We start from the raw sequence: 57,671 nt of genomic DNA, 5'->3' as shown, positions 1-57,671 counted from the left end.
TTCCATTTTTTATTCCTCTCATTTGGCTAGCCAATCTTTTTTTGTTCTTGATTTTAGCATTGAGTTGGAAAAAGTCTGCTTTAATTCCGCTTTTTGCCTTAGCAATAGGGTATCGCTTCGCTGAAATCACCGTACAATGGAACCTAACAGACGATAGTGAGCAAGGACTAAGTGTGCTGAGTTATAATGTCCACCTCTTTGACTACAAGAGAAGATTGGGCGGTGAATTTGATCCAAATATTTTTTCTTGGATTCAGGAGCACCCGGCTCAGATCAAGGTTTTTCAGGAGTTTTATCAGGACTACACCTCTCCTTCTCGCAATGCCGTTAATTTACTTGGAAAAGAGAATGACAAGGAAATTTACTACGAAATCATCGAAGGAAGACCTGACAGGAGATCCTATGGTCTCGCGATCAGCTCTGCCTTACCCATAGTCAACCAAGGGAAGGTTTTTGATAATAAAAAAACCAATGGGGCGATTTTCGCAGATGTCCTCTACCAAAAAGACACGATCCGAATCTACAACTGCCATCTAGAGTCTATGAAAATCAACTCTGAAAATCTAGATGATCTCGAGGGAGTTCGCGCGAATTATCGACAAACTCTCAAAAAGCTTCATCAAGGCAGTCTTTACCGGAGTCAGCAACTTGACGTTTTGGAGCAACACATCATTAACTCGCCCCACCCGATCATTTTGATGGGAGACTTAAATGAAATTCCCTATTCCAACAGCTATTTTCGATTGAGTCGAAATTTGACCAATGCCTTTGAGGACGCCGGAAAAGGATTTGGATTCACTTACAATCGGGTACTGTTTTTCCTCCGCATCGATCATATTTTCTCCTCTCCAAATCTGAAAGCGACCCAATTTGACACTCATCGAGAAGTAGATTATTCGGATCATTATCCTGTTTCAGCGACTTTTCAATTGATAGATTAAGTCTTAGAATTTTGCTTTCCTTCCCAAACGCGCTTCATGGGAATGAGAAGGAGCGGAAGTAGCATCAAATCAGCCAAAACCGCAAAAATCAAGGCACAACTAATGAGTACTCCGGAGTAAAAAGTCACTCCAAAATCACTCATTACGAACAAGACAAATCCCGATACCAAGACTATGGTAGTCAGCAGAATAGCTTTTCCCGTCTCTAAAAACGTCCGCTTCATTGCGTAAAAGAAACTTCTACCGGAGCCTAGTTCAAGTCTAAATCTTGTCATAAAATGAATGCTGTCATCTACAGCAATCCCAAATGCCACCGTGAATAAAATAGCGGTAGTCAGTTTGAATTCTATACCCAAAAAGTACATCACTGCGAGCATTAAAAGAAGTGGAATCACATTTGGGATTAAAAGCAAAAATGAAATCCGCCAAGAGCGGAATAATATCCCTGCAATAAGCCCTACCAACAAAAATGCTACCCCTAGGCCTCTCGCCATCTGCCAAGTAACCGACTCATGACCTTGATCAATCAAATAAGCAGTGCCTGTCCATCTTGTTTTCAAAAGTGATGAGTCCAGTTCAGATTGGATAAACCGATCTAGCTCAGATCTCAAGTTTCGCATCTTAAAACTTCCGAAGTCTGGCAATCTTCCACTGATTCGAGAAATTTTCCCAGTCGAATCGATGAGTCCTTCTTCCAATCCGCCGCTGCCTTGCCTCAAAATCCGCTGCATACGGATAAATTGACCACGACTTGGAAATCGAAACGCATCCACATCACCCTGATTTTGAGCCTGATTAAGGGTTTTAGTAAGTGTGATGGGAGATATGAATTTATTTTCTCCAAAAACCTCATTCAATTCCTCTTCCAGCTTTTGGACCTGCTGAAGAACATCATAATCCCAAAATGTATTTGCCTCCTCCCCTAGCTCCAAGGAAAGCTCGAAAGGATTTGATCCCCCAAACTCACTGTCAAAATATCCAAAGTCCTCTCGAATGGGATGGTCAAAGGGTAAGTTATCGAGCAAGTATCCATTAATTGGAATTCTCAATCCTAAAAAAACTGCAATGATACTCATCGCCAGAAAGCCAAAACCGATGACTTTTCTTCGCTTTAAAATCAGGGAAAAGAGGGTTTGCAAACTGACAGCTCGTTTGGCTTTCAAAGGCTTGGCTTTTAAGCTTTTGCTAACCAAATAAAGAAGACCTGGGCTAATTCCTATCACAGCCAAAAAGATCATGAAAATCCCTATTGCAGTGGTCAATCCAAAATCCTGAAGAGCCGGAATGGAAGTAAACCAAAGGGAAAAAAATCCCAAGGCCGTGGTCATCATGGTCAACAAAACCGGGATAAAAAGCTGCTTATAGGAATGTCTAATCGCTTCCTTTTGATCTGTATCGGCTTGAAGCTTTTTGACCAAATGAACAAAAAAGTGAATCAACGCACTGAGCCCAACTATCAGGAAAATGGTTGGTTGCATGACAGACATTAAGGCTAAGGGCTTTCCCATCCAAAGAATCACACCAAAAGCCCACAAAACCCCAATCAACAGAACCACAAAAGGAATCACCACTCCCCACCAGGATCGAAATAACAGGGTCAGGATCAAGAGCATAACCACCAAACTAATGGCAAAGAAAAATCCGAACTCGGATTGCATCAATTTCACGAAATCTCCCTGAGTTTGAATTTTACCGGCAACGGCTCTCAGTTTTAAATCTGACTCCTCGATTTTCTCACGAATAGCCTGGTAAAGCACATCCCCAGCCTCCTTACTCATCCCCGTTTTATTTTTCACGAGCAAAAGCAAGCCATTGCCATCCTCAGAAACCAAACTTCCAGCAAGCTGACTTTTAGGTAAGGTTAAGTTTACCCGACTTTCATCCCAAGTGACTACCTGTCTAAACTGAACTCCAAAAGCTCCAATTCGAGGCTCTCTTAAGTCTAAAACTGAAATGGTGGTATCCACTCCTTCCAAGACCTTAATTTGAGATTGTAGACTTTCGAAATTCGATAGAAATTCAGGCTGCCAGAGTTCTTGGCCATCATTTTCAAAAGCAAGAAGAAGGTAATCATTATCCCCTCCGAAAATATCTGCATAACTCTTATAAAAACTCAGCGCTTCATTATTCTGCGGAAAAAACTGTTCAAAATCATAATCAAACTTTGGAACGGGTCGCCAAATCAACAGAATGAGGGTAAAAAGTCCTGAAAGCGTGAGAAATATGTTTGATTGTTTTTTTGAAAACATTCTGAAAGGCTGGTCCAAATCTCTGACAAGTATAAGCAGAAAGCTTCACCTTTGTTTGTAGAGATTCAGATTTTCCGAGGAAGCTATTATCTTGTATCGATATTTAAAACTTGAAGCAAAAACCATGAAGCAGTATCACGATTTGATGCAAAAGATTTTGGATGAAGGGACTAAGAAAACGGACCGGACAGGTACGGGAACCTTGAGTATTTTTGGTCATCAGATGCGATTTGACCTATCTGAAGGTTTTCCTGTGGTTACTACAAAAAAACTGCACCTTCGTTCCATCATCATCGAGCTTCTTTGGTTTTTGAGAGGCAGTACAAATATCGATTGGCTGAAAGAAAACGGAGTATCCATCTGGGACGAATGGGCGGATGAAAATGGAGACCTCGGCCCTGTCTATGGGTATCAGTGGCGTCACTGGCCTGATGGCAAAGGCGGTGAAATCGATCAAATCAAGAAACTCGTAGAGCAAATCAAGAATAAGCCGGATAGCCGTAGGCATATCGTCAGTGCTTGGAATGTAGCCGATGTGGACAATATGGCTCTTCCGCCTTGTCATACCCTTTTCCAGTTTTATGTGGCGGACGGAAAGCTTTCCTGCCAACTTTATCAAAGAAGTGCAGATGTGTTTTTGGGAGTACCTTTCAATATTGCTTCTTATGCGCTTTTCACCATGATGCTGGCCCAAGTTTGTGATCTCGAGCCAGGAGACTTCGTTCACACTTTTGGAGATGCCCATCTTTATTTGAATCATCTTGAGCAAGCCAAACTTCAACTAAGCCGAGACCACAGGCCTCTTCCTACGATGAAAATAAACCCTGAGGTGAAAGACCTTTTCAGTTTCAAATACGAAGACTTTGAATTGGTAAACTATGATCCGCACCCACATATCAAAGCTCCTGTGGCAGTCTAATTAAGAATCTTGTGCCATGCTAAATCTACAAAGAGAGACACTAATCGATAGCTATATCAGTTCCTATAATCAAAAGGATGTGAAGGGAATGCTAAAACCCCTTCATAATGAAGTAATCTTCGAAAACTATACGAATGGGGAGATAACTCACAGTACCCAAGGAATTGATGAATTTGAAAAGCAAGCTATTCAAGCCTTGGATTTTTTTGAAACCCGGGAACAGTCACCGGAAAAATATATTCACCAAGCACGTTACACTGAGGTCCACTTGAAGTATCATGCCATTCTGGGGAAAGATTTTCCAGATGGAAGTTTGAAAAAAGGTGATGAAATCAACCTGAAAGGCAAATCAGTTTTCACCTTCAAAGATGGCTTGATTTCAAAAATTCAAGATTACTCTTAAAAGAAAAAAGGCTGTCAAATTCGATGACAGCCTTCTTTTTTGGGATTATCTTAGTCTTCTAATTCATATTTGAGCGTCCTTCCTTTTTCTACAGCGGGTAATCCCTCTGTCATCCAAAGCGGAGCCGGTGCACCTTTCAGATAATGGTCAAAGAACTGACTTAGTCGAATAGATAGATCCTTTCGATTTTTACGCTGACGAAGGTTATGATCCTCTCCATTGTACTGTAAAAGCCATGCAGGCTGATTCAGCCTTTTCAAAGCCATAAACATTTCAATCCCCTGGTACCAGGGCACTGCTCCATCTTCATCATTGTGCATGATCAATACCGGTGTCTGTACTCTATCCATGAAGAATAGTGGAGAGTTTTCGATATAGTAAATCGGCTTTTCCCAAAGCGTACCACCAATTCTTGACTGGGTCTGCTCATATTGGAACATTCGGCTCATCCCTGTTCCCCAACGAATTCCGCCGTAGGCAGAGGTCATATTTACCACGGGAGCACCTGCTCCTGCTGCTTTGAACATATTCGTTTGGGTAATCAAATAAGCAACTTGATAGCCTCCCCAACTCTGACCTTGAATGGCCATATTATCCGCATCCACAAATCCTTTTGCTACAATAGATTGTACACCTGGAATGATACAGTTGTAGGCACTAGGTCCTGGAAGTCCGAGATCATATTTGATATCTGGCACAAATACCACATAATCATTACTTACGAAATAGGGAATATTGATCGTCGAAGCAGAAGGTGCAGGAGAACGATAATTATGCAACCCGTCACTGTTTCGCTCATAAAAATACACCATCATTGGATACTTCTTGTTCGGGTCAAAATACTCTGGCTTGTAGAGCAATCCTTGCAGTGGGGTACCATCATTGGCCAAATAACTTACTAATTCAACACTACCCCACTTAACTTGACTTTGCTGAGGATTCAGGTTCGACACCTTTTTCATATCCTTCAATTTCAAATCTGTGATATACAGATCGGGACTTTCCTGATAGGTGCTTCTCTGAATTACCAAATGATCGCTCTCTTTCGCTTTATTCAATCCATAGTATCTGTGAGGAGTCATCAAAACTTCTGAAAGCATTTGCCCAGAATAATCTCCCTTGTACATTCCGGATTCCTTGGTAAGCTCGTTGAATGCCGTCAGAAACAATTCAGATTTCGGATCAATAAATCGTTCTTCACGATCCATAGATTGGCGTCTAAATGTGATCTTATTCTTTCTTCCCTCGCCTTTTGTGATATTCAGAGCTGCACCGGGATTACGCGGATCAATCTTCCAGACATCATAGCGGTCGTTGATCAAAATAGCTGCATCTCCGGCCATCCATCCTCCGGTACCATATGAACCTGGTAAGGATGGAGAATCATGGAGTTCTTCATAAAATGGCACATCCAATGCCTCCGTCAGATTGATTCGCTTTTTATTTGCAACGTCAAAAGCTACCCAAGAACTATCCCGAGAGCCATACCAAGTGATGAATTTTCCTTCCGGAGAAAGACTTGGATAGCCTGGCACATCTTTCTCGATCAATGTCCGTTCACCCGTCTTGAAATCCACCAAATAAATATCTCTACCGATCTGAATATTCCAGCTGTATTCTCTACGATACGGACTATCTGTCCAGGCGATTGCTGTAGTATTTTCTACTTTGCTTGGCAAAATCAGATTTTGAATCTCGCGGTCTTCTAGCTGATGGATCTGCTTTGAAGAAATATCCATCACCGCTTTGTATGCTCTTTTTTCCTCTCTTGACTTATTTCTCAATTGCATGGGTTGTATTTCGGCATCCTGCCAGCCCCAGATATCCAAGCTTACTCGGTCTTCATCCAGAATGGTGGTGTCGCTTTCGTATGCATAGTCCATGTAATCATTGGTTACTCCGAAGAAGAGTAACTTTTCATCCTCTGAAAACACAATCGATTCATCCTGACTGATTCTAGCATCAGATAAAATTCCTTGAGAATTTTCATCCGCTATTTTTTCGAGGTTTTGAGAAGCTGTTTGATAAAGCATCAAGGAGTAATAAGGCTTTTCGGCTTTGGTAGAATCGTCTGTGATCACAAATGCCAAAAACTTAGATGCTGGAGAAAACTTCATTCTAGAGTACTCGGTGAAGCCTTCATGAATGCTGGTTTCCTCTCCAGTCTGAAGGTTGAGCAGGTGAATGGATGCATTATCTAAGGTATCTTCTTTTGCCAAGACAAATTGAAGAAAGTCTCCATTTGGCGAAAAACCGTAGCTCTTCACACGATCAAACTCATACTTTTTGGAGCCGTCTAAAGACCGGACCATAAGCTTCGTCCCATCTGTTTTCTTCGGCTTCTCAGCTTTTGCCGTAGAGTCTGCAGGGTCCTTTTTCGCTGGTTTTTCCTTTTCAAAATGAATGGCAATCCAACTTCCGGACTTTTCAGGAATGGAAAAGGATTTGACTTCAGCTAGCTTTTCGATGGAGCCTTTTGCCAAATCATAGATGAACAAGCTATCCTTAGGCATTTCATCCTTTTTGGTCTTTTTAAGCTTCAAAACACGAACCGAGTCATACTGTGGTTCTATTTTACCCACGGCAAAAGCATCGTCCGGAGAGAAATTCCAGCCTGAGGCCCGGGGGATAATCATTTTTTTGGAGGGATCCCGATAGGGCATCAACTCCAGTCTTGCATCCCCTTCTTGAGGTGAGATCATATATCCTACCCACTTCCCATCTTTGGTGATGCGGTCAGAAGATAGGCTCTCCCATCCGTCATAGTCCGCATGAGTCAGAGAGCGTTTTTGCTGAGCGTGCCCTTCTAGACTCAGAAAAAGCAGCAAGAAAACCCCTGCCGCAATTATTCTACTTTTAATCATCATATATTAATCAATTATTTAGCGTAATTTCTTGACTGATAAATCCTCCACGTGTGGAAGACAGTTTGATTTTTCCGGTGACTTCTTCATCCATATTTACTTCAACCCGGAAGGTCACTTTCTTTGTCTCTCCTTTTCCTGTATGTCCTGCATAAATTGTCTTATCATACAGCTCAGGAGATGTTATTTTCACTTTGGCATTTTCATACCCTTCCATCAGTTCCTTATCAAACTCCAGCGAGACTCGATCTTCCTGAACAATCTTAACCAATTTGGCTTGCTCAAGGGCTACGGGTAATCCACCTACATTGGTCCAAGAAAGAGAAACCTCAAATACACCATCGGATATTTTTTTGACCTCTGGGGCCTCTACTTTCAATTCAGGTAGTCGTTGAGCCATAGCCAAATTAAACAAGGCTTGCTTTCTAGCCCAATCCTCAAGCTGCCAAGGTGGACCATTTTGTCCAAAGAATTTAGGGTGAAAACCTCCAATCTCTACTTCGCCCAATTCAGGATGGGTAAAAGGTGTCCAAGATTTAAATCCACGGCCTCCGTTTTCCTCTTCATCCCATACCAGACCATCATAGTCATCATAGACCCCATCCCCATTATAATCTTTCATAGCCCCGTTGTTCCAGAGCTCATCACCATACCAAATGCTTCCGAAATAAAAGTAGCCAAAGTCAGGACCATGACCGAAAAGCGGAGAAGGCTTGAGTGGATCACCTGTCAATCGATTGACTTTGTAGCGAGTAGAATAAGTCTCATAGACATCTCCAGCCCATGGATAAGCCGTATAGGAAAGTCCAAGCTCATCCATTTCCTTGTAAATCGCCAAATCTTCAGGATACATCCGCTCCTCACTTTTGGAAGTTGATGGTGGACGAAGGTGCATGGGAACACGTGTATCCATGGAGTTGACCACAGAAATATTGGGATGGCTTAGAATCCACAATACAGTAGAGCGGGTTTCTGCTTCACTTAGTGGGTATTGACCGGCACCATATTGAGTGTAGCCTCTTCCTGTAAGGTCTCCTCCGATATCCGGACGCCAATTTTCAGGGTAATTTCTATGAAGGTCCAAGCCTCCTACCCCATCTTCATTGTAATCTCCATCTCCATCATTGTCGATTCCTTCGGTGAAAACTAAATAATCACCTTGGCCGGCAAAAACACGCTTCATCAACTTGCCGGATGGATGGTCGGGATTCACAATATAATTTGCTTTTTTCTTTTCCTCCTCCGTAACGGCCTTTTTGCGCATTTGATATATGATCCCATCTCCATCAAGATCTTCCTCGGGATCTTCGTCCACCAAACCATCTCTATCATTATCATGAGGTCTCACGGTGCTTCTGTTTCGCTGAGCTGAAAAAAGATACAGGTTGGAACCATCCGGATTATTTTGTGGCCGGAGATAGATTGCTTTGGTGTCAATTAGATGAGTGATTTCTTCGTCCTTTCCGTAGTTTTCCAATAGGTGCTTGGTCAGCCAAAGAATAGATTCAGAGGAAGTGATTTCACCTGAATGTCTCCCTCCTTCGAAATAAGCAGCAGGTTTATCAGTATCCTTTCCTGTCTCCTTATTGGTGATCGTCATTTGGTAAATGGGCCTACCTTCAAATGAATAGCCGATCACATATAAATCTGTGATTTCTGGAAAGGCTGCAGCCCATTTTTCGTACCAATGGTACATCACATCAACTGTGTGATACTTATCAAAAGTCAGTTGGTCACCGGGGGTATACTCCACTTCTGGGAAAACCTCCTTTTTGAAAAAAGAAGGACCATGGCGTTCACCAGATACAGTGTAGTATTTTCCTTTTGAGTCTTTTTCAGGATAGGCTTTATCCTTTCGGAACTCCTTGACTTGGGCAAATCCCTGCCCCAAACCAAAAAAGGCTAGGAGTAAAAGTGTGAGTTGCTTATACATATTGGTGGCATTTTATTACTTGGCTAAGGTAAAAAAGCCAAGAAATCGATTCACCACCGTTTAAAAAAAAATGTAGGAGAATTATTCTTTACGGATTGTCAATTCGAAAGTCGTCGAATTGTAAGTTGGATATCCTGGCACAGCCTTGCAAGCAGGCAATTTCCTGATTAAATAATCCATCCGCTCTTGAGTACCCTTATCCAATTCAGTGACAAACTCATAACCACTGACTTTTCCTCTAAAATCCACCTTGACCAAGACCTTTACCTCTTCATACTCTCTTGACTTTTTGGTACGGAACAAAAATGGAGAGTAAGAGTCAATCATGTCTAAGGTATACTCTGGCCAAACCCAACTAGAAGCAAGATCGCGAGCAATCTCTTTTTCCTTCACTGTCAAAGGCAAATAGGTCACTTCTTCGGAAGAAACTATGTCCTCTTCTAAGTTTTCATAAGCTAAATTCCTGAAACTAACCTTATTGTAGTTTACTTCAGCTTTGGAAACAATGCTTGCTGCCTGTGCGCTTGAAGGCTGAATAGGGTGAACACTAATCAATGTTACACTTAAAAACGCTACAAAAATCTTGATGGATAGGGCTGTTTTTGTCATGATTCTTAAAGGATTGCTCAAAAATACATTAAATTTTTTTTCGAATACAATTTTTTGCATTTTAAATTTCACAAAGCCCAAACAAAAAAGTCCTGCCACCGGCAAGACTTTTTTCAGAATATAAACCCAAATATAACTTTAGAGATTAAAAGTCCGATTTTTAGCTGAAAATTCGGATTTTATTAATCACTTCAAAATTAAAAATAATCAAAAGCAATTAAATCCAAATTTTTTAAACGTATTCAAATCGGCTACAAATAAAAAATAAAATCAATTCAATTACAAATTGAAAAAATAATTTTGCATTATTTTGAACAATCTCTAATTTACAGGCAGTTTCGTTAAAAATCATCTAAAAACTATCTAAAAAGATGGACAAAAATTCAGATATCGATAATATAGATTTAAAAATTATCTCCTTACTCAATGAGGACGCAAAGACTCCCTACACGGAAATAGCCAAAAAAGTCTTTGTCTCATCCGGGACGGTTCACGTCAGGATGAAAAAGCTAGAGGATATGGGGATTGTGAAAAGTGCCACCTTAAATATAAACTTCACCAAACTTGGATATGACATCGCGGCTTTTTTGGGAATCTATCTCGAGAAAAGCTCCCTTTACGACACCGTCATTGAGCGACTCAAAGAGATATCTGAAGTTGTCAGCGCCTATTATACCACAGGCAACTATTCCATTTTTGCAAAAATCATCTGCCGAGATACCAACCACCTCAGAATGGTTCTGGACAAAATTCAAAAGGTAGAGGGCATAGACAGAACGGAAACCTTGATCGTTCTTGAAGAAAGTATCAATCGCCCGATTCAATTTTTCGATAAAGAAACAAAATAAAAATACTATTTGGACTAAATCTAAATAAAAAATTATCCTGTTTAAAAGCCTCTGTTGGGGCTTTTTTTTATTTTTATTTAAACTGAATTTCAGCGTTTTTCTGCTCATTTTCATTGACAAACAGCATCCCTGATAGAATTTTCGTATAACCGGGAACATTATATTTTGATTATAAGTTGTACCTTCGCAAGCAAAATGTAATTAGTCTAAATAACTCGCCCCATGAGCAAAGACAATCAGATTTTAGAAGAGTTTACATCCAAAGAATATGAGCACGGCTGGTCCGTCAATTATGAAGCAGATGAAGCTCCTTTAGGCCTTAATGAAGAAATTATACGATGGATTTCCGCCAAAAAAGAAGAGCCACAATGGCTTTTGGATTGGCGCTTGAAAGCTTTTCGCGCTTGGGAGGCTATGGAAGAGCCTGAATGGGCTAACGTCACCTACCCAAAGGTGGATTTCCAGAAACTTCGATACTATTCAGCTCCAAAGCAAACCAAAAAGCCAAAATCATTGGACGAAATCGATCCTGAATTATTGGCCATTTATGAGCGCCTAGGGATTTCTTTGAATGAGCAAAAAAGGCTTCAAGGAATTGCTGTCGATGCAGTCTTGGATTCCGTGTCTGTAGCGACCACTTTTAAAGGCACTCTTGCCAAGTTGGGAATTGTATTCTGCTCCTTTAGCGAAGCAGTAAAAGAGCATCCTGAACTGGTGAAGAAATACTTGGGATCAGTAGTTCCCATGACAGATAACTATTACGCTGCTTTGAATTCAGCAGTATTTTCTGATGGATCCTTTTGCTACATTCCAAAGGGAGTCAGATGCCCAATGGAGCTATCTACCTACTTCCGTATCAATGCTGCCAATACAGGACAGTTTGAGCGAACTTTAATCGTGGCCGAAGACGAGTCTTACGTATCGTATTTGGAAGGCTGTACTGCCCCACAAAGAGATGAAAATCAACTTCATGCTGCCGTTGTAGAAATTTATGCAGGAGCACATGCTGAAGTAAAATACTCAACCGTACAAAACTGGTTCCCTGGAGACAAGGATGGAAAAGGCGGAATCTACAACTTCGTAACCAAGCGTGGAATCTGTGCCGGAGATCATTCGAAGATTTCTTGGACTCAGGTGGAGACAGGTTCTGCGGTGACTTGGAAGTACCCTTCTTGTATCCTTAAAGGAGACAATTCCATCGGTGAATTTTACTCTGTAGCTGTCACAAACAACATGCAGCAAGCCGATACAGGAACAAAAATGATCCATATTGGCAAGAACACTAAATCACGAATCGTATCGAAAGGTATTTCTGCAGGTAAATCTCAAAACTCCTATCGAGGACAGGTTCAAGTGATGAAACGTGCTTCCAACGCACGGAATTTTTCACAGTGTGATTCATTATTAATGGGTGATCGATGCGGGGCTCATACCTTCCCATACATTGATATCCAAAATCCAAGTGCCAAAGTAGAGCATGAGGCTACTACTTCTAAAATTGGAGAGGATCAAATTTTCTACTGTAATCAGCGTGGTATCAGCACAGAAGACGCAGTAGCCTTGATTGTCAATGGATACGCCAAAGAAGTATTGAATCAACTTCCTATGGAGTTTGCGGTAGAAGCTCAAAAGCTTCTTGCCTTGACCTTAGAAGGATCAGTAGGTTGATCTAGTAAAACCATTAGAAATAACACAACTATGCTAACGATAAAAAATCTGCATGCCGCAGTGGAAGGCACGCCTATTCTCAGAGGAATCAATCTCGAAGTCAAACCAGGTGAGGTTCACGCTATCATGGGACCAAATGGTTCTGGAAAATCTACGCTTGCTTCTGTTTTAGCGGGACGAGAAGAATATGAGGTTACAGAAGGAGAAGTAATCTTCAAGGGAAAAGATCTATTAGACTTGGCGCCGGAAGACCGTGCTAGAGAAGGAGTCTTTTTGGCATTTCAGTACCCCGTAGAAATCCCTGGAGTATCTTCTACCAACTTCCTAAGAACAGCCCTAAACCAAGTACGTGAATACCGGGGTCAGGAGCCTTTGGACGCAGTAAAGTTTCTTTCTTTGATGAAGGAGAAAATGAAATTGGTTGAGATTGACCAAAAATTGCTTAGCCGTTCACTCAATGAGGGATTCTCTGGAGGAGAAAAAAAGAGAAACGAAATTTTCCAAATGGCTATGCTAGAGCCTACGCTTTCCATTTTGGATGAAACAGACTCTGGTCTCGATATCGATGCACTTCGAATTGTATCGAATGGCGTCAACAAGCTGAAAAGCCCTGACACTGCTACTATCGTAGTAACTCACTATCAAAGATTGCTAGAATACATTGTGCCTGATTTCGTGCATGTGTTGTACAAAGGACAAATCGTCAAGTCAGGAACAAAAGACCTTGCGCTCGAATTGGAAGCGAAAGGGTATGACTGGATCAAAGAAGAAGTAGACGCTGCTGTATAAATCAATAAAAATGAGCACTTTAGTAAAAGAAGATTTATTTGAGAATTTGCTTGAAAGCGCTCCCGCTAACTTCACGGAAGCCAGACAGACAGCGAAAGACTTATACCTAGAATCAGGTCTTCCTGCTCCAAAGGAAGAAGAATATAAATTCACCGGAATCACCAAAAAGCTAGAAAAAAGTCTAAGTAACTTTAATCAAGCAAAGCAGCTTTCGGTAGAAGAGACCCTGATCAAAGAAACTGTTTTTCAAGGATTTGAGGGAGATGTTTTGGTTTTTTCCAATGGAAAATTCCTCCAGGAAGTATCTTCCTCGATCGAAGGCCTTGAAGTTTCTGATATTCTATCAAGTTCAGCGGAGATCGGCTCAATTGCTAAAGCAGAAAAAGATGCCTTTGCTGCTCTAAATCAAGCTAGCTTTTCAGGAGGAATCAGCATCAAAGTCCCTAAAAAGACCAAAGTTGAAAAGCCCATCTTGCTCCTCTCTTTCAATGGAGTAAATGACGGACAGGTTATCACGCCTCGATTCTGGATAGAAGTGGGTGATTTCTCAGAGGTCACTTTCCTAGATCAAAGTATCAGTATGGGAGAGGAAGCTTACTTTGTAAACAAGGTAGTTGAAATAAAAGGAGGACTAAACTCCCACATCAATTACTACAGACTACAAAACGAATCCAATCAGGCGATTGAGGTCAGCAATATTGAGACGGACATTCAGTCTGATGCCCGATTTACTTCTGTGAATATTTCTCTTTCAGGTGATATGGTTAGAAATAACCTTAGCCTAAACCTTCTTGGTAGCAACTCGGAAGGAAATATGTACGGGATTTACTTGCTGAATGGAAAAACGCATGTAGATAATCATACCAATGTGGACCACACAATTCCGCATGCTGAGTCAAATGAGATGTATAAAGGTATTTTTGATGCTCAGTCCCGAGGAGTTTTCAACGGAAAGATTTTCGTAAGACAGGACGCACAAAAAACCAATGCATTCCAACAGAACAACAATGTCCTTCTTTCTGATGATGCCATTGTGAATACCAAACCACAATTGGAGATTTGGGCAGATGATGTCAAATGCTCCCACGGCTGTACAGTAGGTCAACTTGATGAAGAGGCCTTGTTTTATCTACAAGCTCGCGGGATCGGTAAGGTTCAAGCCAAAGGATTGCTTTTATATGCTTTTGCTGGAGAAGTGATGGAGAAAATTGAGGAAGAAAGCTTTAAAAACCATGTTGTCGGACTGATCCAGGATCGTCTAGGCAGCAAATTCTAACATTACATGAGTTTTGATTTGGAAAAAATCAGAGGCCTGTTCCCTGTGCTTCACCAAGAAGTACATGGCAGGCCTTTGGTTTATTTTGATAATGCAGCCACTACCCAAAAGCCTCAGGCAGTTCTTGATGCTTTGAGGAATTACTACGAACACGACAATTCCAATATTCACCGAGGTGCGCACACCTTAGCAGATCGAGCAACACGCCATTACGAGGCCACTAGAGAAAAAGTCAAAGACTTTATCAATTCGCGAGAGTCTGCTGAAGTAATTTTCACTAAAGGCACCACCGAAAGTATCAACTTGGTGGCTCAAACTTTCGGAAGAAAGTTTATCGGAAAAGATGATGAAATCATTATTTCCACCATGGAGCATCACTCCAATATTGTGCCTTGGCAGATGCTGTGTGAAGAAAAGGGAGCCAAACTTCGAGTGATTCCCATTCAAGAAAATGGAGAAATTATCTTTGAGGAATTTGAAAAGCTGCTTAACCCAAAGACAAAACTCGTCAGCATCGTCCACGCTTCCAATGCTCTAGGCACGATCAACCCAGTCAAAAAAATCATCCAGGCGGCTCATGAAATTGGAGCTAAAGTACTTTTGGATGGAGCTCAATCTACCTCGCATTTAGAGATTGATGTGCAGGAACTAGACTGTGATTTCTTAGCCTTTTCTGCTCATAAGCTTTATGGTCCTACTGGACTTGGCGTATTGTACGGAAAGCGTGAAATTCTGGAAGAAATGCCTCCTTTCCTTGGTGGTGGTGAAATGATCAAAGAAGTCAGCTTTGAAAAGACCACTTACAATGAAATCCCTTTCAAATTCGAAGCTGGAACACCCAATATTGCCGATGTAATCGCATTTGGTCAGGCGCTGGATTTTATTCAGTCCCTCGGTAAAAAGCAGATCAAAGCGCATGAAGATGAGCTTCTGAGCTATGCAAATCAGCTTACCAAAGATATAAAAGGCTTCATCCCAGTGGGGACTGCAGCGGATAAAGTTTCGGTTCTTTCATTCAATATTCAAGGCATGCATCCTTTTGACGTGGGGCAAATGCTGGATGCTAGAGGAATAGCCGTGAGAACAGGACATCACTGTACACAACCTTTGATGCATCGATTTGGGATTGAGGGAACTGTACGGGCTAGTTTTGCTGTTTACAACACCAAATCCGAAATCGAAAATATGGCGGAAGGAATCGCCAAAATTGCTAGAATCAAAAACAAATGAGTAGCATCAATACCTTACAAGACGAAATTGTATCAGAGTTTGAAATCCTAGGTGATGATCGGGAATCTACCATTTTTTACATCATGGAGTTAGGTGAAAAGCTACCTCAATTTCCAGCTGATGAACAAAAAGACGAGAACTTGATCAAAGGATGTCAATCCAAGGTTTGGTTGATCGCAGACGAGGAGAATGGGAAGGTCAGATATTTCGCTGATTCTAACACTGATATTACCAAGGGATTGATTTCACTGTTGATTCGTGTATTGGATAATCGCAGCCCAGAGGAAATCATTCAGGCAGATTTGAATTTTATCGACCGAATAGGAATGGGAAGCATCATCGGAAGCCAGCGTTCCAATGGACTGGCCTCCATGATCCAACAAATGAAACGCTATGCGCTAGCGTATCAAACCAAATTGAACGCCTAACATGGAGGAAACCAAAACACAGACAAAAGAGAAGGTAATACAAGCCATCAAGCAGGTATATGATCCAGAAATACCCGTAGATGTCTATGAGCTCGGCTTGATCTATGAGATCACTGTATATCCTGTTAATAATGTGTATGTCTTGATGACTCTTACCTCACCGAATTGTCCCTCGGCGGAATTTATTCCTTCTGAGGTAAAGAATAAAATACAGCAGATTCAAGGTATCAACAATGTAGAAGTAGAGGTGACTTTCGATCCCCCCTACTCACAGGACATGATGTCAGAAGCTGCCAAACTTGAATTAGGATTTCTGTAAGTTTCAAATAATAAGTAAAGAATATGTATCCAGAAGAATTAATCGCACCGATGCGTGCAGAATTGACAGACGTCGGATTCGAAGAGTTCCGTACAGCTGATCAGGTAAGCGAGCACCTTAGCTCTGAGCATAAGGGCACCACCTTCGTGGTTATCAATTCAGTATGTGGTTGTGCGGCAGGAGCTGCAAGACCAGGTGTACGATATGCATTGGATAAGGCTGCAAAAAAGCCTAGTACACTTGCCACGGTTTTCGCCGGAAATGATCGCGATGCCGTCAATAAAATTAGAGAGATTGTATTGCCTTACCCTCCCTCTTCTCCAGCTATGGCCTTGTTCAAAGACGGGGAATTGGTGCACTTCATTGAGCGTCACCATATCGAAGGTAGAAACGCCCAGATGATCGGAGACCACTTAGTCGAAGTTTTCGAACATTTTTGTGATTAAAATTAGCCCTTCGGGGCTTTTTTTACGTTTGGCAAAAAAGATATACCTCCGAATAAAAAACTGTCCGTATATCACCTTGCAAAAAAGCCTTCCAACCAAGTGAAGAATACCAAAACAGGCCCTTATCCTTTAGCACAATCAAAATACACCAAGTGTAAATAATCCTAAATAAAATAGGGGATTTTGTTAACTTATGGGCGATTATCAAGTTTTTGAAAGTAGTAATCCAAAAATAAACCTATATGTCTGAATCCGTAAAGCTGTCCTATAACGGACAAGATTTTGAATTTCCTGTCACAGTGGGAACCGAAAACGAACCTGCTATTGACGTTGCCAAGCTTCGAGGCTCAACTGGCTTAATCACCCTAGATCCAGGTTATAAAAACACCGGTTCTACTACCAGTGCTATCACATTTTTGGACGGGGAAAAAGGTATTCTTCGCTACAGAGGATATCGTATCGAGGACTTAGCCGAAAAATCTACTTTTCTTGAAGTGGCTTACTTGCTTATCTATGGTGAGCTTCCCACTCAAGATCAATTTGAAGCTTTCTCCAGTGAAGTAACTCACCATACATTGGTGCATGAGGATATTAAGAAGATTTTGGACGGATTCCCATCCAATGCCCATCCAATGGGTGTACTATCCTCTTTGATCTGTTCCCTTTCTGCTTTTTATCCAGAGTCGCTTAATCCAAACAGATCCGAAGATGAAGTGAACTTGAGTATCATCAGGCTGATTGCGAAAATGCCAACTTTTGCTGCTTGGGCATATAAAAATGAAATGGGACATCCAGTAAACTATCCAGACAATACCTTGGATTACTGTTCCAATTTCTTGAAAATGATGTTTGCACTTCCTGCTGAGAAGTATGATGTAGACCCAGTGGTAGCAAAGGCTTTGGATCAACTTCTAATCCTTCACGCTGATCACGAGCAAAACTGTTCTACCTCTACTGTACGAATTGTAGGTTCTTCCCAGGCATCTATTTACGCTTCTATCTCTGCAGGAATCAATGCTCTTTGGGGACCACTACACGGTGGCGCTAACCAATCAGTGATCGAAATGCTTGAGGCGATCAAAGCCGACGGTGGAGATGCTAAAAAGTATTTAGACAAGGCGAAGGATAAAAATGATCCTTTCCGTCTTATGGGCTTTGGACACCGTGTTTACAAAAATTTCGATCCGCGAGCTCGAATCATCAAGAAAGCTGCTGACGATGTGCTAGAAAAGCTAGGTGTTAAAGATCCAGTTTTAGATATCGCGAAGGAACTCGAATATGCTGCGCTAAATGATCAGTACTTTATCGATAGAAAGCTTTATCCAAACGTAGATTTCTACTCAGGAATCATCTACCGAGCACTAGGTATTCCTACCGACATGTTTACGGTGATGTTTGCCTTGGGTCGTCTCCCAGGATGGATCGCTCAGTGGAAAGAAATGCGTGAGAATGGAGAGCCAATCGGAAGACCGCGTCAGGTCTATGTTGGTGCAAACGAGCGCGACTACGTTTCCATGAACAAGCGATAAGCTTTATTGACCAATATCAAAGGCCAACTCCAAAAGTTGGCCTTTTTTATGCCCTATCTTTGAGCATAATTAGAATTCTAAATCATTTTATCCAAGTACATAAATGAAACCAACTACACTTGAAGAGGCAGTAGCGATTACCAAGAAATTCACCTCTAGACCTTCAAATGAAGAACTTTTGAAATTATATGCCCTTTACAAACAGGCTACAGAAGGTGATAATGAAACCGAACGTCCAGGAGGATTTGACTTTAAAGCAGCTGCCAAGTACAATGCATGGTTGAACCTGAAAGGACTTTCCAAAACTGAAGCTGAAAGTCAGTATCTGGAGCTAGTCGAAAAACTATCCGAAAAACATATTTAAATTTTGAGCCCGGTAAAACGGGCTTTTTTATTGGAAGTTTTTCCTCCCAAACCACTCCGCCAAAGATGACCCAATCAAGAGCTGCTGGAAATGGTAAAGCATCACCGGCAGTAAAACCAATCCCAAAACAGCCGGATCTGGAAACATGACTTTTCCAATAACCACTCCATGTACCAAGGATTTTTTGGATCCACAAAAAAGCGCCGTTATCCTATCCTTGATTGAAAAACCGAGAAAACGTGAAACCAACTCAATCGACAATAGCACCATCAGAAAAAGTATGAGCATCAAAAAAGCTATTTTCAAAAGACTTAGCCAGGAATAAGGTTGAAATATTTTCTGATAAAAGCTATCTGAAAAAGCGGTAAACACAATCATCATTATAATCGCCTGATCAAGATACTTCAGTCTTTTAAGATGCGATCTGATCAATGGAAATAACTTTCCGTGCAATAAAACACCCGCAAAAACCGGCAAGATGACCTTAATGGTCAAGTCCACAAAGGTAGGCCAGAAATCCACCTCACCCTGTCCGAGGTTTTCAGCCAAAATACCCATCCAGGCAGGTGTAATAACCACTCCTAGTAAACCTGAAATACTTGCATTGAAAATGGCGGCAGGAACATTTCCACCCGCAATATTTACCATCACCACAGAGGCACTGACCGTGGAAGGCAAAGCAGCTAAATAACTAATGCCCAACTCAAAATCTTGATCGACCCAGGGCAACCATCTGAATATCAATAGAACTAAAAAGGGAAAAACAATGAAGGTGAAAAGCTGAATCGTCAGATGCAATTTCCAATTTGACAAGCCCTCCTTTAGCTGCCTTGGATTTAGCTTGACTCCGTATAAGAAAAAAACCAATGCTATCCCGCCATTGATCCAAGGCTTCCAATGAATAGGGCTTTCTGAACTTCCTAATTTTGGAAAAAGCCAAGCCAAAAAAATGGCTAAGATCAAGCCCAATAAAAAGGTATTGAATCCGACTTTCTGGAGCAGGTTTTTGACTTTTTTCATTTCCCGGAGGTAATTCTTTTGAGATTGTCACAAAGAATAGCTGTGGCAACCGCTACATTGAGTGACTCAGCTTGACCGAAAGCAGGAATAGCTAGCTTTTTGCTGATTAAGGGTTCCAGCTCTTGAGAAACTCCATTTGACTCATTCCCCATCAATAAAACTCCCTGTTCGACAGATTGGATAGAATGAACATTCTCTCCATCCATAAATGCTCCATAGACGGGTAAATTCAACGCTGTCAAAACTTCTGCTAAATCACAATAGTAAAAATTAACCCGTGTGAAGGAACCCATCGTTGATTGTATCACTTTAGGATTATAGAAATCGGCCGTTTGCTTAGAAAAGAGCAAATTTTTGATTCCATACCAATCAGCGATGCGAATGATCGTACCCAAATTGCCCGGATCCCGCACATCGTCTACAGCGAGAACCCAATCTGAGGATTGAATTTCCGGCAATTGATTTTCTTTCATTCGGACCAAAGCGATTGCAGAGTCATTACTCTGATACTGGCCCATACTTTCGAGTTGTGCCGGAGTAGCAAGCTCAAAGGATACCTTAGCTTGGTAGAGCCGGTCTCCATAGGTATCCAAGAATTCTTGAGTTGCATAAACACAATCGGTCACAAAGGAGGATTCCAATAGCTCCAAAACGCTTTTTCTACCCTCCACAAAGAACTGCTGATGGGCAATTCGGTATTTCTTTTGATGTAAGGATTTAAAAAACTTAATTGTATTTTTGCTTAGCATGTCGTCTGATTACACCATTTTGAAGAGCTCCAAATATATACTTTTTCTTTTGCTGCTTGGACTATCATTTGGATGCTCACTCACCAAAAATCTTCAGGAGAATGAATATGCGCTTTTTGAAAATGAACTAAAAGGCATCGAAAAAGCCGATGAAGAACGACTGTCTGCTCTTCTTCAGCCTGAAACGAACTTTCGAATTCCTCTTCTGAATGTTTCTCCGGGCGTATCCATTTATCGAATTGGCCGTTCGTTTTTCGACAGTAGCAAAGTGGCAGAAAAAAGAAAAAACTTTGAGGCCGAACTCCAGTCTTTAGAAGAAAAAGAGGAGTTTGATTCTTTAAGCAGAAAAGAAGAAAAACGTATCGAAAAAGTCTCTGGCCGAATTGAAAGTTTGAAGTACAAGGAAGAATATGGGAATGGACTCATGCGAACAGGCAATCCAGTGACACGCTTGGATTCCACCGCTATCAAAAACACGACCCAAAATCTTTCAGGTTACCTTAACAACAATGGTTTCTTTGAATCAAAGGTAGATTTTGAGGTAAAGACCAAAAAGAAAAAAGCCTATGTCACTTACGAAATTGAGGAAGGGCCACTCTACCTGATCGACTCTGTCTACACCCGGACAGACAACGAAGAAATCATCAAACTACTCAATCAATCAAAGCAAAGAAGCCTTCTAAAAACAGGCAAAGCTTATGCTCAGGATGATATTACTGCAGAGAGAAACCGAGTAGAAGAGCTCCTGAAAAACAATGGTTTCTACATGTTTACCAAGACCTATCTAGAATACCTGGTCTATATGGATACTGTCGCAAAGACCGTTAAAATCAGTCAGGAAATCCAAAAACCAACCTTTGCTGAAAAACATAGAGTCTATTCCTTGGATGAAATCAACTTTCGCGTCAACCCACCGTCCAACGAATTTGCTGACCAGCAGGTGAATGTAGAGTACAATGGAATTGATTTTTCCTTTTATAGAGACAGGTATTCTGAAAAGATTCTTGATTCAAGAGTCCTGTTCGAAAAAGGGAGTACCTACCAAAGAAATATGGTCATAGAGAGTCAAAAACAGCTCAGCAATCTTGACTTATTTCGCTTTGTCAATATCACTTTCGACACCTTAGGCAACTCACTGACTGCTAACATATTCACTCAGCCAGCAGAAAAATATCAATTAACCAATCAGGTAGGTCTAAGCATTACAGAGCAGCTACCGGGGCCATTTTTCAGTACTTCCCTTCGAAACAGAAACTTTTTTAGAGGAGGTGAAATACTTGAATTTAATTTCAGAGCAGGTTTGGAGGGAGTGGCATCAGCAACAAATCAAGGCGTTTATCAAAGTCGGGAACTGGGTATCTCTTCTTCAGTGATTTTTCCTCGGTTTTTAGTCCCTTTTTACCCATCGAGCTTAAGAAAATTCGGACGATATAACCCTAACACCCGAGTGCAGATTGGTTATAATTATACCAACCGGCCTGAGTATACACGAACCAGTTTCAACGGAAAACTCGCCTACACATGGGCTACCCTGAATAATCGGCAGCAGTTCACTGTGAATGTCGCCGATCTAAACTACATTCAGACTCCTGCCATTACTCCAGAGTTTGGAGAAATCCTACAAGATCTTGCCAATCAAGGAAACAATCTGATTTGGTCATTTTTACCTTCCTACATCAGCAGTATTTCAGGCCAGTCTATTATTAATTTCAACAGCTATGGAAACTTCAGGAACCGTCCCTCCTCCATGCTAAGACTTTTTGTAGAAAGCGGCGGTACGCTATTAAATTTTCGGGATATACCAACAAACAGTGAGGAAACCGAAATCGCAAATTTCCAGTGGTTGAAGTTACAGGCAGACTTCAGGAGATACTATCCTTTGGACGAAAAACAAACATTGGCCTACCGGCTAAACTTTGGAATAGCCCAACCTTATGGTGTCAGTAATGGGATTCTTCCTTACGAAAAATATTTTTTTGCGGGAGGTGGTACTAGTATCCGGGCTTGGCAAGCAAGACGACTTGGCCCCGGTAGCTCAAACCCTCGAAGAGGTCCCGAAGGTGAGTATGATTACCCTTTTGAAGAGCCAGCAGAAATGATCATCGAATCCATGCTGGAATACCGGAGAAATTTATTCAGCTATTTCGACATGGCTTTATTTTTGGACATCGGAAATTCTTGGGTCATCGGAGTGGATCAAACCAGACCGGGAGCAGACTTCCGTTTTGATCGATTTTACAAAGAACTGGCAGTAGGTTCAGGTATTGGACTCCGAATGGATTTTGATTTCCTGATTATCCGATTGGACCTTGCTACGAAAGCAATTGACCCAGCTCAGCCTGAAGGAGAGCGTTGGGTTTTAGACAATATTTCATTCAGACGACCTTTTGGGGTCAGAGGGCAGACCGTATTCAATTTTGGGATCGGTTACCCTTTCTAAAATTAGTTATGGCTAGAAAAACAAAAGAAGAAATAGCGCTGATTTACCAGCAAATGCAGGATCATATTTGTGCCAAACTCGAAGAATATGACGGTCAGGGCCATTTTCTGGAAGATAAGTGGGACCGTGAGCAAGGAGGTGGCGGGAGAACCAGGATTTTCCAAAATGGTCAAATAATCGAGAAAGGTGGAGTGGCTTTTTCTGCAGTTCATGGACCGACACCTGAAAAGATTTTGGCGAAACTGGGGCTTGAAAAAGCTGACTTTTTTGCCACTGGAGTTTCCATCGTTTTGCATCCATTTAGTCCTATGGTTCCGATCATCCATATGAATATCAGGTATTTCGAAATGGATAATGGTGTTCATTGGTTTGGTGGAGGAATTGATTTGACTCCCCACTACATTGTGCCTGAAGATGCCCAATACTTTCATCAGGAAGTGAAAAAGACCTGCGACGCATTTGACCAGACTTACTACCCAAAATTCAAAACATGGGCAGATGATTATTTCTATTTGAAGCACCGCAACGAAACTCGGGGGATTGGAGGAATTTTCTATGATCGCCTTTCGGGTAAATCAGATGATGAGTTTGAGCAAATCCTTCAATTCAGCTTGGCTTTAGGGCGGCTCTTTCCTGAGGTCTATGGTCATTTTATGAAGAAAAACTCCCGCATCAGTTTTGGGGAAAATGAGAAAAAATGGCAGAGCCTCCGCCGTGGTCGCTATGTGGAATTTAATCTTGTGTGGGATGCAGGTACTAAGTTTGGACTAGATACAAATGGCCGAACAGAGAGTATTTTGATGAGTATGCCTCCACAAGCCGAGTGGACCTACATGCATGAACCTACTGTAGGAAGTCAGGAGGAGTTTACGCTGAAGCACTTGAAGAAAGATATTGATTGGCTAAACTTTCCTACATGATTGAGCAATTGTCAATTTGGGACGAGCAGCTGTTTTTATGGCTAAATTCCTTTCATACTGATTGGCTTGACCCCATTGTATTTCAGCTTACAAAAACCGTCACCTGGCTCCCTTTATTCTTATTCTTGATCTATAAGATTTATCGCTATGACCCCAAAAACAGTTGGTGGGTCTTTGGCGGGGTTGCTCTGACCATATTATTTGCGGATCAGGTTACCTCAAGCTTTATGAAGCCCTTTTTCGAGCGACTCCGACCCTGTCACGATGCACGCTGGGAAGGCTTGATTCACAATTATGAAAGATGTGGCGGGCTATATGGATTCGCATCCTCGCATGCTGCCAATACTTTTGGCATGGCCACTTTTCTCAACTTAAAAATGAGAAAGAAAGTCCCTTATTTCGGTTGGCTTTTCTTATATGCAACTTTGGTCAGCTACACTAGAATCTACCTTGGAGTGCATTATCCATTAGACCTGCTGGTAGGAGCATTGATTGGAATGGCATCAGCTTACCTTGTTTGGTTTTTGATTGTCTATGTAAAACGAGAGGTAGTCAAAAAAATCCTTCGATAATTGAATTCTGCAAATAAGAGTTAAGGGCATTTCATTGCATTATTCAAAGCTTCCTGATAATTTCACAAAAAACCATCAACATTATCATGAAAAGAATCAAATCACTCCTGACACTCGGCTTAGCCTTTAGCTTTCTAGTAGCCACAACATTGACGTCCTGCGGTGGCAAAAAAGAAGAAAGTCAAGAAGCTGCTACTGAACAACCTGCTGAAAGCAGTGAGCATCCCTCTGACGGAGGCGAGCATCCTAGTGATAGCTCTGAACACCCATCTGAAGGTGGAGAACATCCATCCAATGAGCATCCTGACAATGATTAAATAAAAAACGGGTCTTAGAAGACCCGTTTTTTTGTTTTAAGAATTTTCACTTCTCTGGAAGGTGAACTTTGATGGCGCTTTGACTTCCTTACCATCGATCTCCAGATAGGGAAAAGCTATAAAATTAATTGGGCCTTCTTGTGGGCCGGGATTTACTTGCAAATCACGTCCCCTACTGAGTTCAATTCGGTTGGCCGGATGCCTTCCAAAGTAATAAGTTGCCAAGGCGGTATACTTATTAGCCTCTGAAATATCCACAGGCCACCACTTTCCATCTGCATAAAATTCCGCCCAACAATGGTAACCATCAATTCCTCCCTCATTCCTATCCGAAGGGATAGAAGCTCCGATTGCAAAGCGAGCAGGAATATCTACAGATCTAGCCAAGGAAATAAAGAAGGAATGAAATTCTGAACAATTACCAGTTTTGGAATCGCAAGCGTAGTTCGAATCGCCGTTTCCATAGTCACCAAATTTCATGTACCGCATATTGTCAATGATATAATCATACAATGCTCGTGCTTGGATAAGCTTGGAATCATTGATTTTCGGCCCTAGTACCTCTTTAGCAATCTCTTCAAATCGACCACCTTTAGGCATAAGACGATTGGAAGCAAGGTATAAATCTGGATTCGGGCTTGGTGCCTCATAAGGTCCTTTTTCCTTCCGCTTGACAGCGTAAGAAAGCTTGATTTCCTTGCCACTGTCTGTAGGCCCTAATTCAAAATAGACAAACTTATTACCATATTCCTGATCTTCTATTTCCACCGTCTCACCCGCAAGTTGCATTTCCAATACTTCCACTTGCTGATAATGATCTGAGATAGGAACTGGAACCCACATTCGTGCTTCCGATTGAAGCTCAGGAACACGCACATGATAAAAAAACTGGAATTCATCACTTCCCTCTACTACACCCAATAATCGGTTGGTAGACTCCTCTAGAGCTACTCGATACCAAGTTTTATCTTCTTTATTTTGCTTCCATGAGTAGAATGGCTTCCCATTGAGCTTGTGCACGGTAGTTTCGGTGACGGTCATAGCACCGGGCTTTCCTTCCATGAAAAAGTCCACATCATATACGTCTCCACTTTCATCCACCAAGTCTACACAAGCAAAGTGTCTTTCAGGGCCAAGATTTGAAAGATATTCTGTATGTACTCTGACTAATTTCATTTTCAAATCATGATTCTCATCCTTTACCGGAAAAACCCCTCCGTTTTCAGTTGTTTTCTGATCGATAAATGCCTTAATCCCAGCTTCAATCTCTGCAATAGAGACTTTCTCAATTTTTTGAACTGATTCTTTTTCTTGCTCCTCGCTCGATTGACAGCTTGTGAAAATTACAATTAAGCCCAGAAGCAATACGATAGGCAATGAATTAAACTTGAACATAGAATGGTGAATATCTTTATTTTCAAAGGTAGAAAAATTCAATGAAGCTCGTCAAAAGCAGTATCCAATGTTAAGTTTTTGGCAATCGGGAAAAACTTAACATACATTTTGCCATGTTAAGTAAATATTATCTTATCATTGCGCGATCATTAACAAGAGCGGAAAATTGAACCCGATATACCTTTTTGTAGTCATTGCAATCTTAATTATTATTGCTGAAGTGGTACAAAGATTGATGAATAGCAATAAGCAATAGAGTAAAAAGTAAAAGTTGTACATAGAAAAGCTGGACTATACGATAGTCTGATCACCCCTAAAAACCTGACCCTCAATGGTCAGGTTTTTTTTTATTTCTGCGAAAACTCCATTCACACAAACTTGATCCAAAAGGAGTTTTAATCACTACAGAGGTTAAAATGTAATCCATAAAATGATCACAATTTCTTTCAAATTAATCCCAAAAAATAAAGCCTGATATTTTTTTCAGGCCTATCGATAAACTTTCAATAATTTCCATACATTTGCAATCCGTTTGGGGAGCAAAGCTCATCAAATCTCGGGGTGTAGCGTAGCCCGGTCATCGCGCCTGCTTTGGGAGCAGGAGGTCGCAAGTTCGAATCTTGCCACCCCGACACTTAACTTGCCAGCAAAACTTGCTGGCATTTTTTATTTAGGGCTACTTATCTTTTCTAAACCAAGAAAACCAAGCTCGCTTGCCCGTTGAGTTATCTTGGACAGGGACAGCATCACTAAGTAAAAAACCAAATGCCTCCAGCCCAGAGGACCTTTCCAAGGTGATTTTCAAAACTCCTACCAATGGAATGAAAAGAACCATTCCGGATATTCCCCAAAGCCATCCTCCTAAAAGAATTGCCAAAATCACAGCGAGGGCATTGACTTTGACATGTGAACCCACTACCCAGGGGGTGATAATATTATTTTCGAGTAATTGGATACCCCAGAGAACTCCGAAGGTCATCAAAGGATAAAGCATGGAGTCCGTGGTGAGAAAAACATATAGAATCGCAAAAAAAGAGGACACGAATACGCCTACATAGGGAATCAAATTAAGAATAGCTATGAAAGCGGCGAACAAAAGAAAATATTTCACTCCGATCAAGAAAAAGAATAAGCCCGATAAAACGGCCACAATCAAAGTCACTAAGATCATTCCCGTCAAATAAGACTGTATGACCTTTCCAGAATCCTTCGCCCAGGTGAGAATCCTTTCTTTGCTTTTTTCTGAATATTTAATCAAAAAAGTCACGAAAAAATCCCGGTAATACATCAATAAAAAGATATAAAGCGGGATAATTCCAGCCAAAGTCAAGGATTTACCAGTAGCAAAAAGTGTTTCATTTAGATTCTCAATTTTTACTACGGACCACAACTCTTCCTGATTCTGAGGATCAAACACTTTTCGCCCAAGTAGCCCTTCCAACTGTTCGACATAAGCTCCAATCTTCCTATTGAAATTCTCTCCAATTTCCGGAATGTCTTTGACCAAACCGATCATCTGATTCAATAGCACATAGACTATTCCTCCGGCTATCAGAGTCACAAGCAGGATACTCATAATAATGGAAATACTCCTTGGCAGACCTCTTGAATCCAGCCAATCAGCAATGGGAGAAAGTGCAAAAGAAAAGAAAACTCCCCATACCAAAGGGACCAAGATAAACGACCCTTCTCGGAGTACTAAAGCCCCGAAAACCAAAACAATCAGAAATAAAGCAGTTCGTTTTAGACGTTCCATTCTTTACTAGTTTACCTTTGAAATATACCCATTCCGAAAGGAAATACTCCCCTATGATCAATTTTCCCTCCTAGAATATTTCAAAAAAAGCTATTTTCACCACATGTCTATTTGATTGAAGCTGCTTATAGACTTTTGAAAAGCTAGAAAATACCCTACTCTTGAATTTAAAATACCCTAAACCTATGAAGAAGGCCCTGTTCCTTATTTACTTCTTTTCCACTCTTGCTTTTTCGCAAGTAGACACGTTGACTGTCAGAAGTGAGATAATGGATAAAAACCTAAAAGCCGCGATCACGCTACCTGAAGGATACGCTGAATCGAATACAAAATATCCTGTAGTATACCTTTTACACGGAGGATTTGGGGCATTTTCTGACTGGCATCAAAAAGTCACGGAACCAGGACTCGTTCCCAAACTCGCCGACCAATACCAACTAATCATAGTCACGCCAGGAGTAGGTCCTTCTAGTTACTATTATGATAGTCCCATGATGGACAGTGTGCAGTATGAAAGCTACATTATTCGTGAATTAATCCCATTTATTGACCAAAATTATCGCACACTAGACCAAAAAGAATCCCGAGCCATCACCGGGCTTTCAATGGGGGGCCATGGCGCGATGATGCTGGCTGCCAAGCACCCAGACCTTTTCACAGCCGTAGGCACGATGAGTGGTGTGATGAATATCGATACCCGACTTTGGAAAGTACCTGAGGACTTCAGAAATATTCGCGTAGGACAGCAAAAAGCTATGCTGGGAGCTAACCTCAACTATGACGCCCCTAACTTCAATCCCTACACGGTCATGGGACTATTGGATCAGCTTAAGCAAAACGGCCAAGATATTTTAATTGATTGTGGAGTGGACGATTTTCTGATAGAAACCAATCGTCAACTTCACCAAGCACTTCTTGACCGAGAAGTACCTCACGAGTACACCGAAAGACCCGGAGCACATACCTGGCAGTATTGGACAGAGGCCCTACCAGTTCACATCTTATTTTTAAATCGCCACCTAAGTCGAGAATAGTCTTTAATTTCACACCTTTACCACCCCTTCCAAACCTAGCAAATTGATTCATGACAAAATTTGATCAGATAAGACCTTTTTACGACGCCGAGGCAAATGCTGCTATTTTGGAAATTGTCAACAACCCCATGCTGATAGCCATGATGGAGTTTTCTTTTCCGGAGGACAAAACTGGACAATGGAAAGAGTTGATGAAACGCACGCATTCCCTTAGAGACTTTCAGATCAATTTTATTTATCCCGGGCTGATGAAAGTTTTGGAAAGGAGTTCGGATGGACTAAGCACCTCTGGGTTTGAAATATTAGAACCCAATACCGCCTACCTCTTTATCTCCAATCATCGCGACATCATCCTTGACACTTCCTTATTGAATGCCTGTCTCTATGAAAAGGGGCTCGTCATGACCACTTCGGCTATTGGAGACAACCTGATCAAAAAGCCTTTTTTGAAGACCCTTTCGAGACTCAATAGAAATTTTGCGATACGCAGAGGACTCAAAGGGAGGGAGCTACTGGAAAGCTCGCAGATCGCTTCGGAATATATTTCCAATTCACTCCTCCACGAAAACCGATCCGTATGGATCGCTCAGCGAGAAGGAAGAACAAAGGACGGAAATGATGTCACTCAAAAAGGAGTCCTCCGCATGTTGACTTTGGCTGAGAAGGATGCAGATGCTTTCCAGTATTTCAAAAAAATAAAAGTGGTCCCTGTTTCCATCTCTTATGAATATGACCCGACGGACAAACTTAAAATCCCACAACTGATCGCTAAGGCTCGCGACGAAAAATACATTAAAAGCGAAAATGAAGATTTTTTAAATCTCATGAGGGGCATTATCGGTACCAAAAAGCGCATCCATCTATCCATCAATGGAGTCTTGGATAAGGAAATTGATGAAATCGACCAAAAAGATGGCTCGCTCAGTGACAAGCTTAGCGACTTGGCTACTGTCATTGATCAAAAAATATGGGACGGCTATAGACTTTGGCCAAGCAATTTCATAGCGCACGATATGCTACATCAAAAAAATGAATTTGCTGAAGAGTACAATAGGGAAGAGAAAGAGGCCTTTGAGAAGCGAATCGAAGAAAAAATTGATTCTAAAAACCCAGAAGAAGTACATAACTATTTGGCTATGTATGCCAACCCCGTGAGTAACAAGAAGCAATTGAGCACAACATCCAGCGCCGGTTCCTAACAAATACAACTATGTCGGTCATCCCAATCCTGATTTTCCTACAGTCGATATTTGCTTACCCTGTAAACCAAAAGAATATAGAGGTGGGGCAGATTATCACACCTCTCGGTGAAATCTTGATTATGTTGGATGAGCGCACCCCTCGGCATCGTGAAAGTTTTATCGAGCTGGCAGAAGCAGGATATTGGGATTCATTGACCTTTAATCGGGTGATTCCAGATTTTGTCGCTCAAGGTGGATGCCCAGATACCCCAGAAGGATTTAATGACCCGGAATATCTCTTAGAACCGGAGTTTGATCCTTCCCTTACCCATGTCTACGGTGCTGTTGGAGCCGGACGAGATAATAATCCAGATAAGCTTTCCGCCCGATGCCAATTCTACATTGTTGAAAATAAAGAAGGATTACATCGCCTAGATGGGGATTATACGGTATTCGGGAAGGTCATTCAAGGCATGGATATCGTTGAAAAAATTGTCCGTGTGTCTCGGGATGAAAATGATCAGCCGCTCGAGGCTATTACTTTGGATGTAAATATCATTGAAATCTCTCCCCGCCAACTAAGAAAAACCCTAGAGACTCAGTGAGGCATAGTCTCAAGCTTATTGCTTTAATTATAATTAAAAGCAAATAAGTCTGATTTTGAGGAAAATTCTTTTTAAACTTAAAACATAGAGTTAGCTCTTAGGATGACTCACTTCTATCATCTTGAGCCATCAAGATGTCAGTTTTTATTGGATCAACTAGCATATAAACCTAAAACCATGAATTCCCCCCTAAAAATTTTAGTAATTGGATGTGGAAATATGGGGGCGTCCCATGCCGCCGCCTATGATAAAATGCCTGAATTTGAAATCTGCGGATTAGTATCTCGAGGTAGCAGTAAAGAAAAATTGAATCAAAAATTGATTGGCAACTACCCCCTATTCGATGACTATCAGAAAGCATTGACAGAAACAAAACCTGATGCTGTCTGTATCTCGACTTATCCTGACACGCATGAAGAAATTGCCATCAGGTCTCTCGAGCAGGGCTGTCACATTTTTATCGAAAAGCCACTTGCCGATACTATTGCAGGCAGCGAAAGGATCATTCAAAAAGCTAAAGAGTCCAATAAAAAAGTAGTGGTCGGCTACATACTCCGTCATCATCCCTCTTGGATCCGATTTATCGAAGAGGCTCAGAAGCTAGGCAAACCACTAGTCATGCGAATGAACCTCAATCAGCAAAGCCATGGAGTCATGTGGGATGTACACCGGAGTTTGATGAAAAGCCTGAGCCCAATAGTCGATTGTGGGGTACATTACATCGATGTCATGTGTCAAATGACCCGTTCCAAGCCAGTAACTGTATCAGCCATCGGAGCACGATTGACTGAAGACATCGCACCTGACAATTACAATTATGGTCAACTCCAAATTCGTTTTGAAGATGGCTCGGTCGGCTGGTATGAAGCCGGATGGGGACCGATGGTCTCAGAGACAGCATTCTTCATCAAGGATGTCTTTGGTCCAAAGGGCGCTGTATCGATCGTGGCAAAAGACGCCGGAGGATCGGGGAAATCCGACGATGTGGACTCCCATACCAAAACAGAATCCATCCGTGTTCATCACGCAGAGATAGACTCCAAAAATCACTTCACCAAAGAAGATGAATGGATTGATATGAAAGATGAGCCTGGACATCAAGAACTTTGCGACAGGGAACAGGCCTATTTCCTAAAGGCAATCAATGAAAATATAGACTTGACCGATCATCTTGCCGATGCCTTAAACAGCTTGAAAATAGCCTTCGCATGTGACGAATCTGTCAAAACAGGGAAAATAATAACGTTGAAGTAGCGTGATTTTTTCTCTCTAAAACTTCTAAAAAATGGCTGAAAAAGAGAATAAAAACATATCTGAATCATCTCTTATCGGTTTGGTAAGAAAGCTTGAGAAATCAGCCAATATGGGTTTTTGGGAGAAGAATCTGCTCACAGGAGACTACTATTGGTCGGATCAGTTTTATGAGATTTTTGGACTTGATCCTGAAAAAGACAGTCCTAGTGAAAGTTTAAGACTCTCATGTATTCACCAAGAAGACCGAGAAAAGTCAAAGACAGCCTATCAGAACGCCATTGAAACTGGTCAAAGCTTTAAAATAGAAAAACGGATTCTTAGGCCAGATGGAGAAATTAGACACATAGTCTCCGAAAGTCATATAGAAAAAAATGAGGAAGGACTTCCTATCAAGGTCTACGGAATAATAAAAGACATCAGCGCTGAAAAATTCCTTCAGGAAAAAGCAGAGCGAAAAAAAAGAGAGCTACAAAGCTTCTTCAAAAACTCCAAAGACCTTTTAATTGAATTAGATTGGGATGGGGTTATTCAAAATATTTCCGAATCATCTTATCAAAATTTAGGATATCATCCAGATGAGTTGATTGGTAAATACTTGAAAGACCTGGTCTTTCCCGAAGACCTCCCCGAGACCATGCAAGCCGCCCGAAAGGTACGAGCAGGAGAAATTATTTCAATTTTTAAAAATCGATACATCCATAAAAATGGAGGTATTGTCAATCTTGAGTGGTCCATCACGACCGATCCTGAGTACCAACTTCTATTTTTAAGTGCCCGCAATATCAACGAAAAAATAGAATTGGAGAAAGAGACAAAAGGTCTACTCGAAAGACTCAACAGAGCCCAAAAAATCGCAAAGCTTGGATATTGGGAACTTGATGTAAAGAGTGGGAAACTCTTTTGGTCTGACGAAATATATCGGATTTGGGAAATATCAACCGATTTCGAGCCGGACTTCAATTTTTTCAAAAACTCCATCCATCCTGATGATAGAGACGAGTTTTTGGAAGCCCAAGAGCAAACACTTTCAGAATCTGGCAGCTTGGATTTCGTCCATAGAATAATAATGGAAGATGGCCGAGTTAAATATGTCCGGGAAAGAGCAAGTCCTTATATCAATCCAGACTCCGGTCACCGAGTTCTTAGAGGAACAGCGCAGGACATCACGGAAGAAAAACTGATAGAAAACGAGCTGAAATCAAGGAATCACTTCATTGAATCTGCCCTCGAAAATATATCCATAGGAGTGGCTGTGAATGAAATCAGCAGCGGCAAAGCCACTTTTATGAACAATGCCTTCTCGGAAATTTACGGCTGGCCAAAATCAACCATCAAGGACGTAGAATCTTTTTTCAAATCAGCATATCCCGATCCCGAATACCGGGCGAAGATTTCTCAGCAAATCATATCGGATATGCAGTCAGGGGATCCCAGCAGAATGCAGTGGCAGGACATATTCATCACTACTCAGGATGGGAAACAAAGAGTAGTGTCCGCGAAAAACATTCCCATTTTGGATCAGGATTTAATGATATCGACCGTATGGGATGAGACCGACAGGTATTGGGCAGAGCAGACATTGAAAAAAAGCAATGAACGTTTTCACTTAGCTACGGAGGCGATCACAGATGCTATTTTTGACTGGAATATTTTAGGCAAAAAAATCTTTTGGGGAAAAGGATACCACCACCTCTTTGGCTATCCTGAAGAAATGCAATACGTACCGGAGGGCTTCTGGGAGAGTTGCGTCCATCCAGATGATTTACCTCAAATTCTTGAAGACATCCAGAAAGCACGTAAAGATCCAAATGCAAAAAAATGGAAAGGCTCTTATCGTTTTAAGAAAGCTGATGGAACTTATGCATTTGTCAAAGAACAAACTTCCATACAGCGCGACAAGACTGGCAAGCCCATTCGAATTGTCGGTGCCTTACAAGATATCAGCCTAGAAAAGCAGAGGGAAGCCGCGATAGCCCAAAAAACCCTATTCATACAAAAGGCTGCAGAGTGTGCACAAGTGTTCCTTTCTGCAGACAATTGGGAGAACATCATGGATGATGTGCTGAGAATCATGGGAGAAACTATTCGTGCAGATAGAGCTTACTTATTTCGAAAAATTGAAGATAAAAATGGACGGGAATATGTAAGGTTTGATTATGAATGGACCAATGGAAAAGTCAAAGAAGAAATCCAAAATCCAAAATATCATACTATTCCGATCGACGAGCATCCCTTACTGATCCAGGATGCTTCAGTCAAAAAACCATTTACTTTATTATTGAAAGATGCTAAGGACCATACCAGACAAATCATGGAGGACCAGGATATCCTATCCATGCTTAATGTTTCGGTTTATGTACATGGAGAATACTTCGCCCATGTCGGGTTCGATTGTTATTTTGAAGATCGCGAGTGGACTGAGGAAGAAAAGAATTTCGTCCAATCTATCATAAACAACCTCACCGTTGCTATTGAAAGGCAAGAGACGATGACCCAGCTCGCTGAGGCCTTAGAAAACAACATCAACATCCTAGAAAGTATCGGAGAGGCCTTTTATTCATTAGATGACAGGTTCCGATTCACTTATTGGAACTACCGAGCAGAAAAGCTGACTGGACTGAAAAGTGACGTCGTCTTAAATAAAACTATATGGGAAGTCTTTGGGGAAGCTATTCACCCTGACTTTGCTGAGCATTTAAAGGATGCAATGAAAAGCAAATCCCAGGTAGATTTTGAAATAAAGGACCCTTTCACCAAAGCTTGGCTCGAGATTTCAGTCTACCCTAGAACCGTCGGACTTTCTGTTTTTGTGAGGGACATTTCCGACCGAAAAAAGGCCGAAGAAGAAATTGCCGAATTCAATGAGCGATTTACTATTATTTCCAATACTTCACACGATGCTATTTGGGATTGGAATATACAGACTGGTGAACATTACTGGGGAATAGGCTTCAATAAGTTGTTAGGCCAGGATGTGGCAGGTCTTCAGCACGATCATGATATATGGCTAGAATCCATTCATCCTGAAGACGTTATCAGTGTGAAAGAAAACCTGAATAAGGTCCTGAAGGACCCAGAAAAAACAATATTTGAATCTGAATACCGCATCATCAATCAAAACAAGACTTTTTATGTAGTAGACCGGGGTACTATTATCCGAGATTCGAAAGGTAAAGCTGTGAGAATGGTAGGGGCTATCCAAGATATCAGCCACAGAAAGCGATATGAAGAATCCCTGAAAGCACTCAATCAACAATTGATGACCTCAAATAGGGAACTAGAGAATTCTAATAGGGAACTGGAGCAGTTCGCCTATGTCGCTTCTCATGATTTGCAGGAGCCATTAAGAATGATTTCCAGCTTCCTAGGTTTGATTGAAAAGAAGTATGACGACATTCTTGATGAAAAAGGCAAACAATACATCTCCTTTGCTGTAGATGGAGCCAAACGTATGCGAAGCATTATATTGGATTTGCTGGATTTCTCCAGACTCAAGGAAGCTACGGAATCCAAAAAATGGATCCAAATGCCTCAAATCATAAAAGAAGTGCTGCTTTTGAATAAAAAACTCATAAGTGAATCGGGCGCAAAAATTAAGATAAATAGCTTGCCGTCAGTTTTTGCTCAAGAAAGCGGCCTGATCCAATTATTCAATAATTTGATATCGAATTCGATTAAGTACAAAAGAGACGGGGTAAAGCCTATCATCGATATCTCTGCTGAGGAGGAAGAAAACTACTGGCACTTTAAGCTTAAAGACAATGGAATAGGAATCGATCCAAAGTACCTTGATAAAATTTTTATTATTTTCCAGCGACTTCATGGTAGAGAACAATACCCCGGTTCTGGAATTGGCTTATCGATTTGTAAAAAAATAACCGAAATCCATGGAGGAAAAATATGGGTAGAATCCACACTTGGAGAAGGTTCTACATTCCATTTCACCCTTCAAAAACCCAAAAATGAGTAAAAGCCCTCAGGAAAAAATAATGCAGTTAGTTTATCGTAACCCAAAGACAGTTGGGGTATTAATCTGTATACTTTTCCTCATGATTTCTAGCTATGTCACATTCAAGGAGTACCAACTCCGAGTATTAAACGTAGAGCAACAAATTAGTACAGAATTAAATAGACTAAGTGATCAAATCGAGACCTCTCTATCCGATGCCACTGGAGCAATTAAGTCCTTAGCACATTTCAGTCAAAACTACCAAATAGAAAATAATTTCGAATCAGCAGGAGAGACCATTATCGAAAGCCATCCATCAGTCAGCGTTGTCCAAATTTTGGATAGTGGTAAAATCATCGCTACCTATCCCCTCAAAGGAAATGAAGTAGTCATTGGTTATGATATTCTGAAAGATGAAAAAACCAAAGAAGAGGCATTAGAAGCAATTGAAAGAAGGGGTGTGTACTTCGCTGGGCCTATTAATCTCAAGCAAGGTGGGTCTGGGATAGTAGGTAGACTTCCTATTTTTTCTGAGGAAGACAGCACTTTTAAGGGGTTCTCGGCGGGAATAATTTACCTGGACAAACTCTTAGATTCTACCTTTTTGGTGCCCAAAGCACCTAATACTCTATTACAGATAAAAAAAATTGATAGCGGTAAGGAAGGCTTGGATTCCATATTTTTTCAATCTGAATCTGAATTCAAAAATCCAGCAGGGATATCTAAATCAAAATTTATCCCAAACGCAAATTGGGAAATATCCTTAACTCAGATAGAGCCCATCATGCTATGGAATCTGACACCCGTAATATTATTGCGAATAATTTCAGCGGGACTTTTTGGGTTCTTGGCCTATAGTTTTGTACGACAACCAGCACTTTTATCAAAAAGAATAGAAGAGCAATCGCAAGAATTGTTAGCCGCAAACGAACGCTATGAATATGCCACTAGAGCCACTTCTGATGTGATTTGGGATTGGGATTTTGTCACAGGCAAAGTACTTAGAAGCCAAAGTTTTGAACAACATTTTGGTTTTAACCCTGAAGAACAGACAAAAGATCCCAATTTTTGGAATAACCTGATTCACCCAGAGGACAGACCCGAAATCCAAAATAACTTAACAAAGACACTAGAAAGCGACGCGAAATACTGGAAAGCTGAATTCAGAGTCAAAGACAAAGAAGGAAAATACCACTATATCGTTGACAGCGGGTACATCCTGCGAGACGAAAAGGGAAAGGCAATCCGAATGATCGGGGCTATTCAAGAGATCACCGAACGAAAAATGGCGGAACTGGCCCTTGCCAGCGAGAAAGAAAGACTCATAAGAGTGATCGAGGGAACAGAAGCTGGAACATGGGAGTGGAATGTACAGACTGGAGAAACAATTTTTAATGAAGAATGGGCTCGGATTCTGGGATATAAACTGCATGATCTAGAACCCATCAGCATCAAAACCTGGGAAAGCCTTTTACATCCAGAAGACCTTCCAATAGCTCAAAAAGACCTCGAAGATCACTTTTCCGGCAAAACCTCCTTCTATCAAACTGAGATAAGACTAAGACATAAAGAGGGACATTGGGTTTGGGTCTTAGGGAGAGGCAGAGTGATGAGTAAGGCTGATGATGGAAGCCCCTTGTGGATGTTTGGTACACAGATCGATATTTCCGAGAAGAAAGCCAAAGAGGAGGCATTAGAGAGATTAAATAAACAGCTTCAGTCCACTAATTCGGAATTGAAAGCCTTTGCTTCTGTAGCATCACATGATATGCGTGAACCACTCCGAATGATCAGTTCATTTCTGTCACTCCTACAAAAAAAATATGCAGAGAAACTGGATGAAAAAGGGAATCAATACATTGATTTTGCTGTAGGAGGCGCAAAGCGATTAAGCCTGCTTATCGAAGATCTTTTGGAATATTCACGAATAGGTTTCGATTCGAAAAACAAGGAATCAGTAGATACAAATAAAACTATTGAATCAATTATTGAAATCAACAAACAGAGTATCGAAGCCAAAGGAGCTCAAATAAAAGCTGAAAACTTGCCAATTATCCAAGCGATAAGGGTACCTATCCAACAGCTATTCCATAATCTGATTACCAATTCTTTAAAATTTGCGAAGGAAAATAGCACGCCAATTATTTCGATAAAATGTGTTGAATTGGAAAATTTTTGGCAATTTATAGTTGAAGACAATGGAATAGGCATAGAGGAAAAAGAACAAGACAAAATCTTCGAAGTTATGATTCGACTTCATTCCAAGGAAAAATATGAGGGAAGCGGTATGGGATTAGCGATTTGTAAAAAAATTGTAAACCAACATGGTGGGGAGATATGGGTAGAATCCAAAATTGGAGTTGGAACAAAGTTCTTTTTCACAATTGAAAAGACCTAAATCTCTCAGAGCACTAAAAATTAGTATAAAAAGCTTAAGCCCATTACCGGAATAGGATTCAGTAATAGTAAATCAAAGTTATGAGCAAGAGGATGGCTAAAATCTTACTGGTAGAGGACAACGAAGGGGATATTGTTCTGACAATGGAAGCCCTTAAGGATTCGCAATTACCCAATGAGGTCATTATTAAAAAAGACGGTGAAGCAGCCATCTCTTACTTAAGGGAACTGAAAGTATCTCAACCAAATCAGCTCCCGGACTTGATGCTTTTAGATATCAATCTTCCCAAGATGAATGGCCATGAGGTATTGACGGAAATAAAAAGCGATCCAGCACTTAGAAAAATCCCTATTATAGTTTTGACGACCTCCAGTTCGGAAAATGATATACAAGAAGCCTACAGCAAACATGCAAATTGCTACATCACCAAACCTGTCGATGTAAATGATTTTCTTAGAGTAACTTCAAAAATCGAAGAGTTTTGGTTTAATGTAGTCAAACTTCCAACCACCAACTGAGATGCGAAAGGATAACAAACACTATGATTTTTTAGTCGTCGAAGACAATTTGGGGGATTTTGTGCTTATCGAAGAATACCTTTCTGAGTATATCTTAGATGCAGAAGTAGTCCATGCAGATTCATTTGCTTCCGCAAAACAAGAACTTATTACCAAAAAGAATTTTGATCTCATCTTCCTAGACCTTTCTCTTCCTGATCATGCCGGCGTAGATCTTATCAAAGATGTTTTACAACTATCTGAGGGAGTTCCGATCATCGCATTGACTGGTTTTTCGGATTTAGAATTCAGCATACGTTCCTTGGCGCTAGGAATTTCTGATTACCTCTTGAAAGACGAGCTGAACTCTGCTTTTCTTTACAAAAGCCTCATATACGCTATTGAGCGAAACCGGTATATCGAAGAATTGCAAGATTCCCAGCGAAGGTACAGTGAACTCTTTCATTTGAACCCCTCTCCCATGTGGGTTTTTGAACAAAAAACACTTCAATTCCTGGATGTAAATGATGCCGCTGTCAAAAAATATGGATTCTCAGAGGCAGAGTTTTTACAAATGAAACTTTCAGATATCATCTGCAAAGATATTCCGAGATCCAATGTGGACAAATCCATCAATTCACCCCTAAAGCATGAAATTTATATCAATAGAGAAACCCACTATACTAAGTCAAATCAAAAAATCGATGTTCAAATAGAATCCGCTCCAATAGAATACAATGGCGTCGAAGCGAAGATAGTAGTGGTGAACGATATCACAGACCAAATTAGACATATTGCTACGATAGAGGAGCAGAATAAAACTTTCAGGGAGATCGCCTGGATTCAATCCCATGTGGTCAGAGCCCCTCTTTCTAGACTTATGGGACTGATTAATCTACTAGACCTCAAAGACAGTGAAACCTCTGAAGAAAATCTTGAATTGATCAATTATATCAAAAACTCCGCGGAAGAACTGGATCAAATCATCCGGGATATCAGCAAAAAATCTGAGTCAATTCTATCTGATAAATCAGAAAATTGATAACTCTCGTAAAGTCGCAACTCGAAAGACCTAAAACCCATAATAATGAAAGACAAACATATCCTCATCACCGGAGGAGCAAGCGGAATTGGCTTAGCTATGGTTCGTAAATTTGCTGAATCGGGAAGCATCGTCTATTTCATCGATAATAATATCCCCGAAGGCGAACGCGTGATGCATGAGGAAATGGAACGTGGTCATCAGGTTAATTTTTGGCATGCAGATGTGATGGATTTCGATGCCGTCAGTCACCATGTCAAGCGCCACATTGGAAAGCTAGACGTTTTGATCAACAATGCGGGAGTCTCCCATATTGGTAAGGTGGAGAACACATCCATGGAAGACTTCGAAAGATTATTTCAAATCAACGTGAAGGGAATGTTTGTCTGTACCAAAGCAGCCCTTCCAAAGCTGCTCGAAGATGGTGGCGGATCTATTCTAAATCTTTGCTCCGTAGCCGCAACCATGGGGATACCCGATCGCTTTGCCTACAGCATGACAAAAGGGGCAGCACTTTCTATGACTCTGAGCATAGCAAGAGATTATGTGGATAAAGGAATCCGTTGCAACTGTCTATCACCGGGAAGAGTGCACACTCCTTTTGTGGATGATTTTTTGGAAAAAAACTATCCTGGTCAGGAAAAAGAAATGTTTGATAAGCTTGCCGCTACCCAACCCATTGGAAGAATGGCTAGCCCTGAAGAAATCGCCGAATTAGCCTACTTCATCAGCTCTGACGCCGGTGGCTTTGTGACTGGTGCCAATTATAATATTGACGGTGGCTTCTTGAATCTAAAAATGTAACTTGGCTTAGCCAAAATCAAAAACACCCAGTAACTATGAAATTGCTTCGATTTGGACCAATCGGCCAAGAAAAACCCGGAATTCAGACAGCAGACGGTAAAAATTTAGATTGCTCTTCCTTTGGAGAAGATTGGAATGAAAGTTTTTTTGAAAATGAAGGTTTGCACCGGCTCCGTCTCTGGCTCCGCGAAAACCAAAGTAAACTTTCCGAAATCCCGAAAAACGCAAGACTTGGATCACCTATCGCTCGGCCATCCAAAATCATTTGCATAGGTCTCAACTATAGAATGCATGCCGAAGAAGCCGGAATGCCGGTACCAGAAGTACCTATCATTTTTATGAAAGCTACCTCTTCCCTTTGTGGCCCCTATGATCCCATTTTCATCCCTAAAAACTCAACCCAGACTGACTGGGAAGTAGAATTAGCGGTCATTATTGGGAAAAGAGCCAAGTATGTCTCTGTCGAAAATGCCATGGAATACGTGGCGGGATATGCCACCCACAATGATGTGAGTGAACGAGACTTTCAACTCCGGCATGGAGGTCAGTGGGTCAAAGGAAAAAGCGCAGACCATTTTGCACCTCTTGGCCCCTATTTGGTTACAAAGGATGAAATTTCCGATCCTCACAAGCTAAGACTTTGGCTAAAGCTGAACGGAAAAATTGTACAGGACAGTAATACATCTGACTTTATTTTTGACATTCCGACAATCATCGCTCACCTCAGTCAATACATGACCCTACTTCCGGGTGATGTGATTTCCACCGGTACTCCAGCAGGTGTGGGTATGGGTTTAAAACCTAATCCCAGATACTTGGAGCATGGAGATGTGGTGGAATTGGGCATAGATGGTCTTGGAAACTCCCGACAAGTCGCCATGAATGACCCGGAGGCATGAGAATCGACGCTCATCAGCACTTTTGGGAATATGATCCTGCTCGACAAGATTGGATAGACGATAGTATGAAAAGCATTCGAAGGGATTTTAAACCCGGAGATTTGCAGCCATACTTGGAGGAGTTTGGGTTTGAAGGCTGTGTCTCCGTGCAAGCCGAGGAAAGTCTTAGAGAGACAGATTACCTGCTCGATCTAGCCGATCAAAACAACTGGATCAAAGGTGTCGTGGGCTGGACAGATATTGGCTCGAGCCGACTCAACCACGTCCTGGAGCAATATCATGGAAACAAGAAATTGAAGGGCTTTCGGGAAATTCTTCAAGCCAAGCCTCCACAATACATGCTTCGGGAGAATTTCCTTCGTGGAATTAAATCCCTACAAGTAAAGGGATACACCTACGACATCCTGGTATATCCTTGGCATTTGTCTGCTGTTCTAGAATTGGTGACAAAATGTGAGGAACATGCTTTGGTGATAGATCACTTGGCCAAGCCACTAATCAAAGACGGGGAATGGAAAGAGTGGAAGAAAAACCTTCAACCCATTGCCGAACGGGAGTTTGTCTATGCAAAAGTTTCGGGTCTTGCCACTGAGGCCGATTGGAATAATTGGTCAGAAGAAACGCTTATGCCTTACATCGAGATTGCTCTGGAATTATTTGGTCCAAAACGCCTGATGTTTGGGAGTGATTGGCCAGTATCTCAGTTGGCTGGAAGCTATGAGAAAATCCTCCAAGCAGTGGAAAATTTCACCAACAGCCTTTCTTCAGAAGAAAAATCATGGGTGATGGGCAAAACAGCTACGGAGTTTTACAAACTTGAAAAATAAGATGGATCTGCTGCTCAAAGATAAAGTCATACTGATTTCAGGTGGGGCCAAGGGAATCGGGGCTGCCATCTCAAAAGGTCTAATCGAAGAAGGAGGAATTCCTGTCATAATTGACCCCTCACCTGAAGGGGAAGAAATTCTTATGCTTGCGAATGGAAAGGGACTTCACATACCCATTCGACTGGAGCAACCCGAAGATGCAAAAAAGGCCGTTGAATTGACCATCGAAAAATTTGGAAGCATCCAAGGAATCGTAAATAATGCGGGAGCCAATGATGGCGTGGGCCTTGAAAATGGAAGCCCAGAGGCCTTTGCCAAGTCAGTTTCAAAAAACCTTCAACATTACTTTGATTTGGTTCATTTTTCAGTTCCTTTTCTAAAAAAGTCCAAAGGCAGCATCGTCAATATTTCCTCAAAAACTGCCATTACCGGGCAAGGCGGGACTTCCGGATATGTATCTGCAAAAGGAGCACAACTTGCTCTCACCCGGGAATGGGCCGTCGAGCTCCTACCCTATCAGATCCGAGTCAATGCCGTCATTCCTGCTGAAGTAATGACACCTTTGTACGAAAAATGGCTTAGCTCTTTCCCCGATCCAGGTAAAAAACTCCAGGAAATCAGCAATCGAATTCCATTGGGAAAGCGTATGACAACTCCTGAGGAGATTGCTTCGACCGTGCTCTTTCTACTTTCAGAAAAGTCCGCTCATACGACTGGTCAGCATATCTATGTAGATGGCGGATACACACATCTTGACCGAGCCTTATGAGCAATAAACCAGCCATAGTACCCAAAAGACTACTTCTCCCTTTTGTGCTCATCACCTCACTTTTCGCATTGTGGGGATTTGCCAATGATATCACAAACCCGATGGTTGCAGCTTTCAAACGAGTATTGGAGCTCAATAATGTCCAAGCTTCCTGGGTGCAATTGGCTTTTTATGGAGGCTACTTCACCATGGCTCTTCCTGCAGCCTTTTTCATCAAAAAATATTCCTATAAGACCGGAGTCCTTTTGGGTCTCGGCTTGTATGCCTTTGGTGCGCTACTGTTTTATCCCGCAGCATCCTGGGAAAGTTATGGCTTCTTTTTGGCTTCTCTCTATATCCTGACTTTTGGGCTGGCTTTTTTAGAGACTACGGCCAACCCCTACATCCTTTCCATGGGACCGGAAAAAACCGCCACCCAACGACTAAACCTAGCCCAAGCTTTTAACCCCATGGGAGCTTTAGCAGGACTTTTTGTAGCAAAGCAATTCATACTCAACTCGCTTCAATCTAATGAAACGGATGCGGATGGAATGATCATTTACAGTACCCTCGAAGAGTCAGCAAAGGCTGTGATCCGAACCAATGATCTGATGGTCATTCGCAACCCTTATGTCATGCTGGGCTTGGTGGTTTTGGGGATTTTGATTCTGATTGCCTTGGTAAAAATGCCAGAAAACAAGGATAATAAGGGTGAAATTGACTTTTGGCCTACCATGAGAAGACTGTTTTCAAAGCGTACTTTTGTAGAAGGCACCCTTGCCCAAATGTTCTACGTCGGTGCTCAAATCATGGTCTGGACCTACATCTACCAATATGCGGAAGCCTTGGGAATAGATAATGCCTCTGCCGTCAACTTTGGATATGCAGCTTTGATCGTCTTCCTTTTGGGTCGCTGGGTATGCACGGTATTGCTCAGGTTCATTTCCAGTTCAAAGCTACTGAGCATTTTCGCCGTGATGGCTATGCTATTTACACTCGGAGCGATTTTCCTTCCTGACATGCTCGGGCTTTATAGCCTGGTCGCCATTAGTTTTGCCATGTCTTTGATGTTTCCTACCATCTATGGCATTGCTCTGGAAGGTCTGGGTGAAGACTCCAAATTCGCAGCAGCATTTTTGGTCATGGCCATCGTAGGAGGTGCGATCATGCCTACTTTGCAAGGTATGATTTTGGACTTGGGTGGCAGTGGCTATTCTGACATAGAGATTCTGGGAGTACCCGAAGTCAACTTTTCATTCATTCTTCCATTTATGTGCTTTTTAATGGTTTGGCTTTTTTCAGTCCGTGTGAAATCTATTTCCAAAACATAAACCCATGCAAACATTCGTTTTGATCTGCGATCTGAAGGATGAGCCTGAGGCAATTGAAGCATACGATACATGCCATCAAGCCGTCTCTGAGCCTATTTTAGAAAGTATTCGAGAAGCTGGAATTTTACAAATGTCCATTTATCGATGGAAAAATCGTCTGACCATGATCATGAAGACCGATGGTGAATTTACTTTCGAAAAAAAAGCCGCACTAGATAATGCCAATCCAAAAGTGCAGGAATGGGAAGCTTTTGTCGGACAATACCAAAGCAACCTCCCCGGAACACCTCCCAACTGGCGATGGGCTTTGATGGATCAAATTTTTGAATTTAAAGCTGAAGAAAGACCCTGAAATCGATCCTACCTCAAGTAGGCATGGATTACATCCCAACCTTCTTAAGGGACAAGTTATGACCATTGAAAATCGAAATAAAAACAGATGAAACATTATTTAATTCTATTCACCCTTTTATTCATATCTCTGGCTGGTTTTTCACAAAACCATATCATCCCCTTGTGGGAGAACACTCCTCCTTTGCAAAAGGAAATGAACCTTCAAGAAGAGGCGATTCAGGAAGGAATTCTTAGGATTTCCAATGTGCAAATTCCGACCATTGAAGTATATCTTCCCACCAAACAAATTGCCACCGGGAAAGCTGTTTTGATTTTTCCAGGAGGAGGCTATGGGATTCTTGCTTATGATTGGGAAGGTACTGATTTTGCCAAATGGCTCAACTCCCAGGGAATTGCCGGAATAGTCGTCAAGTATAGACTTCCCATCTCTAAGTCCTTGACTGATCCCAAAGAAGTACCGCTGCTAGACGCACAGCGGGCTTTGAGACTAGTCAGACACCAGGCTGAAGAATGGAACATAGATCCGAATCAAATCGGAATAATGGGTTTCTCAGCAGGAGGTCACTTAGCCTCCACCTTAAGCACGCAATATGCTCATCAGTTGGATCGCGAGCTTGATTCCATTGACTTGCTTTCCGCCAGACCTGATTTTTCGATTTTGGTCTACCCGGTTATTACCTTCAATGAGCGATTTACCCATGGTGGTTCCAAAAAGAATCTTTTGGGAGAAAATCCTGATCCTGATCTTGTCACACGTTTTTCAAATGAGTTGAATGTAGACGAAAACACCCCGCCTACCTTTTTGATCCACGCACAGGATGATCAAGCAGTTCCACTGGAAAACAGCATCCTCTACTATCAAGCGCTCCACGCTGCTGGAGTAGAAGCTTCCTTGCATATCTATCCAAAAGGCGGTCATGGATTTGCTTTTGGCATGGGAAGAGGCGCAGTAGCAAACTGGCGGGAAGTTCTTTTAGACTGGATCAATAATTTGAATTGAGATGCCGATCAAAGTAATTGCCTTCGACGCGGATGATACACTTTGGGTAAATGAACCCTTTTTCCGTGAAGCTGAGGAGAAATTCTGTTCGCTTCTGGAAGATTTTATGCCCGCACATGCCATTCTGAAAGAGCTGTATCGAACAGAAATTGAAAATTTGGCTCTTTATGGCTATGGAATCAAAGGCTTCATGCTTTCGATGATCGAAACAGCCATGCGCATTTCAGACCAAAAAGTCCCCGTTTCATTGGTAGAAAAAATCCTTTCCATAGGCCAAGAAATGCTTCAAAAGCCCGTGGAACTCCTACCGGGAGTAGAAGAGGTCCTCACTTCCTTAAACGGTGACTACCGAATGGTCCTCGCAACAAAGGGAGACTTGGTTGATCAAGAGCGAAAGCTAAACAAATCAGGTTTGGAGAAATATTTCCATCACATTGAGATCATGAGCGAAAAGCGGGTGGAAGATTTTGCCAAATTGATTAGGCATTTGGATGTAAGTCCAGAGGACTTTTTAATGCTTGGAAACAGTCTGAAATCAGATATCCTGCCGGTTCTGGAATTAGGGGCTTATGCTATTCACATTCCTTTTCATGTGACCTGGATTCATGAGCAAGTGGATCATGAAATTTCCCACGAGCGATTCCATACGGTAGAAAACATAAGTTTAGCAACAGAGGTGATTCGGGGAATCTAGACTTACGTGGCAAAAAGGAAGAGATAAATTCAAAAAGTTTCCTATTTTTTGAATGTCATTTACGATTATAAGTTCATGACCACTATCTTACTTTGGACTTTTTATGCTAAAACCCAACCCCTATGTCCGCTCGATTCCTTATAATCTTATTCATCTCTTTATTATTACTAGCCGCTTGTAATGAGCAAGCAAATACCATTCGGCTGAATTCAGAAAACCTAATAATTGAAATTGGTCCGAAGGGAGAATTAAGTGGTATTATCAGCACCATTAGTCAAAAGGAATATCTTCCTGAAGGGCAAAATTTCAGCTTGATCAGGTTGAAAACCGGAGATGGTATAATTTTTCCTCGAACTGTAAAGAAGGAAAATCAGCAATTGACCTTTGAATTTGAAAGTGACTTGCAGGTCATTATCCAGGTGGAAGAGAAAAAATCACATATCACTTTCGAGGTTGTAAAGGCAAATCGAATAGACCAAATTGAATGGCTTTCTTGGGGTCCCATCCCTACTACAATAAATCAAACAATCGGAGAAACTATTGGAGTGGTCCGGAGCGAAGACTTTGCTATTGGTATCCAGGCCTTGAATCCAAAAACTTTAGGCGGATATCCTTGGCAAGAAAATGATGCCACTCCTGAAATCGATATTTTTGAGCAAGATGACTTTTCAGATTTAGACGAAAAGGGCAAAAGAATGGTCCTCTACCGGGTGGAAGCTGCCAAACCGGAGGAATTTGGATCTACTCTTCAGGCATACACCAGAAATCGACAGAAAGAACGCGTAGTGCCCAATTTAAATCATGAACGATTTCTTTCGCCAACATTTGAAGATGGGGGAATTATTGGATCCAAAATTGCCTTGTTTGGAAGTCCAAAAGAACAAACCTTAGAAACCATCGGCAAAATAGAGCTAGCGGAGTCACTTCCTCATCCAATGATTGATGGAGAATGGGGCAAAACCTCTAAAAGTGCCTCTTCTGCTTACTTGATCTATAATTTCTCCGAAAAAACAATTGAAAAAGCCATTGCGCTTGTCAAAAAAGCAGGGCTGAATTATTTATATCATGACGGCCCATTCAAAAATTGGGGGCACTTTGAACTAGATCCTAAAAGTTTCCCCAATGGTTGGGATGGGTTAAGAGCCTCTGTGGAAAAAGCAGAAAAAAAAGGGGTACATGTGGGTGTTCACACGCTATCCAATTTCATCACCACCAATGATCCCTATATCACGCCCATCCCTGATGATCGCTTGGGAATAGTAGGCTATACTGAATTGGCGACATCCATCGATGAAAATCAAACAGAGATTCCTATCGAGTCGCCTGACTTTTTCAACCAAAATCAAAACAACAACCTAAAAACTGTCAAAATCGGAAAGGAACTTATTCGATATGGATCCGTGACTGATTCAGCACCTTGGAAATTAATCGATTGTGAGCGCGGTGCGTGGGGAACAGAAAAGGCATCACATATGAAAAGAGATCAGGTCAGCAAGCTTGCGGACCATGCTTATAAAGTTTTTCTAACAAACCCTGAGCTGAGTATAGAGGTAGCCGAAAGATTAGCAGAACTATATAACTATACTGGTCTTCGGCAAATCTCCTTCGATGGGCTAGAGGGAAATCGCTCCACAGGAATGGGCAATTATGGAGAAATTCTTTTCACCACTACCTGGTGGAACAATCTCTCTGAGGAAATCAAATCACATTTGATCACAGATGCCAGTAGGACAACCCATTACTTTTGGCACATCTACTCCAGAATGAACTGGGGGGAGCCTTGGTATGCGGGATTCCGTGAAAGTCAAACAGAATACCGCTTAAAAAACCAAGCTTATTTCCAACGAAACCTAATGCCAGGAATGTTGGGTTGGTTCAGTATGCGCTCCAATACCACTGTTGAAGACATTGAATGGATGTTGGCTAGATCCGCAGCCTTCGATGCAGGTTATGCCTTTGTGGTTCGAGAGGAAGCCCTTCAAGTGAACGGACAAGTTGATCAAATTTTCCAACAAATTGGAGATTGGGAAAAGCTTCGGATGGCTGATGCCTTTAGCGAGGATCAGAAGGAACGAATGAAAGACATCAACAATGAATTTCATCTCGAACCAACTGGCGAAAACTCCTGGAATCTCCATCAAGTCTTCGTAAGTAGATTTACCCATGAAAAGAAAGTGAGACAGCCAGGTGAACCACTCTACACCGAGTTTTCCTTTTCGAATCCAACTGAAACCACCAAATTTCATTTCATTTTAACTGCAGAGGATGCCACGATTCAATCCATTCAGCTAGAGATTAATAATCGTAGCGAGATCAGCTTGCCCGTAACCTTAGAAAAAGGTCATTCTCTACGCTATGAAGGCAGCGATGAGGTCCACTGGCTAGATGAAAATTTGATAAAGGTTAAATCATTTCCTATCGACTCTTCAAAACTTCAGATCAGACCTGGTGAGCAGAAGCTATCTTTGGATTGCGAGTTTAAAAACCCTGAAGAAAAGCCGGCTTTAAAAGCTGAAATAAGGATTGTTGGTAAAGCAGAACCAATTATACTACAATAAGCTTTTAGCCTACCTTCAGAGAATTTTCTTATTAGATAAAAGGAAAATATCATCTTCATTTTCAAAAAGAATTGAAAATTCCATCATGAATACAACTCAAAGTTTTTAGAAGAATACTCGAAAAGCTATTCACCCTTCCTCAATTTCTTCATCGCCACTTCCACTTGGGACAAGGGATATCCTCCCAAAATCCCACGAAAAGTTCCATTTGGATGAATGACCACAAAACTTCCGCAGGGATATGGATATCGAAAAAACTGCTTTTCGAATATGTTCTCCGGATCCGGTTGCCAGAGAATTTTTCCTTGATATTTCTCCAAACCACTTGGGTTAGCATAAAGGTAAACTGGCTCTGTCGCTTCAAATTTTGAAGCCCATTTGAGGAGAGTTTTATGTTCCTTCTGAAAAGAATTGGCATTATTTCCCTGACCGGAGGAGTTACACTCATCCTTGCCGGGATAATAAATAACCAGCAACATCTTTCCTTCCTGAAACACTCTCTCATTTCCTGTCTTCTGAAAAAAAATCGCAGGATCGTCCAAAAGTCCAACTGGCATGCGGTGAACGAGCATTTTACCTCCAGTACCATCGGGAATCCCAAAATAGGGACCTTCCAAAATCTGCTTTTCAAAATACTCACGACTGATCTCCCGACCCAATTCATCCTTGTAGCCGGTTTGGGCAAAAGAAGAGCTTAGAGCCACGAGGATTATTCCAATCAAACAAATGAAGTGCTTCACATTTAGTACCATTCCTGATGATTATTCGAAAAAATATACCACTAGCATTTGACAGGTTGTATTACCCAAATTAACGGGATTGTGCTCTAATCTTCCGTCAAAAAGCATAGAGTCACCTGCTTCGAGTTTAATCGATTGATCGCGAAATTACAATTTACCAAGCCTGCCTATATATCCGGAAATCCTATTCAAGTGCACCTTCTCTTCCCATCAATATCAAGCGTTGCTTTCGCTAAGTTAGTGAATGGATAGGTAAAGTACTATTCAGCAAAAGAGAAGAGAATCTATTTATTGAATCATATCATCGATCACTGAGCCGGCTTTATTATCTGGATATTCCAAACCCAGTAGCTTAAACAGCGTTCGGGCTATTTGTGCTGAATTCCACTGTCCTTCAATTTTCATTTCACCTGAAGCCGGAGTATCAGGTCCTATCGCCATCATCCAGATTTCTCCACTTTCGGGTACTGAAGCGCCATGATCTTTCCAAGACGTTTTGGTGATCCCCCGTCCATGGTCTGTAGAAATGATTAAGGTTGTTTTGTCCTTATACTCAGAATCTGATTGAACCCAATCCCAAATCTCCTTGATGTAGGCGTCCGTTTGATGAGCCGACCAAATATATTGATCATACTTGCCTCCATGTGCCCAATCATCCGTCTCTCCATAGGCAATGTACATAACTTTTGGTCTGTGCTTTTTCAAACCTTCCATCGCATAGTGATGGGTAAATGGATCCAGCCGGACACTTCCCCAAGGACCGCGAATCTCTTGCTGTATCCGATTGACTGTTCTTTCTACATCCGTCAGATCATCTCCTTCAGCCAGATCAAAGCCAGCATTGACAGGTACGCCGCTACGCTCTTCATTGATGATATAAGGGAAGACATCCCAAGAACCGAAAGCCATCACCTTACCATTATATTCTGGCATTTGATTGAGATACTCAAGGAAAGTGACATTAGGATTATTGATTTTCGAATTGGAATTGATCCGCTCATCATCCGCAAAGCCAGAAAGAACCTCATTGTATCCGGGATAGGAAAACCACATTTTATTACTATTATCCACTTTGTTTCCAAAAAGCCTGTTTCCGTACAATTGCCCCTCAGCGGCTATGGTGCTCCAAAAGAACGGAAACAGCATCTCACGGCGCTTTTTTGAATCGGTATGCCAGTAATCTGCCAAAAGAGACCCTGGCGTATCAATTAATCCTGTATCATCTACCATTAATGAATCCGCGCCCTTAAAGAGCTCTTGCCACCGCAGACCATCAAAAGTGATCAGAATTACGTTTTCAGTTTTCGTGACTTTTTGTGCATGGGCAATCCCCCACGGGGATATCAAGCAGAATACTAATAAATAAAAGTTTTTTACCATGATGGAAATACAAAAGCCCTCGTATCAAAAATTCAGCGAGCTGTTAAATTTTAATTTAAGAAAAATCGCTTACTATCCCGGCAAGAACAAGAATTACATCAACCCAAACGCCCCTTTGATCAAAATAACCGCACTTTCATCCAAATCAATAGAAGGTTTAATCGCCAAATATCCTTCTTGGCTTCCTACTATTTGAACTTCTACTTTTTCCAGGAGGTATCCACTTTCCGTTTTTTCACTTTGAATCAAAATATAATTCAAGCCATCTACCTCTACCACAGCGCTTTCTGGAACTACCTTTGATGGTCTATCCTCCAAATCTAACTTTGCCTCCAAGTACATCCCCGGCACCAAGTATTTTTCCATGCTTTCGTCTACCAAATGAGCATGCACCATTACCTGTCTTTCCGAATTGATAGATTGACTGATGACATAGACCTCTGCCTGGATCTGATCTTCCTTCAAATCAGGGATTGAAACCGTTACTTTTTGGCCAATTTTCAATTTCCTAGCATCCTTCTCATACACAATTAGCTCTACATGCAGGTGATCTCGGTTCAATAAAGTCAGTGCTTTATCTGTGGCATTGAGATAACTTCCCGGCACTGCATGAATACTTTCCACAAAGCCATTGATGGGTGAGTAAACTGGGATTTTTGAGCGAATTTTTCCCGGCTCAAGCGCTTTTGGGTCAATCTTTAACAGTAAAAGCTGTTGCTCCAACCCAGCCAATTTGGCCTCAGAAGTCCGAAAATCAGCCTCAGCTTTTAGGAAGTTTTTTTGTGCAGAAATCTGCTCGGAATACAGGGTCTGTTGACGATCATACTCCGCTTTCAAATATTGCATCTGACTTTGGGTCTCCAGATAGGATTGCTGAAGGTTGACAAACTCAGGATTCTCGAGATAAAACAAAACCTGACCACGTCGAATGGCTTCACCTTCAATTAGAGTAAGGCCAGAAACGTAGCCCCCATAAATCGCAGAAACGTCCTGCCGCCCTTCTGTGGGTACGCGCACCATGCCTTGAAGACTGAGTTGCTCAGATAGATTTCGAGCCTCAATGGATCCCCACTCCATCTTCAACGCATTAAACTGGCTTTGAGAAAGTTGAATCTGAGATGAAGCTGCTACTTCTGCCGCCTCTACTTCTATTCCTTCCGACGAATCGTCTTTTTTCTGACAGGATATAGCCAAAGGGAATAAGAGAATAAATGAGATTTTTCTTAAATGTAAATTCATCAGATCGTCAAGTAAATGAGTTCGAGCTTAGCAAGCTGATAGTCCAGCTTACTTTGTAAGTATTGAAGTCGGATATTTCGGGAATTTTCGAGGAGCTGTACCAGCTGCAGGAAGTCTATTTCACCCTCCTGGAAAGATCGGGTAGCCTGTGTTTCCAATTGCTCGGCAAGGCTTAGCCCCTCCTCCTCATAATAATCTAAAGTCGAGCGGTTTTTGGATATTTCATTTTTCAGCTGCTCACTTCGTGCATTTAATGATTGAGTCACCGCCTGTGATTGGAGTTGAATTTCCTCCTGGAAGAATGAAGCCGCATTCAATTTGGATTTATTTGATCCAAAAAACAGGGGAATAGAAACGCCCGCTTGAAATCCAGGGTAATTCTGGGCATTGATCCCGGGATTACTCCCATTGAAAACTTCCAGACTCAGGTCAGGCAAAAAACTCCTTCTCGCCTCCTTGACCTGAAAATCAGCCTTTCGGATTTCAGCTTCCAGCATCATAGTCAGGGGATGAGTTATTTCGTCATTTTGTTGCAAACTCAATAAAGGCTCTTCGTCGGCGAGAACTAGGCTATCGTCCACGAAAAGTAATCTCCTCAATTCAATCAGTGAGGATTCATAATCCCGACGGGCTGCATTCAGTCGTATCGAAAGTTCCTGTTCCTTGCTTTCTGCGGTAAGCTTCTCCAGCAGATTACTCTCTCCCAACTCAAAACGACGTGCCGAGGCTTTCGCAAACTGCCCATAAATACTGTCCAGATAAACCAAATTATAGATTCGTTCTCGGGCATAAAATGATTTGAGGTAGGCTGCCGAAACCTCCTTTTTGACTTGTCTTTCACGCAAAAGGTATTCAGACTGACTTCGCTCCATTTCGGCTTTCAAGACTGCTGTCCTTGCTGCATAGACTGATGGAAACTCCAGCTGCTGCTGCACTCGCCACACACGGTTGTAGATTCCGTTTTCGGCAATATCATTTTCATCCCAACCATAAGAAACTTGGGTCTTTCCGATATTCCAACCTGTCCCAACCTGAGACTCAGATCGCTCTAGCATTTTCCTAGATGCCTGAAGGTCTATATTTTGAGAAATGGCTATGGAAAGTGCCTCCTCCAAACCTAGTTTTTCCTGCTCTTGGCCAAAAGAAGGATTTACAGCCCATGACATCAAAATGAAAAGCATAACCAAAGGCTTAGATGACCATTTGAGTGCCAATTGCTTTTCATGGAATAGCGTATATAAGACTGGTAATACGATTAAAGTTAATACTGTCGCTGAAACCAAGCCTCCTACTACCACTGTGGCCAATGGTCTCTGAACCTCTGCACCGGCAGATGATGAAATAGCCATCGGTAAAAACCCTAGAGCCGCAGCTGAAGCAGTCAAGAGGACGGGACGGAGTCTTTCTTTAGCTCCAAAAACAACCAAGTCTTTTATTGATGTGAATTTGGTCTCCAATGATTTGAAGTGCTCTATCAACACGATCCCATTCAAGACCGCTATACCAAAGAGGGCAATAAAACCTACCCCTGCGGAAATACTAAATGGCATATCCCGGAACCAAAGCAGGAATACTCCTCCTATTGCTGAAAGCGGGATGGCAGAGTAAATCATTAAGGCATCTTTAGCGGAAGAAAAGGCAAAATACAGCAGGATAAAAATCAAAATCAGAGCGACCGGAACAGCAATTAAAAGCCTTGACCTAGCTTGCTGAAGATTTTCAAACTGTCCCCCATAATCTACTCGATATCCTTCAGGGAGATTGATTTTTTGATTGATGATTTGTTGAATGTCATCTACTACAGATTGTAAATCTCGGTTACGGACATTCACGCTGACTACCACTCTCCTTTGAGTATTATCTCGTGATATTTTAGCTGGACCTTTCGTGTAGGAAATATCAGCTAATTCCGAAAAGGGTATCGAGCTTCCGTCATCCAATTTCACGGTTGTATTTTCTAGACTTTGAAGGTTCTTTCGATGATTTTCATCAAATCGAACTACTAAATCAAACTGCTTCTCCCCTTCGAAAACAGTCCCTGCCACTTCCCCGGCAAAACCCATTGTCACGAGGGAATTCAAGTCAGAAATATTGAGTCCATATTTGGCAATTTTAGAGCGATCATATTCTATTTTCATCTGTGGCAAACCGTCTACTTTTTCCATGATGATATCAGCTGCACCGTCGACATTTTGGATCGCACTCTCAATCTCCTCTCCTAAGCGCAATAGCTCGTCTAAATCTTCCCCAAAGACCTTAATTGCCAAATCAGCCCGGACTCCGGTAATTAACTCATTGAAGCGCATCTCTATCGGTTGAGTAAACTCATAATCAAGTCCAGGAATAATCTCCAGAGCTTCTTTGAATTTATCGGCTAGTTCATCTTTTGTATCCACTGTGGTCCACTCACTAGGCGGATGCAAAGTCACTATCACATCACTTTCTTCCATAGACATGGGATCAGTTGGAATCTCTGCAGCACCAATTCGTGTCACCACCTGCTTGACCTCAGGAAAGTCCAACAAAATATTTTCAATGCTGGTAATCGTTTCTACCGTGCTACTAAGCGAAGTCCCTGTTTTTAGTACCGGTTGTATCACAAAGTCACCCTCATCCAAGGTGGGAACAAACTCTGATCCCATGGAGGAAAAAATCAAAACAGCCGAAATCAAAATACCTCCTGCAGCAACCAAAACTACCTTTGTGTGATTCAGGGCCCAGCGAAGGGAGGGTTCATAGGCTTTATTGATTGCTTTAATTAATCGAACAGATATATTTTTTGGCCCCTGCTTATCAGCCTTCAAGAATAAGGAGGAAGCAACGGGAACGTATGTCAAACCCAATATCATAGCCCCTACCAGTGCAAAGCTAAATACCTCTGCCATCGGTCGGAACATTTTCCCTTCTACTCCTGAAAGAGACAAAATCGGAATAAATACTATAATGATAATTATCTGCCCAAAAATGGCAGAATGCATCATTTTGGAAGCCCCTTTAAATGAAATATCATCCCTCTTCTCTGTTCGCTGTACTTTATTTAACCCTAAAAGCTCATCGGAAGACTTGGTAAATTGATAGGCAATGTATTCGACGATGATCACTGCCCCATCGATAATTATCCCAAAATCAATCGCTCCTAAGCTCATCAAATTGGCATCAACCCCAAAAATATACATGAGGGAAAGCGCGAAAAGCAAACTAAGTGGAATGACGGAAGCCACGACCAAGCCCGACCGAATATTCCCCAAAAGAAGGACAACGACAAAGATGACTATCAAACAACCTAAAATGAGGTTTTCGCTTATTGTAAAAGTAGTCCGCCCAATGAGCTCAGATCTATCCAAAAATCCATTGATATAAATGCCCTCAGGCAAAGAACTTTCTATCTGAGCAATTCGCTCACGTACCAGGTCTATGGTTCGCTTAGAGTCAGCTCCTTTTAGCATCATGATCTGCCCCAGAACCTTTTCCCCTTCTCCGTTGGCAGTAATTGCACCAAATCGATTGGCAGCACCGAACCCTACAGAGGCAATATCCCTAATGAATATGGGAGATCCTGATCGAGTGGTCACGACGATTTGGCCGATATCCTCCAGTGAGCCTGTTAATCCTTCACCGCGGATGAAGAAGCTTTGGTTGTTTTTCTCGATATATCCTCCACCTGCTACGGAGTTGTTTTTTTCAAGGGCAGTGAATACCTCAGTTATGCTTATGTCCATCGCTCTAAGGCGCTCAGGATTAATCGCTACCTCATATTGCTTCAAGAAACCTCCCCAAGTATTGACTTCAATGACACCGTCGATCCCTGCTAACTGACGTTTGACCACCCAATCTTGGATCGTTCTCAAATCCGTAATCGAATACTTGCTTTCATACCCAGGTTTTACATCGATGATATATTGATAGATTTCTCCCAGACCTGTAGAGATAGGTCCCATAGTTGGACTACCAAAACCTGCGGGGATATTTTCTTCAGCAATTTTGAGGCGTTCTGCGATAAGCTGTCGGGGTAGGTATGTCCCCAAATCATCCTCAAATACAATTGTGACAACTGACAGACCAAACTTGGATACAGATCGAATCTCTTTTACCCCTGGTAGATTGGCCATTTCCAATTCGACAGGGTAAGTAAGATATTTCTCTACATCTTCAGTGGCTAAATTTCGGGAAGTAGTGATTACTTGGACTTGATTATTCGTAACATCGGGAACAGCTCCAATGGGAATATTCGTAAGGGAATAGATTCCAAATCCAATCCAGATAATAATAAAAATTCCGATCAGTAATTTATTGGCTAAACTCCATCGAATAATCGCATCAAGCATAGTGTATGGGGTATCTTTTGACACAAAATAACCACAGAAGTCTTAGGTGGCTTTTAGTGTTTCCTTAAGATTCCCTTAAGATTTTACCAAGAAAGCTTAAATGTGGTCCCTTTCCCAGCTTGGCTTTCTACGGAAAGTCGGATTTTCAACTCATCACAAAGTTTTTTGACGATGGCTAGCCCCAACCCGGCTCCTGTTTTTTTTGATCCATGACTGGATTTTGCTCTAAAAAATGGGTCAAAAATATACGGCAAGTCTTCAGAAGAAATTCCGACTCCATGGTCTGAAACTTTCAAATAGACCTCTTTATCATTTTTGCCAACTTCCAAGAAAAGAGGAGCTGTATCTCCAGCGTATTTGAAAGCATTGTCCAGTAAGTTGTCTAAAATTATCTGTAGTGATTTCTCATTTGTCAAAACAAATACCGGATGCCCAAGCTGAGAAACAAATTCAATCTTCTTCCGTGTTGCCACTGATTTTCTACTTATTACTTCTTCTGAAAAAGATAGCAAATCAAGCTCTTCCAGCACAATGGATTGCCCGCTTTCGACTCGTGCAAGAGCCAATAATTGCTCGATTGTTCCTGTCATCCGATCGATACTTTGAAGAGCTAATTCGATTTTTTGCTCATATTCTTCAGGAGTGCGTGGCTTGCGGATCATCACCTCCAAGGTACCTCGGAGCACCGATAGGGGCGTTCTTAACTCATGAGAAGCATCTGAGGTGAATTGCTGCTCTCGTTTTATGGCTTTTTCCAATCGGCCCAAAAGATCATTGATAGCATGCGTGAGCTGGGTGATTTCCTCTTGATTGCCAGGGGACTGAATT

Annotated in this window: 48 protein-coding genes and 1 tRNA gene (2 of these 49 cut by a window edge); 35 read left to right on the top strand and 14 right to left on the bottom strand. The window is 41.6% G+C overall.

The genetic code is table 11. The features are described 5' to 3' along the window. Positions 1-941 carry the 3' portion of an endonuclease/exonuclease/phosphatase family protein gene (locus CDH51_RS15940; RefSeq protein WP_100629550.1) on the top strand. 94 nt of this gene lie to the left of the window's left edge, so only the last 941 of its 1,035 coding nucleotides appear in the window; the start codon falls outside the window, past its left edge; it ends in the stop codon at positions 939-941. On the opposite strand, the gene CDH51_RS15935 is transcribed toward CDH51_RS15940, so the two are convergent. Next, positions 938-3,190 (bottom strand): efflux RND transporter permease subunit, encoded by a 2,253-nt coding sequence (locus CDH51_RS15935; RefSeq protein WP_100629549.1) that lies wholly within the window; start codon positions 3,188-3,190, stop codon positions 938-940. The two genes, CDH51_RS15940 and CDH51_RS15935, sit on opposite strands and share 4 nt — an antisense overlap. A gap of 124 nt (positions 3,191-3,314) precedes the next feature. Between CDH51_RS15935 and CDH51_RS15930 the strand changes: the two genes are divergently transcribed. Further along, positions 3,315-4,109 carry a thymidylate synthase gene (locus CDH51_RS15930; RefSeq protein ID WP_024283194.1) on the top strand — a complete coding sequence of 265 codons (795 nt, stop codon included), beginning with the start codon at positions 3,315-3,317 and terminating at the stop codon, positions 4,107-4,109. A gap of 16 nt (positions 4,110-4,125) precedes the next feature. Further along, complete coding sequence (locus CDH51_RS15925) at positions 4,126-4,512, top strand: nuclear transport factor 2 family protein (RefSeq protein ID WP_100629548.1); 387 nt, start codon at positions 4,126-4,128, stop codon at positions 4,510-4,512. Between the two features lie 50 nt (positions 4,513-4,562). Here CDH51_RS15925 and CDH51_RS15920 read toward each other — a convergent pair whose 3' ends face one another. The 3 genes from CDH51_RS15920 to CDH51_RS15910 form a co-directional block, all read right to left on the bottom strand. Next, the gene (locus CDH51_RS15920) at positions 4,563-7,379 is read right to left on the bottom strand and encodes an alpha/beta hydrolase family protein (protein WP_100629547.1); all 2,817 of its coding nucleotides are present in this window, start codon (positions 7,377-7,379) and stop codon (positions 4,563-4,565) included. Positions 7,380-7,386: 7 nt separating this feature from the next. Further along, complete coding sequence (locus CDH51_RS15915) at positions 7,387-9,309, bottom strand: M14 family metallopeptidase (protein WP_100629546.1); 1,923 nt, start codon at positions 9,307-9,309, stop codon at positions 7,387-7,389. Between the two features lie 81 nt (positions 9,310-9,390). Continuing rightward, a complete protein-coding gene (locus CDH51_RS15910) occupies positions 9,391-9,918 on the bottom strand; it encodes a hypothetical protein (RefSeq protein WP_133390120.1) in 528 nt (175 codons plus the stop codon). Between the two features lie 371 nt (positions 9,919-10,289). On the opposite strand from CDH51_RS15910, the gene CDH51_RS15905 reads away from it, so the two are divergent. The 10 genes from CDH51_RS15905 (at position 10,290) to CDH51_RS15860 (ending at position 18,815) form a co-directional block, all read left to right on the top strand. Beyond that, the gene (locus CDH51_RS15905; RefSeq protein ID WP_024283199.1) at positions 10,290-10,766 is read left to right on the top strand and encodes an Lrp/AsnC ligand binding domain-containing protein; all 477 of its coding nucleotides are present in this window, start codon (positions 10,290-10,292) and stop codon (positions 10,764-10,766) included. A 222-nt stretch (positions 10,767-10,988) separates the two neighbouring features. Further along, on the top strand, positions 10,989-12,434 hold the full coding sequence (gene sufB, locus CDH51_RS15900; protein ID WP_026944720.1) for a Fe-S cluster assembly protein SufB: 1,446 nt from the start codon (positions 10,989-10,991) through the stop codon (positions 12,432-12,434). A gap of 30 nt (positions 12,435-12,464) precedes the next feature. After that, positions 12,465-13,223, top strand: coding sequence for a Fe-S cluster assembly ATPase SufC (sufC, locus tag CDH51_RS15895; protein WP_100629544.1), 759 nt, complete (start codon positions 12,465-12,467; stop codon positions 13,221-13,223). A 10-nt stretch (positions 13,224-13,233) separates the two neighbouring features. After that, positions 13,234-14,499 carry a Fe-S cluster assembly protein SufD gene (gene sufD, locus CDH51_RS15890; protein WP_100629543.1) on the top strand — a complete coding sequence of 422 codons (1,266 nt, stop codon included), beginning with the start codon at positions 13,234-13,236 and terminating at the stop codon, positions 14,497-14,499. Between the two features lie 6 nt (positions 14,500-14,505). Beyond that, positions 14,506-15,729, top strand: coding sequence for a cysteine desulfurase (locus CDH51_RS15885; RefSeq protein ID WP_100629542.1), 1,224 nt, complete (start codon positions 14,506-14,508; stop codon positions 15,727-15,729). Next, positions 15,726-16,157: a SufE family protein gene (locus tag CDH51_RS15880; RefSeq protein WP_100629541.1), complete on the top strand. Its 432-nt coding sequence runs from the start codon at positions 15,726-15,728 to the stop codon at positions 16,155-16,157. The genes CDH51_RS15885 and CDH51_RS15880 overlap by 4 nt, the downstream gene beginning before the upstream one ends. A 1-nt stretch (position 16,158) precedes the next feature. Beyond that, positions 16,159-16,476 (top strand): iron-sulfur cluster assembly protein, encoded by a 318-nt coding sequence (locus CDH51_RS15875; protein ID WP_024283205.1) that lies wholly within the window; start codon positions 16,159-16,161, stop codon positions 16,474-16,476. A gap of 23 nt (positions 16,477-16,499) precedes the next feature. After that, entirely contained in the window at positions 16,500-16,922 is a 423-nt protein-coding gene (locus CDH51_RS15870) for a BrxA/BrxB family bacilliredoxin (protein WP_024283206.1), read from the top strand. A 242-nt stretch (positions 16,923-17,164) separates the two neighbouring features. Continuing rightward, positions 17,165-18,451 carry a citrate synthase gene (locus tag CDH51_RS15865; protein ID WP_026944715.1) on the top strand — a complete coding sequence of 429 codons (1,287 nt, stop codon included), beginning with the start codon at positions 17,165-17,167 and terminating at the stop codon, positions 18,449-18,451. 103 nt (positions 18,452-18,554) lie between these two features. Further along, positions 18,555-18,815 (top strand): acyl-CoA-binding protein, encoded by a 261-nt coding sequence (locus CDH51_RS15860; protein ID WP_024283208.1) that lies wholly within the window; start codon positions 18,555-18,557, stop codon positions 18,813-18,815. A gap of 27 nt (positions 18,816-18,842) precedes the next feature. On the opposite strand, the gene CDH51_RS15855 is transcribed toward CDH51_RS15860, so the two are convergent. Next, positions 18,843-19,835: a bile acid:sodium symporter family protein gene (locus tag CDH51_RS15855; protein WP_100629540.1), complete on the bottom strand. Its 993-nt coding sequence runs from the start codon at positions 19,833-19,835 to the stop codon at positions 18,843-18,845. Further along, on the bottom strand, positions 19,832-20,584 hold the full coding sequence (locus tag CDH51_RS15850; protein ID WP_100629539.1) for a TrmH family RNA methyltransferase: 753 nt from the start codon (positions 20,582-20,584) through the stop codon (positions 19,832-19,834). Before CDH51_RS15850 ends, CDH51_RS15855 begins: the two co-directional genes overlap by 4 nt. Between CDH51_RS15850 and tamL the strand changes: the two genes are divergently transcribed. The 4 genes from tamL (at position 20,583) to CDH51_RS15830 (ending at position 24,833) form a co-directional block, all read left to right on the top strand. Next, positions 20,583-23,024: a translocation and assembly module lipoprotein TamL gene (gene tamL, locus CDH51_RS15845; protein WP_198514327.1), complete on the top strand. Its 2,442-nt coding sequence runs from the start codon at positions 20,583-20,585 to the stop codon at positions 23,022-23,024. The genes CDH51_RS15850 and tamL overlap by 2 nt on opposite strands. Positions 23,025-23,032: 8 nt before the next feature. Continuing rightward, a complete protein-coding gene (hemF, locus tag CDH51_RS15840) occupies positions 23,033-23,944 on the top strand; it encodes an oxygen-dependent coproporphyrinogen oxidase (RefSeq protein ID WP_100629538.1) in 912 nt (303 codons plus the stop codon). Continuing rightward, entirely contained in the window at positions 23,941-24,516 is a 576-nt protein-coding gene (locus CDH51_RS15835; RefSeq protein ID WP_100629537.1) for a phosphatase PAP2 family protein, read from the top strand. The genes hemF and CDH51_RS15835 overlap by 4 nt, the downstream gene beginning before the upstream one ends. Positions 24,517-24,602: 86 nt before the next feature. Then, entirely contained in the window at positions 24,603-24,833 is a 231-nt protein-coding gene (locus CDH51_RS15830) for a hypothetical protein (protein ID WP_100629536.1), read from the top strand. Between the two features lie 36 nt (positions 24,834-24,869). On the opposite strand, the gene CDH51_RS15825 is transcribed toward CDH51_RS15830, so the two are convergent. After that, entirely contained in the window at positions 24,870-26,228 is a 1,359-nt protein-coding gene (locus CDH51_RS15825) for a transglutaminase-like domain-containing protein (RefSeq protein WP_100629535.1), read from the bottom strand. 557 nt (positions 26,229-26,785) lie between these two features. On the opposite strand from CDH51_RS15825, the gene CDH51_RS15820 reads away from it, so the two are divergent. After that, positions 26,786-26,860: transfer RNA gene (locus CDH51_RS15820), tRNA-Pro, on the top strand. Between the two features lie 44 nt (positions 26,861-26,904). Here CDH51_RS15820 and CDH51_RS15815 read toward each other — a convergent pair. Then, positions 26,905-27,984: an AI-2E family transporter gene (locus CDH51_RS15815; protein WP_100629534.1), complete on the bottom strand. Its 1,080-nt coding sequence runs from the start codon at positions 27,982-27,984 to the stop codon at positions 26,905-26,907. 185 nt (positions 27,985-28,169) lie between these two features. Between CDH51_RS15815 and CDH51_RS15810 the strand changes: the two genes are divergently transcribed. From CDH51_RS15810 to CDH51_RS15730, 17 genes are all read left to right on the top strand, one after another. Beyond that, the gene (locus CDH51_RS15810; protein ID WP_100629533.1) at positions 28,170-29,018 is read left to right on the top strand and encodes an alpha/beta hydrolase; all 849 of its coding nucleotides are present in this window, start codon (positions 28,170-28,172) and stop codon (positions 29,016-29,018) included. 50 nt (positions 29,019-29,068) lie between these two features. Then, entirely contained in the window at positions 29,069-30,217 is a 1,149-nt protein-coding gene (locus CDH51_RS15805) for a 1-acyl-sn-glycerol-3-phosphate acyltransferase (RefSeq protein ID WP_100629532.1), read from the top strand. 11 nt (positions 30,218-30,228) lie between these two features. Next, entirely contained in the window at positions 30,229-30,804 is a 576-nt protein-coding gene (locus CDH51_RS15800; protein ID WP_100629531.1) for a peptidylprolyl isomerase, read from the top strand. A 177-nt stretch (positions 30,805-30,981) separates the two neighbouring features. Beyond that, entirely contained in the window at positions 30,982-32,058 is a 1,077-nt protein-coding gene (locus tag CDH51_RS15795) for a Gfo/Idh/MocA family protein (protein ID WP_100629854.1), read from the top strand. A 31-nt stretch (positions 32,059-32,089) separates the two neighbouring features. Beyond that, positions 32,090-36,028 (top strand): PAS domain-containing protein, encoded by a 3,939-nt coding sequence (locus CDH51_RS15790; protein ID WP_100629530.1) that lies wholly within the window; start codon positions 32,090-32,092, stop codon positions 36,026-36,028. Beyond that, a complete protein-coding gene (locus CDH51_RS15785; RefSeq protein ID WP_100629529.1) occupies positions 36,021-38,405 on the top strand; it encodes a PAS domain-containing protein in 2,385 nt (794 codons plus the stop codon). Before CDH51_RS15790 ends, CDH51_RS15785 begins: the two co-directional genes overlap by 8 nt. Positions 38,406-38,485: 80 nt before the next feature. After that, the gene (locus CDH51_RS15780; RefSeq protein WP_100629528.1) at positions 38,486-38,923 is read left to right on the top strand and encodes a response regulator; all 438 of its coding nucleotides are present in this window, start codon (positions 38,486-38,488) and stop codon (positions 38,921-38,923) included. Between the two features lies 1 nt (position 38,924). Further along, positions 38,925-39,944, top strand: coding sequence for a response regulator (locus tag CDH51_RS15775; protein WP_100629527.1), 1,020 nt, complete (start codon positions 38,925-38,927; stop codon positions 39,942-39,944). 45 nt (positions 39,945-39,989) lie between these two features. Beyond that, on the top strand, positions 39,990-40,748 hold the full coding sequence (locus CDH51_RS15770) for an SDR family NAD(P)-dependent oxidoreductase (RefSeq protein ID WP_100629526.1): 759 nt from the start codon (positions 39,990-39,992) through the stop codon (positions 40,746-40,748). Between the two features lie 35 nt (positions 40,749-40,783). Beyond that, positions 40,784-41,647, top strand: coding sequence for a fumarylacetoacetate hydrolase family protein (locus CDH51_RS15765; RefSeq protein ID WP_100629525.1), 864 nt, complete (start codon positions 40,784-40,786; stop codon positions 41,645-41,647). Continuing rightward, a complete protein-coding gene (locus CDH51_RS15760; RefSeq protein WP_100629524.1) occupies positions 41,644-42,474 on the top strand; it encodes an amidohydrolase family protein in 831 nt (276 codons plus the stop codon). The genes CDH51_RS15765 and CDH51_RS15760 overlap by 4 nt, the downstream gene beginning before the upstream one ends. A 1-nt stretch (position 42,475) precedes the next feature. Beyond that, complete coding sequence (locus CDH51_RS15755; protein ID WP_100629523.1) at positions 42,476-43,243, top strand: L-fucose dehydrogenase; 768 nt, start codon at positions 42,476-42,478, stop codon at positions 43,241-43,243. After that, the gene (gene fucP, locus CDH51_RS15750) at positions 43,240-44,553 is read left to right on the top strand and encodes an L-fucose:H+ symporter permease (protein ID WP_100629522.1); all 1,314 of its coding nucleotides are present in this window, start codon (positions 43,240-43,242) and stop codon (positions 44,551-44,553) included. Before CDH51_RS15755 ends, fucP begins: the two co-directional genes overlap by 4 nt. 4 nt (positions 44,554-44,557) lie before the next feature. After that, entirely contained in the window at positions 44,558-44,905 is a 348-nt protein-coding gene (locus CDH51_RS15745; RefSeq protein ID WP_100629521.1) for an L-rhamnose mutarotase, read from the top strand. Positions 44,906-44,992: 87 nt separating this feature from the next. Beyond that, complete coding sequence (locus CDH51_RS15740; protein WP_100629520.1) at positions 44,993-45,907, top strand: alpha/beta hydrolase; 915 nt, start codon at positions 44,993-44,995, stop codon at positions 45,905-45,907. 1 nt (position 45,908) lies between these two features. Next, positions 45,909-46,601, top strand: coding sequence for an HAD family hydrolase (locus tag CDH51_RS15735; protein WP_198514326.1), 693 nt, complete (start codon positions 45,909-45,911; stop codon positions 46,599-46,601). A gap of 122 nt (positions 46,602-46,723) precedes the next feature. Then, complete coding sequence (locus CDH51_RS15730) at positions 46,724-49,159, top strand: hypothetical protein (protein ID WP_100629518.1); 2,436 nt, start codon at positions 46,724-46,726, stop codon at positions 49,157-49,159. Positions 49,160-49,284: 125 nt separating this feature from the next. On the opposite strand, the gene CDH51_RS15725 is transcribed toward CDH51_RS15730, so the two are convergent. From CDH51_RS15725 to CDH51_RS15700, 6 genes are all read right to left on the bottom strand, one after another. After that, the gene (locus CDH51_RS15725) at positions 49,285-49,911 is read right to left on the bottom strand and encodes a hypothetical protein (protein WP_100629517.1); all 627 of its coding nucleotides are present in this window, start codon (positions 49,909-49,911) and stop codon (positions 49,285-49,287) included. A gap of 9 nt (positions 49,912-49,920) precedes the next feature. Next, complete coding sequence (locus tag CDH51_RS15720) at positions 49,921-50,031, bottom strand: cupin domain-containing protein (protein WP_262494523.1); 111 nt, start codon at positions 50,029-50,031, stop codon at positions 49,921-49,923. Between the two features lie 156 nt (positions 50,032-50,187). Further along, a complete protein-coding gene (locus CDH51_RS15715) occupies positions 50,188-51,279 on the bottom strand; it encodes an alkaline phosphatase family protein (protein ID WP_100629516.1) in 1,092 nt (363 codons plus the stop codon). A 93-nt stretch (positions 51,280-51,372) separates the two neighbouring features. Then, positions 51,373-52,518 (bottom strand): efflux RND transporter periplasmic adaptor subunit, encoded by a 1,146-nt coding sequence (locus CDH51_RS15710; protein ID WP_100629515.1) that lies wholly within the window; start codon positions 52,516-52,518, stop codon positions 51,373-51,375. Then, positions 52,518-56,867: a CusA/CzcA family heavy metal efflux RND transporter gene (locus tag CDH51_RS15705; RefSeq protein WP_317045959.1), complete on the bottom strand. Its 4,350-nt coding sequence runs from the start codon at positions 56,865-56,867 to the stop codon at positions 52,518-52,520. The genes CDH51_RS15710 and CDH51_RS15705 overlap by 1 nt, the downstream gene beginning before the upstream one ends. 59 nt (positions 56,868-56,926) lie before the next feature. Then, a protein-coding gene (locus CDH51_RS15700; protein ID WP_100629513.1) for a sensor histidine kinase crosses the window boundary here: on the bottom strand, positions 56,927-57,671 show its 3' portion. It continues 626 nt past the right edge of the window; 745 of the gene's 1,371 nt are visible here — the last part of the coding sequence; its start codon lies beyond the right edge, outside the window; its stop codon occupies positions 56,927-56,929.

Origin of the sequence: Algoriphagus formosus (assembly GCF_002807035.1) — a bacterium.
GTDB classification, from domain to species: domain Bacteria; phylum Bacteroidota; class Bacteroidia; order Cytophagales; family Cyclobacteriaceae; genus Algoriphagus; species Algoriphagus formosus.
This window is presented reverse-complemented; position numbering and strand designations above follow the sequence as displayed.

What these genes read in the sequence shown, in the direction of transcription:
- CDH51_RS15880 (WP_100629541.1), top strand. Translation starts at nt 15,726, where the DNA reads ATGAGTAGCATCAATACCTTACAAGACGAAATTGTATCAGAGTTTGAA.
- CDH51_RS15875 (WP_024283205.1), top strand. Translation starts at nt 16,159, where the DNA reads ATGGAGGAAACCAAAACACAGACAAAAGAGAAGGTAATACAAGCCATC.
- CDH51_RS15780 (WP_100629528.1), top strand. Translation starts at nt 38,486, where the DNA reads ATGAGCAAGAGGATGGCTAAAATCTTACTGGTAGAGGACAACGAAGGG.
- sufD (WP_100629543.1), top strand. Translation starts at nt 13,234, where the DNA reads ATGAGCACTTTAGTAAAAGAAGATTTATTTGAGAATTTGCTTGAAAGC.
- CDH51_RS15775 (WP_100629527.1), top strand. Translation starts at nt 38,925, where the DNA reads ATGCGAAAGGATAACAAACACTATGATTTTTTAGTCGTCGAAGACAAT.
- CDH51_RS15745 (WP_100629521.1), top strand. Translation starts at nt 44,558, where the DNA reads ATGCAAACATTCGTTTTGATCTGCGATCTGAAGGATGAGCCTGAGGCA.
- CDH51_RS15785 (WP_100629529.1), top strand. Translation starts at nt 36,021, where the DNA reads ATGAGTAAAAGCCCTCAGGAAAAAATAATGCAGTTAGTTTATCGTAAC.
- CDH51_RS15770 (WP_100629526.1), top strand. Translation starts at nt 39,990, where the DNA reads ATGAAAGACAAACATATCCTCATCACCGGAGGAGCAAGCGGAATTGGC.
- CDH51_RS15870 (WP_024283206.1), top strand. Translation starts at nt 16,500, where the DNA reads ATGTATCCAGAAGAATTAATCGCACCGATGCGTGCAGAATTGACAGAC.
- CDH51_RS15765 (WP_100629525.1), top strand. Translation starts at nt 40,784, where the DNA reads ATGAAATTGCTTCGATTTGGACCAATCGGCCAAGAAAAACCCGGAATT.
- CDH51_RS15815 (WP_100629534.1), bottom strand. Translation starts at nt 27,984, where the DNA reads ATGGAACGTCTAAAACGAACTGCTTTATTTCTGATTGTTTTGGTTTTC.
- CDH51_RS15710 (WP_100629515.1), bottom strand. Translation starts at nt 52,518, where the DNA reads ATGAATTTACATTTAAGAAAAATCTCATTTATTCTCTTATTCCCTTTG.
- CDH51_RS15935 (WP_100629549.1), bottom strand. Translation starts at nt 3,190, where the DNA reads ATGTTTTCAAAAAAACAATCAAACATATTTCTCACGCTTTCAGGACTT.
- CDH51_RS15855 (WP_100629540.1), bottom strand. Translation starts at nt 19,835, where the DNA reads ATGAAAAAAGTCAAAAACCTGCTCCAGAAAGTCGGATTCAATACCTTT.
- CDH51_RS15795 (WP_100629854.1), top strand. Translation starts at nt 30,982, where the DNA reads ATGAATTCCCCCCTAAAAATTTTAGTAATTGGATGTGGAAATATGGGG.
- CDH51_RS15790 (WP_100629530.1), top strand. Translation starts at nt 32,090, where the DNA reads ATGGCTGAAAAAGAGAATAAAAACATATCTGAATCATCTCTTATCGGT.
- CDH51_RS15830 (WP_100629536.1), top strand. Translation starts at nt 24,603, where the DNA reads ATGAAAAGAATCAAATCACTCCTGACACTCGGCTTAGCCTTTAGCTTT.
- CDH51_RS15725 (WP_100629517.1), bottom strand. Translation starts at nt 49,911, where the DNA reads ATGGTACTAAATGTGAAGCACTTCATTTGTTTGATTGGAATAATCCTC.
- CDH51_RS15740 (WP_100629520.1), top strand. Translation starts at nt 44,993, where the DNA reads ATGAAACATTATTTAATTCTATTCACCCTTTTATTCATATCTCTGGCT.
- CDH51_RS15800 (WP_100629531.1), top strand. Translation starts at nt 30,229, where the DNA reads ATGTCGGTCATCCCAATCCTGATTTTCCTACAGTCGATATTTGCTTAC.
- CDH51_RS15825 (WP_100629535.1), bottom strand. Translation starts at nt 26,228, where the DNA reads ATGTTCAAGTTTAATTCATTGCCTATCGTATTGCTTCTGGGCTTAATT.
- CDH51_RS15755 (WP_100629523.1), top strand. Translation starts at nt 42,476, where the DNA reads ATGGATCTGCTGCTCAAAGATAAAGTCATACTGATTTCAGGTGGGGCC.
- hemF (WP_100629538.1), top strand. Translation starts at nt 23,033, where the DNA reads ATGGCTAGAAAAACAAAAGAAGAAATAGCGCTGATTTACCAGCAAATG.
- CDH51_RS15860 (WP_024283208.1), top strand. Translation starts at nt 18,555, where the DNA reads ATGAAACCAACTACACTTGAAGAGGCAGTAGCGATTACCAAGAAATTC.
- CDH51_RS15885 (WP_100629542.1), top strand. Translation starts at nt 14,506, where the DNA reads ATGAGTTTTGATTTGGAAAAAATCAGAGGCCTGTTCCCTGTGCTTCAC.
- CDH51_RS15715 (WP_100629516.1), bottom strand. Translation starts at nt 51,279, where the DNA reads ATGGTAAAAAACTTTTATTTATTAGTATTCTGCTTGATATCCCCGTGG.
- CDH51_RS15930 (WP_024283194.1), top strand. Translation starts at nt 3,315, where the DNA reads ATGAAGCAGTATCACGATTTGATGCAAAAGATTTTGGATGAAGGGACT.
- CDH51_RS15760 (WP_100629524.1), top strand. Translation starts at nt 41,644, where the DNA reads ATGAGAATCGACGCTCATCAGCACTTTTGGGAATATGATCCTGCTCGA.
- CDH51_RS15835 (WP_100629537.1), top strand. Translation starts at nt 23,941, where the DNA reads ATGATTGAGCAATTGTCAATTTGGGACGAGCAGCTGTTTTTATGGCTA.
- tamL (WP_198514327.1), top strand. Translation starts at nt 20,583, where the DNA reads ATGTCGTCTGATTACACCATTTTGAAGAGCTCCAAATATATACTTTTT.
- CDH51_RS15910 (WP_133390120.1), bottom strand. Translation starts at nt 9,918, where the DNA reads ATGACAAAAACAGCCCTATCCATCAAGATTTTTGTAGCGTTTTTAAGT.
- CDH51_RS15735 (WP_198514326.1), top strand. Translation starts at nt 45,909, where the DNA reads ATGCCGATCAAAGTAATTGCCTTCGACGCGGATGATACACTTTGGGTA.
- CDH51_RS15905 (WP_024283199.1), top strand. Translation starts at nt 10,290, where the DNA reads ATGGACAAAAATTCAGATATCGATAATATAGATTTAAAAATTATCTCC.
- CDH51_RS15810 (WP_100629533.1), top strand. Translation starts at nt 28,170, where the DNA reads ATGAAGAAGGCCCTGTTCCTTATTTACTTCTTTTCCACTCTTGCTTTT.
- sufB (WP_026944720.1), top strand. Translation starts at nt 10,989, where the DNA reads ATGAGCAAAGACAATCAGATTTTAGAAGAGTTTACATCCAAAGAATAT.
- CDH51_RS15805 (WP_100629532.1), top strand. Translation starts at nt 29,069, where the DNA reads ATGACAAAATTTGATCAGATAAGACCTTTTTACGACGCCGAGGCAAAT.
- CDH51_RS15730 (WP_100629518.1), top strand. Translation starts at nt 46,724, where the DNA reads ATGTCCGCTCGATTCCTTATAATCTTATTCATCTCTTTATTATTACTA.
- CDH51_RS15850 (WP_100629539.1), bottom strand. Translation starts at nt 20,584, where the DNA reads ATGCTAAGCAAAAATACAATTAAGTTTTTTAAATCCTTACATCAAAAG.
- sufC (WP_100629544.1), top strand. Translation starts at nt 12,465, where the DNA reads ATGCTAACGATAAAAAATCTGCATGCCGCAGTGGAAGGCACGCCTATT.
- fucP (WP_100629522.1), top strand. Translation starts at nt 43,240, where the DNA reads ATGAGCAATAAACCAGCCATAGTACCCAAAAGACTACTTCTCCCTTTT.
- CDH51_RS15865 (WP_026944715.1), top strand. Translation starts at nt 17,165, where the DNA reads ATGTCTGAATCCGTAAAGCTGTCCTATAACGGACAAGATTTTGAATTT.
- CDH51_RS15920 (WP_100629547.1), bottom strand. Translation starts at nt 7,379, where the DNA reads ATGATGATTAAAAGTAGAATAATTGCGGCAGGGGTTTTCTTGCTGCTT.
- CDH51_RS15925 (WP_100629548.1), top strand. Translation starts at nt 4,126, where the DNA reads ATGCTAAATCTACAAAGAGAGACACTAATCGATAGCTATATCAGTTCC.
- CDH51_RS15915 (WP_100629546.1), bottom strand. Translation starts at nt 9,309, where the DNA reads ATGTATAAGCAACTCACACTTTTACTCCTAGCCTTTTTTGGTTTGGGG.